This window comes from Ilumatobacteraceae bacterium, from assembly GCA_033344875.1.
In the GTDB taxonomy this organism is placed as follows: Bacteria; Actinomycetota; Acidimicrobiia; order Acidimicrobiales; family Ilumatobacteraceae; genus Ilumatobacter.
On record JAWPMO010000001.1, the window covers coordinates 227,830 to 285,500 of the forward strand.

Below are 57,671 nucleotides of genomic sequence, written 5' to 3' on the forward strand. Positions count from 1 at the left end.
GCACGACCTGAACGTCGATCCGCATCTGCCGTTCGACGACGCGTCGTTCGACGCCGTCACCTGTTGCGTGTCGATCGACTATCTGGTGAGACCCGTCGAGGTGTTCGATGAGGTGGCGCGGGTGCTGCGTCGCGGGGCGCCCTTCGTGGTGACGTTCTCGAACCGCTGCTTCCCGAACAAGGCGATTCGGGCATGGCTCGCCGCCGACGATCGGCAACGGTGTTCGATCGTCGCGGCCTACTTCGGTGCGGTCGGATGGTTCGCCCCGGCCACCGTGCAGCTCCGCAACCCGTCGCGATCGGGCGATCCGCTGTACGCGGTGTGGGCCTCGACCTACGGATCCGGCGTCGAGGTGCGTCCGGCGACGGCCGGCGACCAGGCCTTCGTCACCGAGATGCTCTACGAGGCGCTCTTCGTCCCGCCGGGCGCCACGCCGCTCGACCGATCGATCGTCGACGAGGTGGAGGACCTCGCTCGATATCACCGTGGGTTCGGCGCCGAGCCCGGCGACGTCGGACGCGTCGCTCACGACCGAGATGGCGAGCCGGTGGGTGCAGCCTGGGTTCGTCAGCTGCGCGGTTACGGGTTCGTCGACGAGCGCACGCCCGAGCTGTCGATCGCGGTCGTCGGGTCGCGACGCGGCAGCGGGGTGGGGGCGGCGCTCCTTGCGTCGTTGCTCGACGCCGTACCGCGCGCCAGCCTGAGCGTCGACCGGCGCAACCCGGCGGTGCGTCTCTACGAGCGGCTGGGCTTCGAGGTCGTCGACGACGACGGCGAGCACACACTCGTGATGCTCCGCTCGGGGGACGCCACATGAGCGCCGTGCCGGCGACCGAGCTGCTGCCCCTCACCGAGCAGGGGCGTCGCTTCTCGACGTCGCGGACGGTGCGGCTCGGCGACGTCGACACCCGTGGACAGGTTCGCTTCGACGCGATCGCCCGCTACCTGCAAGACGTCGCCAGCGACGATGCGTTGACCGCGCGCCTGCCGAATGCGATGGGGTGGGTGGTGCGCCGCACGATGATCCGGGTCGACGAGCCGTGTCGCCTCAACGAGAACATTGAGCTCACCACGTACTGCACGGGATTCGGCAGGTCGTGGGCGGAACGGCGGACCTCGATCGGTGGCGATGCCGGGGGAGCGATCGAAGCGGTCAGCCTCTGGGTCCAGATCGACACCGAGACCGGTCGACCGGCCCGACTGGGCGACGAGTTCGTCGCCCGCTACGGCGAGGCAGCGGCCGGTCGCACGGTGTCGTCGAAGCTTTCGCTCCCGCCACCGCCGTCCGATGCCCGACGCGGCAACTGGAGCTTCCGTGCCACCGACCTCGACCCGTTCGAACACGTCAACAACGCCGCACAATGGTCGCTGCTCGAGTCGCTCGACGCGTTCGAGGATCGTCGCGGCGTCGCCGAACTCGAGTATCTCGCCCCGGTCGGGCTCGGCGCGATGGAGCTGCTCGTCGCCGGCACCTCGGCGTGGCTGCTCGTCGGCGACCGTACGGCGAGTGCGTACCGGTGGACGCCGGCGGCCGCTGCGCACGACGGCGCGCCGGCGGTCTGACCGAGCGGTCCCCGAGCCGCCGGTCCCGCCGTCGGCCGTGATCAGGTCGGTTCGGTGACGCGGGTTCTCGCGTAGTCGCCGTGCAGCCAGTGCCATGCGGACTGTGCTGCGACGAACCGTTTCAAGCGCAGCGGGGTTCGCCGCAGGTCGTCGGCGGGAAGGCGGCTGAGCGCTCGGTCGTACCACTTGACCGCTTCGACTTTGGCGCCCGAGCGGTCGCTCTCTTCGCCGGCTTCGGTGAACGCTTCGACGGCATCGTCGAGGTCGGCCGCATCGGCCGCCGCGAAGTAGTGGGACGCCACCGCTGCCGACACGCCCTCCGACCGCGGCTGCGATGCCCACGCTCTCGCCGCCGCCACGTGCAGATCTTCGAGATGGAGCACCGACATCGACGCCGTTGCCGCCTTGCGGAGGATCGCATGGGTGAACCGGTATTGCCGCTCGCCGTGGTCGACCTCGTCGAGAATGCCGGCCTGTGTCGCCTCGGCCAGTGCGGCCGGCACGTCGGACACCACTCCTGCGAACCGGCGGAGCAGCCCGACCGGAGCCGCCTCACCGAGGACCGCTGCGTACTCGAGCAACCGTCGTGTCTCGGGTGACAGGCGACGGAGTCGGCGCTCGACCACCTCGGTCACCCCGACCGGAACACCGTCACGCGACCCGGTCTCGGCGATGTGGCCGATGATCTCGATCGCCAGGAACGGGTTGCCGTCCGTCTCTCGATACACCCAGCCCGCTGTATCGTCGTCGCTGCTCAGCGGCCCGGACGGCATCAGGAGCATCAGGTCGGTCGCCGGAAGCCCGGCCAGCAGCATGCGCTCGACCTGGGGCTCGGTGCGCAGGTCGGCGAGGATGTCGTCGAACAACTCAGCAGCTTCCGTCGTGCGATGCGTGCCGATGGTCATCGACCCCGGCAACCGGTGCCCGGCCGCCAGATAGTGGAGCAGTCGCAGCGTCGCCGAGTCGGCCCACTGCAGATCTTCGAGGATCAGGATCAGATTTCGGCTGCCCTGGATCTGCTGCAGGATCCAGCAGAACGTGTCGAAGCGTTCGAGCAACGTGATCGCCGCGGCGGACGACGTGTGTTCGTCCGACGGTCGGCCGGCCCGCTCGTTCCTCAGCGACGGAATGACTTCGGCCACCACGTCCCGGCGGCGCCCGAGCAGTGCTTCCGCGACGTCGTCGCCGATCGACCGGACATGGTCGGTCAGCGCCTCGACGAACGGTCGATAGGGCGCCGCGACGTGCTCGTCGCATCGGCCGACCAGCACCACCGTGTCGTCGTCGGCCGCGATCCGTGCGACCTCGGCGGCCAACGTGGTCTTGCCGATGCCCGGCTCCCCGCCGACGAAGATCGTGTGTTGGGCGCCGTGCTTCGTCTGGGCCAGACGGTTCCGGATTCGTGCGACTTCCGCAGTCCGTCCGACCATCGCCCCTGACAAGGGCGACGCTCCCTGCGCAATCGGTGGTGCGTCGAGTGCCGGATCGTGGTCGAGGATCTGCTGTTCGACCTCGACCAGACGCCGGCCCGGCGACACCCCGAGTTCGTCGGCCAACACTCGGCGCGACTCGGCCAGGCTACGCAGGGCGTCGACCTGCCGCTCGCTGCGGTACAGGGCGATCGCCAGCGTCGCCCGCAGCCCCTCGCGGTACGGGTACTGCTCGATCAGTTCGTCGAGTGCGGCGATCGCCTCGTGGTGAGCGCCGAGGCGGACGAGCGTGTCGGCGTGCAGTTCGGCCGCGTCGACCCACTGCTCCGTCAACCTCACCGACACTGCCGCGAGCGGCCCGTCCGGTGCCGCCTCGCCGAACGGCCGGTCGGCACCGAGTGCGAGCGCTTCGGCCAGCAGCGTCAGCGCGAGCCGAGGCTCGGCCGCTTCAGCTGCGGCGCGGGCGCGTCGAACGAGTTCCCGGAACCGGACCGCGTCGACGGCGCTGCCGTCGAGGGCGAGTGCGTACCCGTGCTCGGTGGTCGTGATGCGCGAGTGCCCGACGATCTTGCGCAGGTCCGAGATGTATCCCTGGACCAGGTTCGGAGCCGACGGAGGCGGGTGCTCGCCCCACAGCGCGTCGATGATCGAGTCGACCGACCGGCTGCTGCCGACGTGCAACGCGAGGAACGCGAGCAGCCAACGCGCCTTGGCGGCACCGATGCGAATGCCGGCCTCGTCGTCGAGGTCGACCTCGATACCGCCGAGCAGTCGAACCTCCATCGCTCCAGTCTGGCTCCAGCGGCACTCCAGGCCGCGCACGCATGCTGAACCTCGTCACGAAACACCGACCAGAAGGAGCAGAATCTCATGCAGAGCTACTTGATCGAACGCCACTTCGGCCACATCACACCGGAACAGCTCGCCGCCGGCGGGTCGAAGTCCAAGCGGTGCGCCGCGGAGGACTTCGCCGACACCATCGTCTGGAAGCAGTCGCATGCGCTCGAGACCACCGACGGTCTGGTGACCTATTGCCTGTACGAGGCCGCCGGTGAAGACGCCATCCGCGCGCACGCATCGGCCGCCGGATTGCCGTGTGACAAGATCAGCGCCGTACAGGTCGTCGGGCCCGACGACTTCGAGTGAGAGAAGGGTTCGGGATCGTGCCGAAATTCCTGGTCGAACGTGTGTGGGATCCGATGGACGAAGCCGAACTCGCCAAGATGGCCGTGCTGTCGCAACGGATCATCGACGAGACCTTCTCCGACATCACGTGGGAACGGTCCCAGGTCGCGGTCGACGACGACGGCGTGATTCGAACCTTCTGCGTCTACGGTGCGCCTGGCAAGGATCGGGTGCGTGAGCACTCGGCCGTATTGGGATGCCATCGAATCGACAACATCTACGAGATCGCCGGCGACATCGACCCCGCCGACCTCCCCTCGTAGCCGACGGTTCGAGTATCCGACACGTGCGTCGGACGCCGGGCGCGGATCAGGCGGGGTGCGGTTGATCAGGCCCAGCCGTCGTCGTCGACGGCCGGAAGGTGGAACGAGGCGAGCCCCGTCTCGATGCGATCGACGATCGTCTCGATGATCTCGACCCGGGCCCATCGCTTCTGTTCGCCGGAGACGAGATGCCATGGCGCCAGGTCGTGATCGGTCTGTTCGAACATGTCCTCGACCGCGGCGTGGTAGTCGCCGATCTTGTCGCGGTTGCGCCAGTCCTCGTCGGTCAATTTCCAGCGCCGGAGCGGGTCGCGTTGACGCTTCTCGAATCGGCGCAGCTGTTCCTCCGGGCTGATCTGCACCCAGAACTTGATGACGATCAAGCCCTCCAGCACGAGGTTGCGCTCGAACTGCACGATCTCGTCGTAGGCGCGCTGCCACTGGTCGACGGTCGCATAGCCCTCGACGCGCTCGACCAACACGCGGCCGTACCAGCTCCGGTCGAACAGGGCGAAGCCGCCGAGCCCCGGGACGTCGGACCAGAAGCGCCAGAGGAAGTGTTTGCGCTTCTCGTCGAAGGTCGGCTTGGCGAACGCCGACACCCGGTAGTGCCGTGGATCGAGCGGTTCGACGACCCGCTTGATCGCACCACCCTTGCCCGCCGCGTCCGACCCTTCGAACACGACGAGCACGCCGGGGCCGATCGCCGGGTTCTCGAGGTGGCCGCCGAGATCGAGCCGGAGCGCGAGCAGCCGACGCTGCGCGGCGGCGAGTCGAGCCTCGTAGTCGTCCTTGCGCAGCGTGGCCGACAGGTCGAGATCGTCGAGTCTCCCCATGGGGCGACCGTAGCCCCTGGTCGCTGTCCCTCGCTCCCGCGTGTGGCGATCGGCCCGCGCCGTGCCAGGCTGGTGGGGTGAGCGTTCCCCTCATCGTCCTCACCGGTGCCGAACACGACGAGCACGAGACGCCCGGGTGGCACCCGGAGCATCGCGGTCGTCTCGACGCGGCGCTGGCGGGTATCCACGAAGGTGGGCTCGACGATGCCACCGAATGGCGGTTGCCCGAGCTGGCTGCGGTCGCCGATCTGGTGACCGTGCACGCGCCGTCGTACGTGTCGGCGATCGAGGAGTTCTGTGCCGCCGGTGGTGGCAACCTCGACCCCGACACCGTCGCGACCTCGGGTTCGTGGAACACGGCGAGGCGTACCGCTGGTGCCGTGCTCGGCGGCATCGACGCGTTGCGAGCGGGGGAGTGCGACGTCGCGTTCGCCGCCGGCCGCCCGCCGGGGCACCATGCGGTCAAGGACCGGGCGATGGGGTTCTGCCTGTTCAACCACGCCGCGGTCGGCGCCGCCCGTCTCGCGGCCCAGGGCGAGAAGGTTGCGATCGTCGACTGGGACGTTCACCACGGCAACGGCACGCAGGACATCTTCTATGACGACCCGAACGTGCTGTACGTCTCGACGCACGAGTCCCCGCTGTACCCCGGTACCGGCATGCTGCGGGAGACGGGCGACGGCGCCGGCCTCGGCGCGAACCTGAATCTGCCGTTCCCGGCGGGCACGGCCGGCGACACGTACCGGGCCGCGTTCGACGACGTGATCGTGCCCCGTATCGAACAGTTCGCCCCCGACTGGTTGATCATCTCGGCCGGCTACGACGGCCACCGGGCCGACCCGCTCGCCGGGATCGGGCTGACCTCCGCCGACTACGCCGATTTCGCCCGTCGGCTCCAGCCGCTGGTCGCCGCCCGCCGGGTGCTCGTCGTGCTGGAGGGTGGGTACGACCTGTCGGCGTTGACGTACAGCGTGGGTGCGACGTTGAGTGCGCTCGTCGGCGGCGCGTACCGACCCGAGCCGGCGTCGACGGGCGAGATCGGCATGCCCACGATCGTGGCGGCCCGACAGCTGTGGGAGTTCTGACGTGCGACGAACCGGTGACGGATTCATGCAGTGCTCCGACGGCCACGTCCGGTGGGGCGTCTTCGGTGCCGCCGGCGTGGTGTTCGTGGTGCGGTTCCCCGACGGCCCCAGGGTGATGCTCCAGAAGCGGTCGGCGTTCGCGCACGAGGGCGGTACCTGGTCGTGCGCCGGGGGAGCGCTCGACGAGGGCGAGACGCCGCTCGAAGGCGCGCTCCGGGAGGCCTCCGAGGAGGTCGGCGAGATCCCGGCCGACTACTCGGTCGTCGGGAGCACGGTCTTCGCACCGGCGACCGACTGGTCGTACACGACGTTCGTGGTCGAGGTGCCGGGCGAGTTCGGTGCGTCGATCAACTTCGAGACCGATGCGGTCGCGTGGGACACGCCCGACGAGGTCGAGCGGCGGCCGATGCACGCCGGATTCGCAGCGGCGTGGCCGGAGCTCCGGGCGATCATCGAGACGATGTGACCGAACAGTTCTTCCCGTACGACCTCGATCGTCGGTGGGCTCCGATGTTCGCGGTGCTCGGGCTCGGCGACGACGACGGTGTGTACGTCGGCGACGACGGATCGTTCCGGGCGACGTTCGGACGGGTGGGGATCACGACCACACTCGACAACGTGCATCACACCGACGTGACCGGTCCGCACCGCTGGTACACGGCGGTCGGTCTCCGGCTCAGCTTCGCCGACGACGGCATCACGTTCGGCACCAATCATCGCCGCGGGCTCTGCATCGAGTTCGTCGACCCGGTCCCCAAGGTCATCGGGTTCAAGCGGCACTCTGCGCTGTGGGTGAGCGTCGCCGACCCCGAGGGTCTGGCTGCCGCGATCGGCTGAGTCGATCCCAGCCGTCGACGGTACGGTGGCCGCCATGCGCAAGCCTGACGTGACCGTGCCCGACACCGCGCCCCCGAGCGAACTCGTGATCACCGACGATGTCGTCGGCGAGGGCGACGAAGCCGCAGCCGGCCAAGACGTGACCGTCCACTACGTCGGTGTGTCGTGGTCGACCGGCCAACAGTTCGACGCCTCGTGGGACCGCATGGAACCGTTCCGGTTCGGGCTCGGTGCCGGTCAGGTGATCAAGGGATGGGACCAGGGCGTCGCCGGCATGAAGGTCGGCGGGCGCCGTACGCTGCACATCCCGCCGGACCTCGGCTATGGCGCACAGGGAGCCGGGGGCGTCATCGCTCCCAACGAGACGCTGATCTTCGTCGTCGACCTGCTCGGCGTCCACTGATCTCGGTCCGGCCCGGTGGATCCGGGTCGGTCGAGTTGTGCTCAGTCGGAGAACTCCGGGATTGCGTGCTCTCGGATCACGTCGCGGTACCAGTAGGCGCTGTCGCGCGGGGTGCGCTCGAGCGTGTCGAAGTCGACGTGCACGATGCCGAACCGCTTGTCGTAACCCAGTGCCCATTCGAAGTTGTCGAGGAGCGACCACTGGTAGTACCCGCGGATGTCGACGCCGGCCTCGATGGCGTCGAGTATCGACCTCAAGTGCAGGTCGAGGTAGTCGATCCGTCGGACGTCGTGGCACCGGCCGTCGACCAACGGATCGTCGTATGCGGCCCCGTTCTCGGTGATGTACAGCGGTGGCAGGTTCGGATACTCGCGATCGAGCCGCACGAGGAGTTCGGTGAACCCGTCCGGGGTGATCGGCCATCCCATGTCGGTGTGAATCGCTCGGGTCGGTGACTCCTTCGTGCCGGTGACCGTGGGGTACTGCGCCCACTCGGTCGTCCGGTCGTCGGCCTGTTGCACGAGGATGTCGAAGTAGTAGTTGATGCCCATCCAGTCGAGTGGCTGGGCGATCATCGCCTCGTCGCCCGGTTGGATCGCAGCAGCGAGCGGGCCGTAGCGGTCGATCACGTCTGCCGGGTACGCGCCGGTCAGTGTCGCGTCGAACCACCAGCGGTTGTGGATCCCGTCGATCATCCGCATCTCGTCCTCGTTCGCGACCGGCGACCCCTCCGCGACGATGTTCGACGGGTTGATCACGATGCCGAGGGCGAGCCCGTTGCGTTCGGCCCGCATCGCCTGGACGGCGAGGCCGTGGGCGAGGAGCTGGTGGTGGGCCACCGTGACCGCGGCCCGTGGATCGTGGAGTCCCGGTGCGTGGACGCCGGCGGCGTGCCCGAGGTAGGCGTAACACCACGGTTCGTTGAACGTCGACCACATCGTCACCCGATCGCCGAACTCCTGGACCATCAGGGCCGCGTAGTCGGCGAACCAGCTCACCGTGTCACGACTGCGGAACCCGCCGATCTCTTCGAGACCGCTCGGCAGATCCCAGTGGAACAGCGTCGGGCACGGCGTGATGCCGTGTTCGAGCAGCAGGTCGACCAGACGGTGGTACCAGTCGAGGCCGGCACGGTTCGGCGTGGTTCGACCGTCGGGGATCACGCGCGGCCATGCGATCGAGAACCGGTAGGTCTGCAGCCCCAGCTCGGACATCAGCTTCACGTCGGATTCGACCCGGTGGTAGTGGTCGCAGGCGATGTCGCCGGTGTGGCCGTTGGCGACCTTGCCCTCGGTGTGCGAGAACTCGTCCCACACCGAGCGACCTCGGCCGTCGTCGTGGACGGCCCCTTCGATCTGGTACGCCGCGGTGGCGGCTCCCCAGACGAAATCGGCGGGGACGGCGCGGGCTGGTCGTTCGCTCATGAAGCGGACGACTGTACCGGTCGTTCGGCCGGCAGACAGACCGGCCCGATCTGACCTCGACGACACCGAATTTCACGTAGCGTGGAGATTGACCCGCCCCGCGTGGCATTTCGGGGTGCCCCTTGCCACGTTCCGTGCGAATTGTGTGTTTCTTGTGGCGCCGACGAGCGGGGATCTGTTAGCACAGGCGAGGGATCACGGGCCGCGGCCCGCGTTTCCAGGCGAAACTCGAAGGCACGTGCTCGCCCGGCGGAATGGCGACCACGTGCGCGTGCCTTCACACCACGGCGGAGGCGAGAGGTACACAACATGGGCGACACTGCGGGCGCAGCGATCGGATCGACGACCGGCCGAGAGCTGATCACACGGCGACGGAGCCCCGACCTCCGCGGACCCCTGATCTCACTGGTGGTCGCGGCACTCGTCACGTCGGTGTCGACCGTCGTGCCCGCACTGCTGCCGAACGATCCGAGCAGCCCCGCCGCCGAACCGGCTGCGACCGCTGCGGCGACTGCGCAGGTGCTCCCGCCAGGGACGGTTCCCGAGGGCCTCACGCTCGACGAGTGGACCACGATCCGGCGCGAGGTCGCCGCCGCCGAGGCCGTACGTGTCGAACCGGCGCCGGTCGTTCGGTCGGCGGCGCCCGTTCCCGAGTTGTCGTCCGGGTCGGCGCGAGCCGAGTTCGTCGCCGGCGCAGCCGTGGTCACCGTCGGCTCCGGGCCGGAGGTGTCGTTCACGACGAGCCGGATCGGAGACGTCGTGCCGGTGGCGACCGCACCGTCGGTCGCCGGCGACCGGGTCGAGTTCGTCCATCGGGCCACGGTGACCGAGTGGTTCCGCGAAACCACGGCAGGTCTGCAGCAGGGCTTCACCATCGGCGCGCCCACGTCGGCGGACCCGCGAGTCGAGATCGAGGTCGCCGTCGACGGTGGCACGCCACGGCTGGTCGACGAGCAATCGGTGACGATCGACCGGGTCGGCGCAGCGCCGCTGGCGTATCGCGAGTTGATGGCGTGGGACGCCACGGGAACGCCACTGCCGGCCGCGATGTCGGTCGTCGGCGACGTGATCGTGTTGACGGTCGACACGACCGGGGCCACGTATCCCGTCACCGTCGACCCGATCATCTCCGAGGACACCAAGTTGCTGCCGGCGGCCGACGCCGCCGGCGACCTGATGGGCGAGGTCGTCGCGATCGACACCGACGCGCCCGGTGGTGCGATCGCTGTCGTCAGCGCCACCGGCGACGACGACCTCGGGCCGCAGACCGGCGCGGTGTACGTGTTCCGCGAGGCCGGTGGCACCTGGGACCGCGAAGCGACCCTGTTCAGCCCGGTTCCGGCCGCCGAGCAGTTCGGTGGGGCGCTCGCGGTGAGCGGCGATGCGATCGCCGTCGGGGCCCCGGGGGCCGACGGCGAGGCCCAGGACAGCGGTGCCGTCTACGTCTACGAGCACCTCGGCGGTGGCAACTGGGCCGTCGACGAAGTCCTCTACGAGTGCGACCTCGGCTTCGAGACGTCGTGCACCAACACCGGACCGTTCCCGGCCGCGGGTGAGACCATCGACAGCTACGCCGGTCGCGCGTTCGGTCGAGCCCTCGCATTCGACGGCAGCGGAACGCTGCTCCTCGTCGGCGTGCCGGGTGGCGGTCTCGCGCCGGCCGACAACGGCACCGCATATCTGTACGAGCTCTCCGGTGGCGACTGGTCGACCGACACCCAGATCATCTCGCCGGTCGACACCGGCGCCGATGCGTTCGGCTGGGCGGTCGACATCGACGCCGACGGTCTCAACATCGTCATCGGCGCTCCCGACCACGACAATGCCGGCGTTGAGGACTCGGGTTCGGCGTGGTGGTACCAGTGGAACGGCGCGATCGTGAGCGCGACACCGGACGAGCTCGCCGATGTGTTCGATCCGCTGGCGCCGGCTCGCGGCGACTTCGAGGATGACTTCGGTGCCGACGTGTCGGTCGCCCAGGATGCGGACGGCGACATGATCGCGTTGATCTCGCGACAGACGATGAAGACCGAGTTCGACTTCGGTTCGCCGGGGTCAGGCACGTCGACATTCCGTGTGGGCAGTGGCATTTCGCCGAGTGGAACGAGCCGGGGATGGTTCACGTCGAGCTTCAGTCCTGACGGGGCCTCTCGGCGGGACTCGGTCGACACCGACGGCGTGGCACTCGTCGACGGCTTCCCCACCTATCTGAGCGGCGCCAACAACGGGTTCGTCGGGGTGCAGACCTGGGACGCTGCCACCAACACGATCGCGACCTCCGATGCGATCCCGCAGGGCGTCGGCGATCGACGCGGGTTCGACGTGGCGGTCGACGCCGGCACCCTGGTCACGGGTGCTCCGTGGGCGTCGGCTGACGGAGTTCGGTCCGGTGAGGCGACTGTCTGGGGCGTCGATACGCCCGACACGCTCGTCGCGACCTTGTCGGGCGAGACCGACGCGCAGGACGATCGGTATGGCTGGGCCGTCGACGTCGACGGTGACCTGATGGCCGTATCGGCGATCAACGACGACCTGTTCGCCCCCGACGGCGGCACCGTCTACCTGTACGTGCGCGACGGCACATCGTCCGCCTGGGAACTCGACGCGACGTTGTCGTTGGTCGAGGTGGTGCCCGGCGACCGCGCCGGCGAGGCCGTGGCGGTGTACGGCGATCGGGTCGCGATCGGTTCGTCGAATCGACTGAGCGGATCGACCAAGCCCGGTGTGGTCGACGTGTTCCGGCGGGTCGGCCCGGGCTCCTGGGTCCCGGTCGGCGCGACGATCAGCGGCGGCTTCGTGCCCGACGCGTTCGGTGCCTCGGTGGCCTTCCAGGACGAGAACACGCTCGTCGTCGGCGCCCCGCAGAGTGGTGGCACGGGTGCCGTCTTCCAGGTCACCTGGGACGGGGCGGCGTGGAATCCTCCCGTCGAGCTGTCCACGACCAACCCGCCGGCGGCGGGTGATCAGATGGGCTACTCGGTCGCCGTCAGCCAGGAGGAGTCCGGTGATCACGTCATCGTCGCCGGAGCGCCCGGGTACGACCGCACCTCACCGGATGCGGCCGTCGACAGCGGAGCGCTCCAGATCTTCCGGGACGAGGGCCTCGGCGCACAGCCGCTCCAGCTCGTCGAGACCGGTGCGCAGTGGGGGACGGGCGATCGTGTCGGTTCCGCTGTCGCCAGCGATCGGGGCTTGCTCGCGGTCGCCGGTGTTGCGAACGAGCAGTCGGGAGCGAACCTGCAGGCGTACCTGCTCGAGCCGATCGGTTCGAACTTCCTGATCGCCGGTTCGTTCGTCGCCGAGCTCGGCACCGACATCGATGCCAACCCGAATTCGTACGTCGACCTCGTCGGCCGCAACCTGTTCCTCGGTCGCCCGGGCGGCGGTGGTCAGGTCGGCATCTTCCGTGACGTCGACGGACTCGGTTTCCCCACCGCCCCGGTCGATCAGTTCATCCCGGCCGGTCGTCAGCTCGGCGACGCGATCGGCTTCGCGCTCGCCGCCGACGGACGCACGCTCGTCGCCGGCGGCTACGGCGACGACGATCTCGCCGCCGCGACGGTCGTCGACGGCGACTCCGGAGCGGCCTACTCGCAGCGTTTCCTGGCACTGTCGCACACGTTCGTGGGGCCGGGGATCGGCTTCGGCACCGCGGACAACTGGGACACGGGCCTGGTGCCCGGACCGAACGACGTCGCCATCATTCCGCCAGGAGGCGTCGAGGTCGGCGTGTCCGGAGCGCAGTCCGTCGGATCGCTCATCGTCGGCGCCGGCTCGACGGTCACGGTCGAAGAGGGCATCGGCAACTCGCTCACGCTGACGGGCGGCATCGACGGGCTCACGTCGGTGAACGAGGGCACGATCGAGTTCCAGGCCGCCGCCACGATCGACGGCCAGCTCATCAACCGCGGCTCGATCGTGTTCGGCGGCACGGCGTCGTACCTCGTCGGCGGCGACGGCGCGATCGACAACGAGGCGTCGATCGACGTGATCCACAACGGTCCCGGCGTCACGACGAGTGCCGGGTTGACGATCGGGACCTACTCCTCGTCGAACCTGTTCGTCACCGTCGGTCGGCTCACGATCCAGTCCGACTTCATCAACGACGCCCAGATCGCGGTCGCTACCGGGGCCACGCTGAGCACGACGGGAGCGGTCACGTTCACGTCGAACAGCTCGATCGAGTTCGAGATCGGCGGCCCCGGCGCCGGCGGGAGCGCCAATCACGGTCAGCTGACCGCCACGAGCGGCATCGACATCGCCGGCACGTTGTCGACCTCGTACAACGGCTACGTGCCGATCGACGGCGACGAGTACGCCGTCATCATCGGATGTGATTGCCCGGGCGACACGTTCGACGTGTTCGACATCGACCCGTTGACCGCCGACATCGGCTTGAACAACATCCTGCTGTCGGCGTCCGCGCCGCCGGCGGGCCCGCTGACGGTCGATACGGTGGACGACACGATCGCCGCCGACGGGTCCTGCTCGCTGCGCGAGGCGATCACGGCCGCCAACGCCGACTCGGTCGGCGGTGACTGCGGTACGGCTTCAGGCGCCGACTACATCGACTTCGCCGTGAGCGGCAACATCGAACTGGGCACCCGATTGCCGACCATCACCGATGAGGTGTTCATCGACGGTTCCGGCCAGACGGTCGTCATCGACGGGCTGGCGAGCACCGACGGTGACGGCACCGCGATCCTCCTCGTCGATCCGGCGGGGACGGTCACGCTGTCGAACCTGACGGTGACCCGCGGCGGGCCCGCTACCTGCGCGGTCGGAACGGACACCTGCGGAGCCGTCCAGAACTACGGCAGTCTCACGATCGAGGACTCGACGTTCTCCGATCACCTGGGTGGCGGGCTCACCAACGGCATCGCGGTCACGAACCGCGGCGGTGGCGATCTGACGATCAACCGGAGCACCTTCGTCGGCAACGCAGGCGGTTCCTCCGGTGCGATCTTCAATGCCGATGCCGGGACGACGCTCACGATCGACAACTCGACGTTCTCGGACAACACTGCCGGTGGGGCCGGAGCGATCTACAACGCGTTCGGCGCGACGACGACGATCACCAACAGCACGTTCGTCGGCAACGGTGGCGACGCCACGATCAGGAACGCCGGCGGCTCGCCGGCGATCGTCCTCCGGAACACGATCGTGACCGCCGCTGCCGGCGGACCCGCCTGTTCGGCGGTCGACCCGATCTCGGCGGACCCGTTCAACTTCGACACCGACGGCTCGTGCGGCGGTGCCTCCACCGCGTCGATCGGCGAACTCGGCCTCGGATCGCTCGCCGACAACGGTGGTCCGACCGAGACGATCGCGCTGCAGCCGGGGAGCGTCGCGATCGATGCGGCGTTCTACCCGTACTGCTCCGAGGGCGAGATCGCGAATCAGGATCAGCGTGGCGAGTTCCGCCCGCAAGGCCTCGGATGTGACATCGGAGCGTTCGAGGCGCCCGGAACCCCACCGGCCAACAAGGTGACGTCCGGCAATGCGGGACGCGACCGGTTCGGTATCGACGTCGACGTCGACGGCGACACGGCCGTCGTCGCGGAGGTCGACCAACCCGGCGAGGCGAGTTCGGTCTGGGTGCTGACCCGCGACGGCGGCACTGGCAGCTGGTCGATCACACAGCGGCTGTCGCCCGGGTCGATCAGTTCCGGCGTCGTCGACGTCGCCATCGCCGACGGTGTGATCGCCGCGGTGGCGGAGAACGGTGCGGTGCAGATCTGGGAAGACTCCGGCACACTCCTCGATCCGTTCGTGACGGCGCCGTTCACTGCCGGTCTCGGCCAGATGCGCTCGGTCGACACCGACGGAACCGGAGTCTTCGCGGCGGGGCCGCTCGGCGGCACCCTCTGGACCCCGGACATCAACGGAACATGGCAACCGGTCAGTTCCTCGGCCATCGTGACGACCGATTACGGCAGCGCCGTGTCGATCGACGGCGGCACCATCGTCGTGGCGGAGAACGACGCCGTCGCCGTGACCGACGGGCGGGTCTTCGTCTACTCCCGCTCCGGATCATCGTGGAGCGGCGCCGCCGGGCTCGGTGGCTCGACCGACGTCCTGACCGCACCGCTCGCGGCGGCGACTGACGGCTACTTCGGGTCGTCGGTCGCGGTCCAGGGATCCACCCTGGTGGTCGGTCAGGATCTCGAGGACAACGACCCCAGCGACCCGCGGGGTGCGCAAGCCGACGCCGGTGCGGCGTGGGTCTACAGCGGGGAGCCCGGCGCATGGAGCGCTCCGGCGAAGCTGGTTCCGGCAGACAACGACACCGCCAACCGGTTCGGCTGGTCGGTCGCGATCGACGGGGCGAGCATCGTGGTGGGTGCGTCGGGCGCCGAGGAGCTCGGTGTCCCAACGCGCAACGGGGCCGCCTACCTGTATCGCCGGACGCCGGGCGGACTCTGGATCGAGGCCGACACGCTGCGTGCCGCCGACGGCCAGGGCGCGTCCAGCTTCGGCACCGGTGTCGCGGTGTCCGGGAACAGCGTGATCGTGGGCGCTCCGCTCGACGACAACGACAACGGCGTCGACGCCGGCGCGGCGTACCTCTTCGACGTCGTGCTCCCGGACGATCCCGAGCTGGACTTCGACCTGTCGCTCGATTCATCACCGATCGTCAACGTCGCCCCCGCCGGCCTCGCCGTGGCGGAGTTCAGCGGCGCCGCGCTCGAACGCAACGCTGCGTCGAGCGCGACCGTCGCGGCGTCGCCGCTGTCGGCGATCGACGTGCAGGACGCACCGTTGTCCGCCATCGAGATCGGTTCCACCCCGCTGTCGGCGATCGTGCTCGAGTCGACGCCGCTGTCGGCGATCCCGCTGTCGGCGATCGACATCGACGGAGGCTGGGACGACCTGATCGCCGGGACGACGCTGGCCGACGTGCCGTTCTCCACGCTGACCTTCGACGATGCCCTGCTCGACCCGGCAGTGAACGCCGCGATCCAGGCCGCGCCGCTCTCCGCGATCGATGTGAACGGCACGCCCCTGTCGGCGATCCCGTTGAGCGCGATCGCCCTCGGCTCGACGCCCTTGAGCGCGATTCCGCTGAGCGCGATCGGTTCGTCGTGGTGCGACATCGTGACGGCACACGTCCAGGACGTGAGCTGTACCGCGGGGTCCGACGACGTCGGGATCAGCCTGCTCGAGGCCACCTTGCGTGGCGTCCCGCTGTCGGCGATCCCGCTGTCGGCGATCCCGCTCAGCGCGATCGACTTCTCCGACCCGACCGTCGCGGCGTCGCCGCTGAGCGCGATCCCGCTGAGCGCGATCAACCTGAACGCCTCGCCGTTGTCGGCGATCCCGCTGTCGGCGATCCCGCTGAGCGCGATCGGCCCGACGAGCACGCCGCTGTCGGCGATCCCCTTGAGCGCGATCGGCCCGGCCAGCACGCCGCTGTCGGCGATCCCGTTGAGTGCGATCCAGGTGGGGACCACGCCGTTGTCGGCGATCCCGCTGTCGGCGATCGGCACCGACGAAGCGACGCTGGCCGACATCCCGGTCGCGATCCCGCTGTCGGCGATCCCGCTCAGCGCCATCGACGTGCAGGGTGCGCCGCTGTCGGCGATCCAGGTCCAGGGTGCGCCGCTGTCGGCGATCCCGTTGTCGGCGATCGCTCTGGCCGACACGCCGCTGTCGGACATCGAGTTGAGTGCGATCGGGGCGACCGACTGGTGCGCCGTGCTCGCCGACATCGACGCCGGCTTCGACTGCACCACCGGTGCCGACGTCGACACCACGACTCTGCGCGAGCTGTCGGTCCGGGGCGTGCCGTTGTCGGCGATCCCGTTGAGTGCGATCCCGCTGTCGGCGATCCCGTTGAGTGCGATCCCGCTGTCGGCGATCCCGTTGAGTGCGATCCCGCTGTCCGCCATCCCGCTGTCGGCGATCCCGTTGAGCGCCATCGATCTGCAGGACACCCCGTTGTCGGCGATCGACCCGGGTGCATCTCCGCTGTCGGCGATCCCGCTGAGCGCGATTCCGCTGAGTGCGATCGACGTGCAGCGGTCGCCGCTGAGCGCGATCCCGCTCAGCGCCATTCCGTTGAGCGCGATTCCGCTGAGTGCCATCCCGCTGAGTGCCATCCCGCTGAGTGCGATCCCGCTGTCGGCGATCCCGCTGAGCGCCATCCAGGTGAACGGCACGCCGCTGTCCGCGATCCCGTTGAGCGCGATCGACGTGCAGGGTTCACCGCTGAGTGCGATTCCACTGTCGGCGATTCCGCTCAGCGCCGTCGACTGTGGCGTCGCCAACTGCGCGACGCAGACGCTCGGCGAGGCGGCCGCCGCCGGAGCGATCGTGCCGTCGACCGATCTCGGCGACGTCCAGTCGGGTTCGTCGGGTGTGCGGCTCGGTGAACTGATCCCGTTCCTCCCTGACGTCGTCGCCGCTGACGTCGTCGCCGCCCTCGAGGCCCTCGGGCTCACGATGGACGACCTGACGACGCTCGACGACCTGCAGCTCGGCGACATCGCCGGCCTATCGCAGCTCGACGACATCACGCTGGCCGACATCGAGGTCGCGCTGTACCACGTGCGCATCGCCGACCTGATCGGCGCGCTGGTCGATCCGACCTCGGGGCGCACCTTCAGCGCATCCGAGACGGAGGCGGCGCTGCGCGAGTCGGTCGACGATGTCGGGCTCACGTTCGGTGAGCTGCTGTCGTTGGGCGACGTGACCGTCGGCGAGCTCGTCGACGGTGGTCTCACGATCACCCTCGACGACATCGAGCCGATCCTCGGATTCATCACGATCCAGGCCCTGGTCGACTACCTCGGCGCCACCGGTGGCGCCACCACGCTGACGCTCGGCGACCTCACGGCCGAGCAGCTCGGTCGACTCACCCTCGCCGACCTCTTCGGCCGCGGCATCGACGAGTTCGACTCCCTCGATCTGGGCGATCTCCTCTCGCAGATCCAGGACGAACTCGAGGCGTTCAGCCTCGGTGACCTGCTGCTGCTGCTCCTCGACGCCAGCTCGCTCAACTTCGGCGGTGCCGACTTCGAACACATCGACATCGCCGAGCTCCCGGCGTCGACGATCCCGGCGGTGTCGTTCTCGGCGTCGTTCACGTCGTCGTCGCCGGCCGGCAGGGCGTACCCGGTCGAGCTCGAACTGTCGATCCCGAGCTCCGCGAGCTACGTGCCCGGCTCGGCGGTGCTGACCACGACCGACGGAGGCCTGCCACCCGTCGTGGCACCGCTCGAACCGGCCGTGGTCGACAACGAGCTGCGATGGTCGTTCACGGCGGTCGGTTCCGACGTCGACTACGAGATCGCCTTCGAGGTCAAACCGCAGGTGACCCTCGGCTCGACGGTGCTGCAGGGGGCCGCTCGGCTCGTCGGCACGGACATCGTGGTCGGTGCGACGTCGGCGGTGTCGGTGGCCGAGGGGCTCGAACCGAACGACTTCCCGCCACCCGAGGTGACGCCCCTCGTCGCGGACACCATCTATCTGACCTACATCCCCGACTCGACCGACATCGACGTGTTCGAGATCACGCTGGCCGACCGAGACGTCCTCTCGCTCGAGCTGTCCAACCTGAGCGCCGACTTCGACCTCGCCGTCTATGTCGACGGGTCGACCACGGGCGCCGTCGGCACGCCGCTCGCGGTGCCGGGTCCCGAGGATCCGATCGTGCCGTTGACCGATCCCGACCAGACCGGCGCCGACGCCGAGGTGCTCGACGACTTCGTGCGGCTCGACCACATCGACCCCGATCTGGAACTGATCGAGGTGTCCAACGCTCGCGGGGTGGAGAACGAGCTGATCGTCACCGAGCAGCTCCCGGCCGGCACGTACTACGTGCAGGTGTACGGCGCGAACGGCGCCACGTCGCCGCAGCCCGCCGCGCTGCAGGCCAGGGTCGACTCGGCGGAGACCCGACCGGTCTGCCAGGCGGTCGGCCAGCTGCCCACCGCCCCGTTCGGAACCACGAACGGCATCGGGGTCACGACGAACACCCTGTTCCTCGTCAACGAGATGCGTCTCGAGCAACTCCACAGCAGCGCCGAGCGAGCGGCCGTCATGGCCGAACTCGACGCCCTCGTCGCCTACCTGGAAGCCAACCCGGCGCTCGGGATCGACCCGGCGGTCGTCGCCGTCGACGGGTTCGCCGACATCCGAGCTGCCTACGACGCCTGGGACGACCCGACGAACCTCGACGACGCCTGCGATCCCGAGGTCGCCAACGCGATCGTCAGCGAGATCAACACCGAGGTGATCGATCCGATCCGCGATCAGATCGAGTACATCGTGATGATCGGGGGCGACGACCAGATCCCGATGGCTCGCCTCGCCGACGGCACGGCGATCGCAAACGAGTACGACTATCGCCACGAGTTCGACGGCGACCTCACCGGGGCCGACCCCGATGCCGCCAACTCGTTCACCTCGGCGTTCTGGGAGAGCCGCTTCCTGTCCGACGAACCGTACGGTGAGTCGTCGGCCCAGAGCCTCGGCAACCGCTATCTGTACGTGTCCGACGCGGCGCTCGGACGTCTCGTGGAGACGCCCGATCAGATCGTTCGGTCGCTCGCCGACTTCCGGATCCACCAGGGCACGCTCGACATCTCGACCGGTGCCGTCCTCGGCTACGACTTCTTGTCCGACGGTTCGGCGGCGGTGGCCGACGAACTCGAGTCGATCAGCACCACCATCTCGACCGACCTGGCCGACGGGATCGACAGCACCGACGGACTGCCGTGGGATCGTGTCGACGCGCAGGACGAGCTCGTCGCTGCCGGTCAGAACGCACTGATCTCCCTGAACGCCCACTTCGACCACTATCGGGCGCTGCCGGCGAACGGCGACCAGAAGCAGAACTTCACCGACAACCTGATCGCCTCGACGGTCCCCGGACTGCTGGGGCCCGACGGGCTCGCTCAGTCGCTGATCTTCTCGATGGGCTGCCACAGCGGCCTGGCCGTGCCCGACGGCCTGATCGGGGAGGACAACACCGACTGGGCACAGCAGATCAGCGGGGTCGGGGGCATCTACATCGCCAACACCGGCTTCGGCTACGGCGACACCGAAACGGTCGCCTACACCGAGCAGTTGATGGCGCTGTTCGCCCGGTACGTGACCTCACCGGTGCTGGTCGACGGCGCGTCGACGACGGTGGGTGAGGCCTTCAAGGTCGCCAAGAACCGGTTCATCGCCGATCTGGCCGTGCTGTCGGTCTACGACGAGAAGGCGATGATGGAATCGACCTTCTACGGCCTGCCGTTCTACCGCACGGCCCTGCCGGCTGCCGCGGCACCGCCCGTGCCGGTCAACCAGCCGGTGATCAACGCCTCGGGCGACCCGGTCGTGTCGTACACGATCACGGCGCCCAACGACCGCAACCAGACCGATCGCGGGGTGTACTACTCCAACCCGACCCCCGACGGCGGCGAGTCGATCATCGTGGCCCCCGGCCGGCCGATCCAACCGTCGTCAGCGGTCGACGTCTCGGTCGTCGACCCGGCCAACCCCGACGACCTCGCCCAGGTCGCCCACGGCGCACTCATCGTCGACATGGTCTCGAACTACGCGCTCGAACCCGACCCGGTGATCGCCACACCGATCTTCGACGAAGCCGATCAGGGCCCGGAGCCGGGGATCGGCGAGCAGACGTTCCCGGCCGTACCGGTGAAGCTGAGTACGTACGAGTCGATCGTCGGCACGCGCCAGCAGTTGGTCGTGGCGACGGGCCGGTACCGCTCCGACGCCCAGTCGCAGCGGCTCGACAGCGACATCGACGTGCTGGTCAACTACGCGCCGGTCGGCGAGACCGATTTCGAGGAGCCGACGATCTCGAACGTGACCTCGACCGTGGCCGACGGTTTGCTGTCCGTGTCCTTGACGGCGACCGATGCCTCCGCCGTCGATCGCGTCCACGTGCTGGTCGGCGAGAACCCCGGCTCGGCCACCGTCGACTGGCGCGGATTCGACCTGTCGCCGGCCGGTGCGTCGCGCTGGACGGGGTCGATCGCGCTGGCGGCGTCGACGACCGACGTCGAGTTCCTCGTCCAGGCCCAGGACACGGTCGGCAACGTCGGCTACGCGACGAACAAGGCGACCAACTTCAGTCAGAGCGCCACGCCGCCGACCCCGCCGCCGCCCACCCCGGGCCTCGTCGTGACCGTCGACGACTCGAATCTCGACGTGGCGTCCGGTTGGTACACCGGTGCGGTCGAGGTCGCGGTCGAGGTCGCTTCGGGATCGGCGACCGCCCAGTACTCGGTCGACGGGGGCCCGTTGCAGCCCGTGAGCGGGTCGTTCGAGATCACCGGCGACGGGATCCACTCCTGGACCGTTGTGACCAGCGGCAACCAGACCACCAACGGCGTCGTGCGCATCGACTCGACGGGGAGTCCGGCCATCGTGGCGGGTACCCCGGTGTTCAACGGGTCGTACCTCACGGGCACGGCAGCGATCGATCTGGTGTGCACCGACCCGAGCCTGGTGTCGTGCGACCTCGAGATCAACGGGGTCCCCGTGGACATCGGTGACCCGCTTCCCGCCGCGAGTGGGACGTACGTCCTGGTGGCGGTGGCCACCGACGCCTTCGGCAACACGACGACGACCACACTGCCGTTCGAGATCACCTCGCCGGTGTCGAACGTGCCGGTCGTCGTGTCGATCGATGCGCCCGGCACGCCACAGCTCATCACCGACGGCGTGCTGATCGACGTCGAGTTCGAAGATGGCGACGGGGCCGTCGACGACTACGTGGTGACCATCGACTGGGGCGATCTGGTCGACGAGGTGCCCGGCACGTCGACGGTGTGCACCGCGACGAGCGCCACCCCGCAGAACGGCAATCCGAACTGCGAGATCATCGCCGAGCCCGGCGCCGACGCCGGCTTGGCCGTGGCGTTCTTCGAGTACGCCCAGCCCGGCGTGTACCCGGTCACGGTGACGGTCACCGACTCCGTCGGCAACTCCGACACGTCGTCGTACGAGTTCGTCGTCGTGTACGACCCGGAGGCGGGTCGGGTCGACGGCTCCGGCTGGTACTGGTCGGGGAACGAGGCATATGACGACGGTGACCGATGGGGCAACTGGGCCTTCTTCGGATACAGCGCCCGCTACAAGAAGAACGCAACGGTCCCGTCGGGCACCACCAAGCTGCGACTGCTCGGCGAGTTCTACTTCAAGTCGACCGGCTACGACTATCTCCTCATCAACGACACGGTCGCCGTCGCCGAGGGAGTCGGCAAGCTCGACGGCCGGTCCGGCTACCGGTTCCGGGTGCAGGGTGTCGACAACGGTTGGATCGACTTCTTCCAGATCACGATCTGGGACGAGGACACGGGCGAGGTCGTCTACGACAACGGTGTCCTCTACGACAGCGGTGACGTCGTGCTGCTCGGAGGCATCCGGATCCGATCATGATGTGGCGAGCGGCAGCCGGGGTTGTCGTCGTCCTCGCACTGTCGGGCTGCGACGGTGATGACGGCGCGGCCGGCGTGCCCCCGAGCGCGCCGTCGTCCTCGGTCGACGAGCGGTCGGGCGGCACCGAGACCGGAGCTCCTCCGACACCGGCACCCGCCGACGTGGCGCCGACGTCGTCGAGCACGGTCGCCGCTCCGACGACGGTGGTCCCCGCCCCGATCCCGACGAGCGAGGTGGCGGTGCCGGCCGACGGCGCCGGTGGCGAGTCGCTGGGTCCGCTGGGGTCCACCGACGTCGAACTGACCTCGGAGGACGGTTCGGTGCAGATCGGTTCGGCCGACCTCCCGGGTCTCGCCGACGGATTCCCGCTCCCGGAAGGCACCGAGCTCGAACTCGCCAGTGAGACCACGACCGATGCGGGCTTCTCGGGTGTCGCCCCCGGCACCGTGCTCGACCAGGCCGACTTCTACCGTGAAGCCCTGCCGGCGGCGGGCTTCACGATCCTCGACGAGCAGCGTCCGACCGGTGCCGACGACCCCGATCCGGCGGTCGTGCTGTTCACCTTCGAGTCCGACGAGCGCGAGGGCGAGCTGGCGATCACCTCGGCACCCGGCGGGGACGGCGCTTCGATCATCGTCACGATCACGCGCCGCTGACCGACGTCGGTGCCGGTCAGCGTCGCGTCGGGACGGGCGGCGGCTCGACCACATCGAGCCGGGCGAACACCGACGCCGCCCGTTCAGCATGCTGCACGGCGTCGGGGTGGTCGGGCAGCGCCAGCGCGAGAGCGTGATGCGAGAGTGCTCCCTCGTAGGTGTCGTCGCCGCCGAGCTCGATCGACCTCGTGAGTGAGGCGATCGCTGCGGCGGTGTCGCCGTCGATCGCCTGTGCCAGGCCGAGGGTGCGGAGCACCCGAGGTGCGAGCCCGTGCGATGCGCCGAACTCGTCGAGGAGTTCGGCCGCCGGCGCGGCAGCGGGTTGTCCGGCCAGGAGCTGCCACTCGATCTCGCGTGCCCGAACGTCGTCGACGAGTTCGGCCAGGCCGATGCCCTCGAGCGACACCCGAGCGTTCTTCAGCGAGAGCTGCGCCTGATCGAGGAGCCCGCTGCGCATCTGTGCGACGGCCAGGAACGAGGTGGCCGCGCCGACCCCGGCGGGGTAGCCGACCGCTTCCCAATTGCGACGGGCGTCTTCGAACAGCTCGATCGCCCGCTCCCAATGCCCCTGGTCGGACAGGATCTCGGCGCTGTTGATCGCCGCGGTCTCGGCGAGCACGACACTGCTGGCGAGTCGACCGGTCTCGGTGGCTTCGAGGTAGCGCTCGCTGGCCTCGGTCCACCGGCCGGCGAAGTAGGCCCCGATGCCCAGGTTGATCAGCGTGCGGATGATGCCGCTGTTGTCGTCGAGGTCGCGGTAGATCCCGAGGGCGCGCTCGCCGACATCGGTCGCCTCGGGGTCGCGGAGGTAGGTGAGCGCGAGGTGCATTCGCTCGTACGCGAGCGCTTCGGTACCGCGATCGGCAGCCTGCTGCGCCTCCCCGAGCGCCTCGTCGGCCAGGCGTTTGCAGCCGTGCTGATCCCCCTTCCGGTGGAGGAGCCCCGCCTCGGCGAGCTTGGCCTGCGCCGACTCGGAGAGGATCTCGGGGGTCGACTCGACGCCGACGTCGAGCCGGTCGGCCTTGCGGTACCACCGCATCGCCTTGGTGGCGTCGCCCTCGCGCTCGCTGACCGAGCCCAGCTTGCGCGTGAGCCGGGTCTGGTCGGCGATGCCCGAAGCGAGCTTGCGCCCCGCCTCGTACGCGGATCGGGCGTCGGCGAAGCGTGCGAGCACGAACAGCGCATCGCCGAGCGATTCGGCGACGTGCATCCGCTCGTCGGTGGTGATGCCTGCATAGCGGGCCGACAGGAGGGCTCGTTCGAACGCCGCAGCGGCTTCGACGTTCGCGTGCTGTGCGGCGGCCTGGCGGGCGGCGATGATCGAGTACCGCCATGCCTTGTCGTGCACGCGGGCGATGCTGTAGTGCACGGAGAGCAGGGAGGCGACGCTGTCGGGATCGGCGGCGTTGGCCTCGATGCTCGCGCCGACGACACGGTGGAGCCGGAGGCGGTGACGGAAGGGAAGGCCCTCGTACGCCGCGTCGCGATAGAGCGCCGAGCTGAACGCCCACCGGCCGCCATCGGCCGGATGCAGGATGCCGTCGAGCTCGGCATCGGCGAGCCGCAGCTCGGGCTCCTCGACGTCGAGCACGTGCTGGAGATCGGTCTCCGACATGGAGGTGCCGACGACGGAGGCGACCCGCAGCAGACGCCGTGCGGCCGGCGGGAGTGCGTCGATGCGGCTCGACAGCACCTGTTCGATGCTGTTCGGGAGGTCGGACGAGTCGGAGATGCTCAGCGACAGCGCGAGTTCGCGGGCGAAGAGGGCGTTGCCGTCCGCTCGCTCGATGATCGCGTCGAGGTCGGCATCGGCGAGCGGTCGCACGCTGGCGGCGATCGCCAACCGTCGCAGCGACGCATCGTCGAGCGGTTCGAGTTCGAGCGAGACGACGTTGCCGCCGGTGAGGTCGACGGCCGACTCGCCGGTGCGCCGGGTGAACAGCCCTGACCACGCATGATCGACGCTGGTGCGGATCAGCTCGTTGGCCAGCTCGGCGGACGCCTCGTCGATCCAGTGGACGTCCTCGATGACCAGCAGGATCTTGCCGCGGATCGTCGCTTCGAAGAACTGGATGATCGCGTCGTGGACCCGAGGGCGCCAGAACTCGCGGTCGATGGCGTCGGTCTCCGGTGTCGGGCCGACCGTCGCCCCGAACGGCACCGCCAGGAGCGGCAGCAGCGGCAGCAGCTGGGGAGCGATGGCCGACACCAGGGTCTTGAGTCGTCGACCCGCGCTCTCGGCGGATGTGTTGATCTCGATACCGGAGCCGGTCCGCAGGAGTGCGCGAAACACGCTGTACGGCGACGTCGACCCGTACTGCGAGCACGAGGCCCGGAAGACGTGATGGTCGTCGAGGTCGTCGATCAGCGCCTGTGCCAACCGTGACTTGCCGACGCCGGCGGCGCCGTGCACGTCGATCAGCACGCCGCCGCGATCAACGGCATCGCGCATGCGGGCGAGCTCGGCTTCGCGGCCGACGACCCGGTCGTCCCGGTCCCGCTCGCGCACTTCGTCGGTGGCCCCGTTGACGAGCGCCGCGTGCAGCGGCTCCGACTTGCCCTTGACCGTGAACGGCTCGAGTTCGTCGGCATGGAAGACCGTCTGTGTCGATTGCAGCAGTTCGGTGGTCGCGACCACTCGGCCGGGGTCGACTTGCCCGAGCAGGCGGGCCGCGGTGTTCACCGGATCGCCCATGACGGTGTAGGCCTGCCGATACGGCGCCCCGAGGAATCCGGCGAACACCCGCCCCCGTTGGGCACCGATCCGGATCTTCAGCGGTGTCTCGAACGCGGCGATCGCCAGCGCGGCGTGCAGCATGGCGTCTTCGTCGTGGCCCGAGGTGAGCGGTACGCCGGCGGCGAGGATCAGCTTCATGCCCGACGCCGCGATGTCGGAGTGCAGGAACGTGACCTGGAACTGGAGGCAGGCGTCGCGGACAGCGTTGACGAGTCGCGCCAGTTCGTCGCGCACCGCCTCGCCGCCGATCTCCTCGAGCAACTCGTCGACCCCGGTCACCATCACGAAGCCGATGGTCGCGAGCCGGTGTTCGCCGCCGAGGTCGCTGAACGCCTCGAGTTGTTCGAGCAGCGAACCGGGCACGTACGGCGTGAGATCGACGTCGCCGTAGCCGTCACCGGCCGCTGGTGCCTGGGCCGCCCGCAGCATGAACCCGCCGCCGTCGGCCTGGGAAAGTCGTTCGGTGGTCTGCGCAGCGATCCGCTGACTGATCAGCGTGCCGCCCTTCGCCGCGGCACCTTCGAGGTGGATCACCTCGCTCGCGTTGCGCCCGCAGACCAGCATTTCCCGTCGCGGTTCTCCGACGAGGAACACGTCGAACGGGCCGGCGGCGACCCCCACCGTCATCGTGAGATTGGCCTGGCGGGCCGAACTCAGGTTCGCGAGCGCGAGCTGCATCGTCAGTGCGGCGCCGGCGCCCCGCACCTCGTGGTCGTCGCCACGGAACAGCACCAGGATTGCATCACCACCGAACTTGAGCACCTCACCGCCGTAGGCGCTGGCAGCGTTGATCAGCCCGGAGAAGCATCCGTTGATCAGCTCCGTGATCTGCTCGGCCCCGGCCTTGCCCTTGGCAGCGAGACGCTCGGACAGCGCCGTGAACCCCGAAATGTCGGCCGACAGCATCGACCCATCGACCCGCTCCCAGCGCGAGCCGGCCGTGCGGCCGAGCTCGACGGCGATCGGCGGGACGAACGGTGTCAGGTCACGCATGCGGCCGCCGTTCGTTGCTGGAGTTCGCTGTGGGCGTGTTCATGTCGAAGGTCGGCGTCCGCCGGTGCGACGCCCTCACATTCTCGCAGGTGGCGGCAGCCTCGGCCTCGTGCAATCGTGTCCGGCCGACCGAACGGGCAACGCGGCCGGGCCGGATCAGAGCAGCAGCTTGACGGCGCCGAGTGCCGACAACGCGAGGACGACGATCGCGAACAACCGTTGCGGGATGCGGTGGAACAACGACCGTCCGCTGAACGCGCCGATGAACACGGCGGGGATCACCGCCACGTCGTAGAGCAGCGCCTCGCCGGTGAAAAACGCTCCGCCGCCCGCCCAGGCCCCGAGTGCGAGGTAGAGCGGAATCTTCGAGAGGTTGACGATGAAGTACAGCCACGCGGACGTGCCGACCATCTCGTGCTTGGGGAGGCCGAGCCGGATCAGGTACGTGTTGATCACGGGACCGGCGGCGTTGGCGACGAAGGTGGTGAATCCGCCGATGGTTCCGTGGGTCGCGGCCAGGGTGGGTGTCGCCCCGGTCGGCGGGTTGCCGCGCCACATCCGGAAGATCTGCAGCGCGACGATGGCGAGCACGATCCCCCCGATCGTGACCTCGATCGCGCCGGTGGCCGACCCGACGGCGACGAAGAACGTGACGCCGAACACGTAGCCGACCGCGATCCAGACGGCGAGCGGCCGGAGGACGTCCCAGCGGGCGTGCCGGCGGTACCACCCGACCGCGAACAGGTCGGCGACGAGCAGGATCGGGAGCGTGCCACCGGCGATCATGCGGCCCTCGAACACGGTCGCGAGCAGCGGCGTGGCGATCAGCGCGCCGCCGGGCAGCCCGGTCTTCGACAGCCCGACCACGAACGCCGCGAGTGCGCCGACCAGGAGCGCCTCGACGGTGAACACCCGGGCGACCTTAGGGGGAGGGAAGCGTCGCGACGGTTACCGTGACCGGATGGCTGCGGACATCGACCTGTGCGTGCTCGGTGACTTCGCCTGGGACGTGCTGATCCGGACCAACACCGAGTTGCTCACCGGTGGGGACACCTTCGGTGAGGTGGTGTTGCTGCCCGGTGGCAGCGCCGCCAACGTCGCCGTTTGGGCATCGCGCTGTGGCATCACGACCCATTTCATCGGCAAGATCGGCCGCGACCGCATGGGCGAGTTGGCGGCGGAGAACCTCACCGCGGAGTCGGTGCGTCATCACCTGATCGAGTCCGACTCCAACGTCACCGGTTCGGTGGCGGTATTCGTCGACCACACGGGGGAGCGGTCGATGGTGTCGGGGCACGGCGCCGACTTCGACCTTCTCCCGAGCGAGGTGCCTCGCGACATCATCGCGGCCGCCGGGCACCTCCACCTGACGGCCTGGTCGTTCTTCACCGACCCGCCGCGCAGCGCGGCCCGGTCGGCTGCTCATCTGGCGCAGGCGTCGGGCGCCACCCTCTCGTTCGACCCGGGTTCGTTCCAGATGATCGAGGAGGTCGGGGTCGACCAGTTCCTGTCGGTCACACACGATCTCGGGATCGACGTGTTCCTCCCGAACAAGGAGGAGGGCACCGTCCTCACCGGGATGACCGAACCGAACGACATCGCTCGGGAGCTCGACGCGCTGTACCCGAGCGCACTGATCGTGCTCAAGCTCGACGCCGACGGTGCCCTCGTGTTCCGTGACGGTGAATCGGTCCATGTCCCGCCGGCGCCCACGAACCGTCTGGTCGACGCGACCGGCGCCGGCGACTCGTTCGCCGGAGCCTTCCTCGCCCGGTATCTCCGCGGCAACGATCCGGTCGCCGCCGCCACGTTCGCGAACCGGGTCTCGGCCTGGGTGATCGAGCACCCCGGCGCCCGCCCGCTGACCGACGGTCGCCTGGCGGCGCTGCTCGCCTCGACCTGAACGGCGCGGTTTCAGCGCGCGGACCCACGGGTACGTTGGGATCGCGGGCCGCCGAGCGGAGGGGAATACTCGTATGGGAACAGGTGTTCCCCAATCCATGCATCCAGCGACGATCCGAGACGCGTTCCGCACCACGCGAGCGCTGACCGAGGAGATCGCGGCGCCGCTGTCGCCCGAAGACCAGACGGTGCAGTCGATGCCCGACGTGAGCCCGACCAAGTGGCACCGGGCTCACACCACGTGGTTCTTCGAGACGTTCGTCCTCGGTCGCTTCGACGACGACCACTCGCCGGTCGAACCGCTGTACCGCGAGCTGTTCAACAGCTACTACGTCGGCGTCGGCCCGCAATTCACCCGCGCCGACCGGGGGTTGCTGAGCCGACCCAGCTGCGACGAGGTGGCCGAGTACCGCTCGGTCGTCGATGCCGCCGTGCTCCGGCTGTTCGCGACCCACGGGGGCGAGGCGCCGGCGCTGTCCCGGACGATCGAACTCGGCGTCCACCACGAGCAGCAGCACCAGGAGCTGGCGCTGATGGACATCAAACACGTCCTGTCGATCAACCCGCTCCGACCGGCGTACCGTCCCGCCGACGAGGTCGCCGCGAGCCCCGCCCCGCCGCTCGGCTGGGTCGAGTTCGACGCCGGCATGGTCGACATCGGCGCCGCCGACGGTGGCTTCTGCTTCGACAACGAACTGCCGCGTCACGCCGCGCACACGTATCCCTTCTCGCTGGCCGACCGTCTGGTGACCGCCGGCGAGTGGGCCGAGTTCGTCGCCGACGGCGGCTACGAGCGGCCCGACCTCTGGTTGTCCGACGGGTGGAACACCGTGCAGCGCGACGGGTGGTCGGCGCCGCTGTACTGGCTGCGCGACGACGGCGGTTGGCACGTCCACACACTCGCCGGTACCCGCCCGATCATCGACGCCGAACCGGTGCCCACGTCGGTTTCTACGAGGCCGACGCCTACGCCCGCTGGGCCGGCAAACGGCTCCCGACCGAGTTCGAGTGGGAGCACGCTGCGGTCACCGGCGAGTCGGCCGAGCCTCGGCCGTACTCGCTCGACCAGCTGCATCCTCGCCCGGCCGGGGCAGCCGGCGGCGGCCTCGAGCAGATGTTCGGCGAGTGTTGGCAGTGGACGGCGTCGTCGTACCTGCCGTACCCCGGTTTCGTCCCGGCGCCCGGTGCCGTCGGTGAGTACAACGGCAAGTTCATGTCCGGTCAGATGGTCCTGCGGGGCAGCAGCGCGTTCACGCCGCCCGGCCATGCCCGTCCGACCTACCGAAACTTCTTCCCGCCACACACCCGATGGATGCTCTCCGGTGTGCGACTCGCCGATGGAGGCACCCCATGAGCCCGGACACGATGACCGAGGCGACGTTCGATCGCCACCTCAGCGACGACTGGCGCGAGCAGGCGTTGCTCGCCGACGTCACCGCCGGGCTCGCTGCTGCGCCTCGGCGGCTGACGCCACGTTGGCTGTACGACGACCGGGGGAGCGAGCTGTACAGCGAGATCACACGGCTGCCCGAGTACTACCTGACCGAGGCCGAGCGCGGTGTGCTGCACCGTGCCGCCGGCGAGATCGTCGAGCTCAGCGGTGCCGACACGCTGATCGAACTCGGCTCGGGCACGTCCGACAAGACCACGACGCTGCTCGACGCCTTCGCGGCCGCCGGTCGCCTCGAACGCTTCGTGCCGCTCGACGTCAGCGAGCAGACGCTGCGTGACGCCGCTGCCGTGTTGGCCGAGCGGTACCCGGGCATGCACGTCCACGGTGTGATCGGCGACTTCGTCGAGCACCTGTCGGTCGTTCCGCACGAGGGCGTCCCTCTGCTGGCATTCCTCGGCTCGACGATCGGCAACTTCTATCCCGACGAGCGGGCGGCGTTCTTCCGGGCCGTCGCCGACTGGCTGCCCGGTGACGGGCACCTGTTGCTCGGGGTCGACCTCGTCAAGCCGATCGACCGGATCATGGCCGCGTACAACGACGCCGCCGGGGTGACCGCCGAGTTCACGCTCAACGTGCTCGCCGTGCTCAATCGTGAGCTCGACGCCGACTTCGACCTGGCCGGTTTCGAACACGTCGGGATGTGGGACCCGAACCACACCCGTGTCGATCTGCGACTCCGGTCGCTCGGCGACCAGCACGTGACGATCGCTCGGGCGGGCATGGAACTCGACATCGCCGCCGACGAAGAGATCCGTGCCGAGATCTCGTCGAAGTTCACGTTCGAGCAGCTCGACGGCGAGTTCGCGGCCGCCGGCCTCGAAGCGGCGCGTTCCTGGACCAGCGACGGCGGCGACGTGGCCCTGGTCATGGTTCGCCGCGCCTGAGGCGCCGCACGGTCACCGGTCGGCGTCGTCGACCGAACCACGGAGCAATGCGACGACGCCGACCCCCGCCGCCACCAGCGCGAGCAGCGTGAGGTGAGGGTTCGCCGGGGCGTCACGGCGTTGAAGCACCAGCGCGAGCGCCCAGACCGCTGCCGTCGCCAGCGCGACGGCGCCGGCGCGCTGGGCCCAGCGGCGCACCACGGCGGCGTCGACGGTGGCGCTGTGCGGCGTGACCGCCATCAGCGCGAGCAGGCTGTGGAAGACCAGGAGGCACACGGCGGCCACGAGTGACCTCGGCGTCGTGACGTCGTCGGTGGCCGACATCCACTGGACGACGACGAGGGCGACGACCACCACGGCCGTGTGCGAGCCCGCCTGGATCGCGGCCGTGGCGGCGAGTGCCACCGTGAGCCCTGCGAACCATCCAACTCCGTCGTCGGTGCCGATCAGGGTGACGAGCAGCGCGCCGACGGCCGCCACGACGGCCGAGATGCCGAACGCCCAGCGCTGCGGTGATGTGGTGGTGGCGGCGTCGATCCAACGCTGGAGTCGGGCGGTCATCAGCCGACACGCATCCTCGGTGCGGACGCCCGTCGGGCGACGTCGCGCAGGAACTCGTCGAGGCTGCCGGGGCCCAGCCAACGGACCACGGGGACGCCCGCCTGCTGCACCCGCCGGATCTCGCGCCGGCGTTCGAGCAGGCGGATCCGCCAGGCGAGCGCGGCGATCGGGTCGTCGTCGGTGGCCACGGAATCGGGGAGCGTGTCGATCACGACGACCGGGAGACCGTGGCGTCCGAGCGAGACGGCGCGGTCGAGTGCCTCGCGCGAGATCAGCGGCGACAGGACGACGGTGAGTTCGGCGCCGGTCGCCGGCCACGGCGGCAGGTTGCCGCGGGCGGCGCCGACCGAGCCGCGTCCCGGCTGGATGCGACTGAGGGTGTCGAGGACGCGTCGGAGCTGCATCGGGCCGGCCGCCGTCGGAACGACGTGTGATCCGAGCGTGCCGAACACGCGGAGCGAGATGCGGTCGCCGCGACGGCCGGAGTGCTCGGCGATGGCGCCGGCCGCCCTGACGGCGGTGTCGAGGCTCGATGCGGCGCCGTCGATGCCCTCGCTGGTGCCGTAGTCGGCGCCGGCGTCGATCACGAGCGCGACGTGGGTGTCCTGATCGGCCCACGTGGCGTTGACCTGCAACCGCTCGGAGCGCAACGACCTGGACCAGTTGATGCGGCGGATCCGGTCGCCGGTGCCGAAGGCACGCACGCCGGCGAACTCGCTGCCCTCCCCGCGTCGGGACGAGCGTTCGAGCCCGACCAGGCCGTCGGTCGGTCGCCGCGGTGCAGCGGAGTCGAACACGGACGGGAGTGGCAGCGTCGTGAGCGAGCTGTGGGTGGTCTGCATCTTCGACTGGAACGCACCCCACGAACTCGATGCGACCAGCCGCACCGGCTCGACGAGCCGTCGTCCCCAGCGGGTCGAACGGACCACGACACCGAGTTCGGTGCTGCCGTCGACGATCGGCACGGCGACGGCTCCGTGGTCGATGCGGTGGTCGACCCAGGTGGCGGGTTCCATGCGCGCGCTCACCAGGTCGGTGCCGTCGGCGCCGTCGACCCGGGCCCGCCACATCGTGGCGTCGCCCTCGCGCAGCGTCGGGTGGCCGAGCCGGTCGACGAGTGACGGTGAGACCCGCGGTCTGGTCACGGTCGACCAGGCGGTGACGAGGGCGAATGGGGTTCCCAGCACGAGCAGGTCGGGCCGACGGCTGAGCATGGCGACCGTGACGAGCGTGATCGCGAGCAGCGACGACCGGACGAACGCGACGGTGGGGCGCCACGGGCCGGTGGTCCCCGGGCGGCTGTCGCTCATCGGGTGCTCACCGCTGGGCGCTCGCTTCACGGGCCGAGGGCGTCGGGACGCTGCCGAGGACGTCGTCGACCACGGTGGTGCCGGTGACCGAACTCATCCACATCTCGGGTTTCACGGTGATCCGGTGCGCCAGCACCGGGACCGCGACCGACTTCACGTCCTCGGGCGTCACGTAGTCGCGGCCGGCGATCACGGCGACCGAACGGGCGACGAGCAGGAGACCGAGGGCGCCGCGCGGCGAGGCACCCATCAGCGTGTGCGGGTGGGTTCTGGTGGCGGTGGTGAGCGCGACGCAGTACCGGCCGACGCTCTCGTCGACGGTCACGCGCTCGACCGCCGCCTGCATCGCGAGCAGCGTCTCCGGGTCGGTGACCTGCCGCAGCGTCTGATCTTCCTGCCGGCGATCCATGCGCCGTTGCAGCACGTCCCATTCCTCGTCGGCGGTCGGGTACCCGAAGCTGGTGCGGAGCATGAAGCGGTCGAGCTGGGCCTCGGGCAGGGGATAGGTGCCCTCGTACTCGACCGGGTTCGCCGTGGCGAGCACGTGGAACGGCTGGTCGAGCACGAACGTCTCACCCTCGACGGTGATTTGGTGCTCTTGCATCGCCTCGAGCAACGCGGCCTGGGTTCGCGGCGGGGTGCGGTTGATCTCGTCGGCGAGCAGCAGGCCGGTGAACAGCGGACCCTTGCGAAATGCGAACTCACCGACACGCTGGTCGTACACGAACGACCCGGTCAGGTCGGCCGGCAGCAGGTCGGGCGTGAACTGGGCGCGGGCGAACTGCAGGCCGAGGGTCTGGGCGAACGACCGTGCGGCGAGCGTCTTGCCGAGCCCCGGGAAGTCCTCGAGCAGAACGTGGCCGCCGGCCAGGATCGCGGCGAGCACGATCGTCAGCGCGTCGCGCTTGCCGACCACGGCCACCTCGACCTCGTCGAGGACCTCGGATGCGAGCCGCGAGACGTCGGTCAGTTCGAGTTGTTGCATGGGACCTCCAGGTCAGAGTCGTTCGATCAGTGTGACGATGTGGGTGGCGCCGCGTTGGCTGATGTGCGCGGTGGTGTCGTCGTCGTCGGCGAAGCGCCAGAGCTTGTCGCCGAGCACCGTGCGGGCGGCATCGGGATCGTCGTGGCGGTCGATGCCGTGCACGGTGAGCAGTTCGTCGTCGATGATGGCGACGAGTTGATCTCGCAGCCGCTGGGCGTGGCGGACATCGCTGTTGCCGACCGCCAACGCCTGCCGCAGCGACGTCGTGCGCAGATCGGGGTACGACGTCGAACTCGCAGGTGCCCGCGGGGCGGGGTCGGGACGAGCGACGAACCGGTCGATCGTCGACATGAACGAGACGGCGGCGCCGGCGAGGCAGACCAGCGCGGCGACGAGCCAGATGTTCGGGCCGGTGTCGGTGAGGAGCAGCACCGACTCGACGACGACCACCGCACCGCCGATCAAGGCGATGGCACGCTTGTTCACGTCGTGCCGACCATTCGGGTCGAGCGGAGGCCGTCGTGGATGGTGTCGAGCGAGCTGATCGCCGCGCGACGGTGCGCCTCGTCCATCGGATGGGTCGAGAAGCGGGCCTCGCGGTACAGCGAGGCGAGTCGGGACGTCGCGTCGGGGTCGACGTCGAATCGATTCAGTACTCGGGACGTGAACTCGGCCGCGGTGAGGGCCGGGTCGTGGGCGACACCGGCTGCTTCGACGATCGACTCGAGCCGCAGCCAGCACTCGACGATCGCATTGCGGGGGGCACCGGTGCGCAGTGCCGTCTGCTGGGCTTCGGCATCGGCGACCACGGCGTCGGCGACATCGTCGAGGATCTCGAAGTCGGCGGTGGCGACGCGACGGCGCCAGTGCAGCCGCGGGCGGTTCTGCCAGGCACGGCGGAGTACATGGACGAGGCCGAGCGCCAGCACGGCGAGCACGGCGATCTGGAGCATCGTCGTGAACACGTCCCAGCTCTGGGACGGTTCGGTATCGGTCGGCTCCGGCCGGGTGCCCTCGATCGGCGGAACGGTCGGGACGCTCATCTCGAGTTCGAGCTCGGGGAGCTCCCAGGGGATCGACGGTTGGCGTTCGGCGATCCGCGCCGGCTCGGACGTGGCGACCGTGACGAACAGGAGTGCCAGGACCGCGCCCACGACCAGGGCGACGAGACGGCTCCGATCCACGCCCGGAGGCTAGTTCGCGGGCGCTCGCTCGGCGCCTCTGACGCCGTCGAGCAGGAGGTCGTCGATGGGACCGTCGCCGTGGAGCACGGTGACATCGCCCGTCGATTCGAGGACGACCGCACGCACCTGGTCGAGACGGATCGCGTTGGCTTCGCGAAGTTTGGCAGCCACGTCGGAGCGGGTGACGCGGGTGTGTCGGAGCGCCTCGTCGATGAACTCGCCGTCGCGCATGAGGAGCATCGGTGTGTTGTCGACGGCCTTGCCGACCGACGTGTGCTGACGGACGAGAGCGATCGCGGTCTGGGTCGCGAGGAGCACGCCGACAGCGATCATGCCGTTGAGCAGTGAGGTCGACGACGCTGCGACGCCGCCGAGCACGGAACCGAGCGCGATCGTGACGGCGAAGTCGAAGCTGGACATCTTGCTGAGGGCCCGCAGACCGACGACGCGGATGACCGCGACGAGCGTGAGCACGATCGCCACCGCCGACACCGTCACCAGCCAGACCTCGGTCCACGACGTCGACAACCAGTTCTCGATCATGGGCCGTGCATGCCCGATGCACCGCCCGCTGAAACGCCGCCCGGTCCACGATCCAGGGGCGAGCCGAGAAGACGATCCAAGAATCGGCCAGGAAGCGGATGAATTTCGTCACCTGATCGTCATATTCGGCGAATCGGTGCCACACTGCACGCGTGATCGAAACCCTCCTCTCCTGGCTCATCGGGCCGGCGCTGACCGGCCCCTTCGTCCTGGTCGTGATCGCCGTCGCCGCGGTGACCGCCACCCGCGTCTCGCGGGTCGTCGTGCGCCGGATCATCCGGCACGTGGCGAAGCGCAGCCTGCGTTTCGCGAAGCTGCCCGGTCAGCCGGTCGGCCTCTGGCGCACCCGTGCCGCTCGTGTCGGCGACGTGCCCGGCGAAGCGGTCGAGCAGCGCCGTCGGCAGCGGATCGACGCCGCCGCTCGGATGGTCAACCACCTGGTCGGCGTGCTCATCTGGATCGTCGCGTCGATCGTGGCGTTCCACCTGCTCGACGTCGATCCGGCCTTCTTCCTGTCGAGCGCCGGGTTCATGGGGGCCGCGCTCGCGATCGGGGGCCAGCACAAGGTCAACGACTACCTGACCGGTCTCAGCGTGCACTTCGAGGATCGCTACGGCGTCGGCGACGAGGTCGTCGTCGAGTCGACCGGTCTGCACGATCCGGTTCGTGGCGTCGTCGACCACATCGGGCTGTTCAGCACTCGCATCCGCGACACGACGAGCACGCTCCACTTCCCCAACAGCGCGCTGGCCACGGTCCGCAACCTGTCACAGGAGGCCGCGGCCTCCACGCTGCGCCTCAACGTGCCACGACAGAGCGACGCCGCCGTGGCGTCCGATCTGTTGCGTGGCCTCGCCGGGACCGACGGTCTCACCGATCTGGTCTTCGTCGGCGACCTGGCGGCCCGCGAGGTGGCGACCGGCGAGATCGAGGTCGACGTGCAGACCAGTCGCGCCCTCGACGGTCAGCTGCGTGAGCGACTGGTCCATCGGGCCGAGCGCGCGTTCGACGACCGCCACCCCTGACGCCTCCGGCTCGTCGCCCGACCGGTCGCGAGTTGTCGCCGTGCGTCGGTGGTGAGTAGAACCGGTCTCGTCAGCGACCCGGGAGAACGTCACCATGAGCACCTTCAACGCACTCGTCGTCCGTGAAGCCGAGGAGGGCAACCCGAAGTCGGCGGCGGCGTCGATCGAACAGCTGACCGACGCGGACCTGCCCACCTACGAAGGGGATGACGCGGTTGTCGTCGACGTCGACTACTCGTCGCTGAACTACAAGGACGGCATGGCGCTGACCGGCAAGGGCCGGATCATCCGCTCGTTCCCGATGGTCCCCGGCGTCGACCTGGCCGGCACCGTCGTGTCGTCGGAGTCGCCGAGGTTCGCGCCGGGCGACGGCGTGATCCTCACCGGTTGGGCGGTGGGCGAGCGGTACTGGGGTGGCTACACGCAACGCCAACGGGTCAAGGCCGACTGGCTGGTCGCCCGGCCCGAGGGGCTGACCAGCAAGCAGGCGATGGGGATCGGGACCGCGGGCCTGACGTCGATGCTGTGCGTGCTCGGCCTGGAGGCCGGCGGGGTTCGCCCCGAGAGCGGCCCGGTCGTGGTGACGGGAGCCGCGGGCGGGGTCGGGAGCGTTGCGATCGCCCTGCTCGCCAACCTCGGGTTCGAGGTGACCGCCGTGACGGGGCGCCCGGAGGAGCACGACTATCTCCGGTCGCTGGGAGCGTCCGCGTTCCTGACCCGCGCCGAGATGTCCGAGGCGCCCAAGCCGCTCGAGAGCGAGACGTGGGCCGGTGCGGTCGACGCCGTCGGCTCGACGATGCTCGCCAAGATCCTCGCCCAGACCAAGTACCAGGGCACCGTCACCGCGTGCGGTCTCGCCGGCGGTGTCGACCTGCCGACGTCGGTGATGCCGTTCATCCTGCGTGGCGTGCGCCTGCAGGGCATCGACTCGGTGATGGCCCCGATCGAGACGCGCGAGGCAGCATGGGCCCGCCTGGCCACGGATCTCCCCGCCGGCGTGCTGGAGACCGTGACCGAGGTCGTTCCGATGAGTTCGCTGCCCGAGCAGGGCCGGTCGATCATGGCCGGCACCACACGCGGCCGGCTCGTCGTCGACCCGGCGCAGTAGCCGGTCCCGCGCGCCCGCCCGGGCGCGGCCGCCATCAGTTCGAGTGTCCCGCCGTGGTCGTCGCGCGCCCGTTGCCAAGTCGTTGCCAAGCGGCCACCTGCAGCCTGGGCGATGACAACAGCGGTCGGCCCAGCCGGCCAGGCACGAAAGACCAGACAGATGTTCATCGCTGAAGACGCGTCGACCACCACCGCCACCGGCCACGACGGCCGCCGGCCGGATGTTCGGCCCGACTCGATCATCCGGTGGGAGCCCGAACGGGGCTCGGTCCGGCGCGCCCTGTGGCTGGCCGCCACCGGTGTGCTGATCGCGGGGTGCATGGCGATCGCCATCGCTGCCGCCGCACCGCCGCTCTGATCGAGACCCGATCGGCGCACACCGTGCGTCGGCCGTCGAGCATCCGGTCGCGAGCCGGTCACCCCAACCCACATCGCTCCCAGAGAGCACACAGAAAGCAGTCATCAACCATGAAGAGCCCATTCATCACCGCGGTCGTCGGTCTGCTCGTCGTTGCCGGCGCATGTGCCGACTCGACGTCGGCCGATGCCCCTGCCACGACCGCACCGACCGAGACGGCCGAACCGACGCCCGACACCGAAGCACCGCCCGAGACGATCGCGCCCACGCCCACGGCGACACATCCGACGGCACCACCGACCACACCGCCGACGAAACCCACGGTGCCGGCACCGACGCCGACCACCCCGCCGGAGACGACCCCGTCGCCGGCGCCGTCGAACGGCGCACGCTGCCTCATCGGGAGCTGGGTCATCTCCGACGCCGAGCTCGACGCCTACTTCGACGTCGTGGCGGTCAACGCGGCGTTCGAGTCGATCGACAACGACGGGGTGATCCGGCTCACCTTCACGGAGACGGGATTCGAGTGGACGAACCAGTACTCGCTGGCGATGCGGGTCGACGGCACGGGGTACGAGTCGACGTCCTCGGGTTCGTTCGCGGGCTCGTACACCGAAGCCGGTGGTGTCATCGCCGGATCGGTCGAGCGCGACGACCGGGGCGGCAGCCTCACCCATGACGGCCAACCCGTCGGCGACGTCGGCGATCTCTTCGTCGGGATCAACCTGGCCCGACCGATGGATTCGCTGGCGTTTTCCTGCGACGGCCCCGTCCTCGTGTTGGACGCCGGGCCGTCGGCGGGCGCCCGACACACGGTGCGCCTGACCCCGGCCTGACCGGGGATCGTACGGCTGACCCGGTGAGACCGGGTCAGCCGATGTCGCGGCGGCGGAGGCCGTCGAGCCCGACCGCCACGAGCGCCGCCGTGACGCCCAACAGCACGGCGAGCGGGGTGGCGCTCACCGACTCGGCGGGGGAGAGCGGCACGTGTTCGTACGGTGAGAGGTCGATCGCCCAACCGGGCAGCTGCAGCACGGTGCCGAACATCGCGATCACGAACCCGAACGCCACGATCGCCCACGCGGCGGTGGCGAACCTCGGGAGGCGTCCGACGAACGCGAGGGTGAGTCCGACGGTGAGCCACATCGCCGGCACGTGGACGAGAGCTGCGACGCCGACTCGCCAGAGCAGCGCCGGGTCGCGCGTGGCGATGGACGCCGCGCCTCCGAGGCCGACGGCGGCCGACGCCATCGCTGCCACCGAGCCGACGAGCGCGACGATCAGGTGGGACCGCGTCCATTCGACACGTGACACGGCGGTGGCGAGCACGGGTTCGGCTCGCATCGACGTCTCCTCGGTGCGGAGGCGCAGCGTCCACTGCACCGCTGCGGCGGTGCCGATCAGGGCCGTGAAGTGCATCGAGGTCGCCAGGTACGAGTCGGCGAGGGATGCCCCGCCCGACGCGGTGAGGAAATCGGCCATCGTCGGGTTGTCGTTCACGAAGTCTTCGATCGCGTCGATGATCGAGCCGTAGACGGCCCCGAGTCCGGCGAGCCCGGCGCACCACCCGATCACGCTGCCACGCTGGAGGCGGGTCGCGAGCGCGAGCGCGCTGCGGAGCCGGCTTCCGGCGGTCGCCGGACCGGGTTGTGGTGCGAGCAGCCCGGCACCCAGATCGCGTCGACCCTGCAGCGTGACCGCGAGGGCGATCAGGCAGATGAGCAACCCCAGGCTGAGCAGGAGTGGCCACCAGCGCTCGTCGCCGAACGACCGTGTCTGCTGAGCCCACCCGATCGGCGAGAGCCAGGAGAGCCAGACGTCGCCCATGTCGCCGATCGCCCGCGCGACGAACGCCACGGCGAGCGTGACGCCGGCCAGCCCGCCGGCCAGTCGTGCGTTCTCTGTGATCTGCGCGGTCACGAGCGAGACACCGACGAACACGGCGGCCATCGACGCGAGCTGCGAGCCGTAGAGGACGGAGCCCGAGGCAGCCTGGCCGGTGGCGATCAGCGCCAACGCACCGGCACCACCGACGACGACGCTCATGCCCAGTCCGATCGCCCCGGCGGCCACGATCGGCGCCTGGCGTCCGACGGGGAGCGCTCGCACGAGTTCGAGACGCCCGGGTTCCTCTTCGCCGCGGGTCAGCCGGATGACGGTGAGCAGCGTCATCAGACCCACGATCACCAGACCGGGTGCGCCGATCTGGAAGACGATCTGCCCGCCGACGGTGTCGAGTGCGATGTCGGGTCCGTTGAAGGCCATGATCGCGGGGTTCGACGAGGCGGCAGCGGCCTGATCGAGGTCGGCCTGGGTGGGGAACAGGCTCTTGACGCTCTCCGCGGACGTGGCGACCATCGCGATGATCGCCGCCATCCAGACGCCGATCCGGACCCGGTCGCGCCGGAGCGCTGCCCTGATCAGCCCGCCGGTTCCGGCGAGCGCCTCGCTGTTCACGTGGCGATGCCGGCTGCCGCGTCGCCGCTCGTCTCGTAGTGCCGGAGGAACAGTGCTTCGAGGGTGGGTGGCGAGCACGTGAGGCTCACGATGGTGCCGGCGCCGAGGGCGCCGATGGCTTGGTCGAGGTGGGCGTTGTCGACTTCGAACGTCACGTGATCGCCGTCGTGGACGAGGTCGGTGACGCCGTCGACGTCGGTGAGATCCACGGGCCGCCGAGTGTGGGCGGTCACGGCGGTTCTCGTGACGTGCCGCAGTTCGGTCAGCGTGCCGCTCTCGACGGTGCGGCCCGACCGGATGATCGTGATGCGGTCGCACAGCGCCTCGACCTCGGCGAGGATGTGGCTCGACAGGAGGACGGTGCGGCCCTCGCGCTTGACCTCGCGGATGCAGTCCTCGAACACCTCCTCCATCAGCGGGTCGAGACCCGACGTCGGCTCGTCGAGGATCAGGAGCTCGGCGTCGGACGCGAGTGCTGCGATCAAGCCGACCTTCTGGCGGTTGCCCTTCGAGTAGGTGCGGGCCTTCTTGGTGGGGTCGAGTTCGAACCGGTCGATCAGGTCGTCGCGCTTGCGTTCGTTCGTGGTGCCGCGCAGGCGGGCGAACAGGTCGATGATCTCGCCACCGGAGAGCTTGGGCCAGAGGGTGACGTCGCCCGGCACGTAGGCGAGCCGCCGGTGGAGCTCGACCGCATCGGCCCACGGGTCACCGCCCAGCAGCGTGGCGGTGCCACCGTCCGGACGGATGAGGCCGAGCAGCACACGGATCGTGGTCGACTTGCCGGACCCGTTCGGTCCGAGGAACCCGTGCACCTCGCCCGTCGTGACCGTCAGGTCGAGTTCGTCGAGCGCCCGCGTGTGACCGAACGTCTTGACCAGCCCCGTTGCGACGATCGATTTCGTGCTCATGCGGCGTTCTCCCTTCGTGCGGACCGGGTCGGCGCGTCCGCCGTGTGGCGGCCACGTCACCACCCGTTCTCCCGCTGGTGACCGTACCGCGAGCCGCCTGGTCGGGCCCGGTCCGGCGCGGCCGCCACGATCCGGGGGACGGAGCCTCGGCCGGGGTGACCTACGCTGCCGACCGGAAGGGCGTGCTGATGATCCTGGGGTTCGAGACCTGTGAGCTGGACACGGCGCGGGTGATACTGCGGCGCGACGGCGCCGAGGTGCCCATTGAGCCCCAGGTGTTCGATCTCCTGTGCTGCCTGATCGAGCGCCGCGGCCAGGTGGTTCGCAAGGAGGAGTTGCTCGACCTGGTGTGGGGTGACCGGTTCGTGAGCGAATCGGCGCTGACGACCCGGATCAAGTCGGCACGCCGTGCGGTCGGCGACGACGGGTCCCGCCAGGGTCTGATCCGGACCGTGCACGGCAAGGGCTACGAGTTCGTCGCCGACGTCTGCGTCATCGACGGTCAGCCGGAACCCGCCGTCGTGCCCCTCGTCGAGCGGCCGATGCCCGTCACCTCGGTCCCGACGGCGCTGCAGACGCTGATCGGGCGGCGTGAGTTGCTCGACCGGCTCGTCGACGACCAGGCGGCTCATCGCCTCGTCACGATCGTCGGTACGGCCGGTGTCGGCAAGACATCGGTCGGCTACGAGTTGGCGCGACTGGTCGCCGACCGATACGCCGATGGTGTCTTCGTCGTGGAGTTGGTGACGATCGTCGATGGCGATGCCGTGCAGGGAGCGTTCGCGACGGCCCTCGACGTCAACACCCGCCAGCAGATCTCGATCGAGGACGCGATCGTCGACATGCTGCGGGCCCGACGGGCACTGATCGTGCTCGACAACTGCGAACACGTCGTCGACGCGGTGGCGTCGCTGGTCGAGCGGATCCTCCGATCGGCACCGAACGTGTGGGTCGTGGCGACCAGTCGGGAACCGTTGGCCGTGACCGGTGAACTCCTCCGGACGGTCGAGCCGCTCGCCGTCACGACCTCGGGCGACGTCCCGCTCGACGAGTTGGTCGCGGTGCCGGCGGTCGAACTGTTCCTCGAGCGCGCCCGTGCGGCCGACCCCCGGTTCGAGATCGACGCGACGACCGCTCCCGCCATCGCTGAGATCTGCCGTCGTCTCGACGGGATCCCGCTCGCGATCGAACTCGCCGCCTCGCTCGCGAGCGCGATCGACGTGACCGAGATCGCACGCCGGCTCGACGAGCGGTTCCGTCTGCTCAAGGGGGTGCGGCGTGGGGCCGATCCTCGACACCGCACGCTGCACGACGCGATCAGTTGGTCGTACGAACTCCTGGACGGCGACGAGCAGCACCTGTTCGCCTCGTTGGCGGTGTTCGCCGGACAGTTCGACCTCGGCGCCGCCGAATCGGTCTGCCGGGGCGACGACGTGCTCGATCTCCTGACCCGGTTGGCGCAGCGGTCGATGCTGGCGGTCCGACGACCGCCGACGGGAGGCACCCGCTACGAGATGCTGGAGACGATGCGGGAGTTCGGGCGCGGTCGTCTCGACGACCGACAGAGCGTCGAGTTGTTCGCTGCGCACGCGGGCCAGTTCGCCACCTTGGCGCGCTCGGTCGAGCTCGATCTGCAGACCGCCCAGGAGCACGACGCGGTCGTCCGGGCCGACGGTTCGTTCGCCGACCTCCGCGCGGCACAGCGGTTCGCGCTCGAGATCGACGACGTCGACACGGCGTATCGCTTGATCGGCTCGATCCGCGAGTACGCGATGCGGACGCTCCGGTACGAGGTGTTCAGCTGGGCGGACATGTCGCTGCGCCTGCCGGGCGGCGGTGATCATCCACTGCGTTCGACGATCGTCGGCATGAGCGCGTACGGGGCATGGGTGCGCGGTGAGTTCGACACCGCGATGTCCCTCGCCGCTTCGGCGAAGGCCGCCGAAGCGACGCTGCCCGGTACGCCGTCCGGGCTCGCCGAGCGGGTGCTCGCCAACGTGCAGTATGCGATCGGCGACATCGAGGACGGCTTGGTCGAAGGCGCCCGTCTGATCGAGTTGGCCGAGGCGTCGGGCAGCGACTCTCGACTCGCTCACGCCTACTACATGGCGTCGGTCGCGTCGAGTTCGCTCGGCCGCTACGACGAGGCGGAGCTGTTGATCGAACGGGCCCGCGTCGCCGGACGTCGATCGGGGAGCCCGACCGACCTGGCGTCGTCGTCGGTCGCCGAGGGGTTCGCCGCCCGCGACGACGATGTCGCCCTCGATGCGTTCGCGGCGGCAGATCGGCTGGGACGGTCGGCCGGCAACCGGTGGATCAGCGCCTTCGCCAGGACGGAGGCGAGCGGTCTGCTCGTGCACCAGGGGCGGCTGAGCGAGGGGTGTGAGGGCCTCGCCGAGATGGTCGACGTCTGGTATCGCGCGGGGGAGTGGGCGCAGCAGTGGCACACGATGTCGCGGTGCGTGATCGCGCTCGAGAGCATCGAGCAGTACGAGCTCGCCGCCACCGTGCTGGGTGCCATCGAGGCGCACACGACGATGGGCGGTCCGCCGGTGATGACCAGCCTGCGCGATCGTGCGTTCGAGACTCGTGCTGCGGTCAGCGCCCGACTGGGCGAAGCGCACGCACAGCAGTTGGGGGTCGACGGTGCGGCGCTCCCCGTCGCCACGATCGTCGACCGCACCCGCACTGCGCTCCTCGGCCGGCCCGCCGAGCCGTAGCCGCCGCCCGCCTCACGACGCGATGCGGTGGTCGAGGTGGGCGTGCAGGTGGCTCGCCAACTCGGCCGCGTCGGGGCCGACGCCGTCGATGAAGCTCGACTTGCGGCGCCGGAGGAACGGCAGGCCCAGCAGGTACAGGCCGGGGACCGCGCATACGCCGCCGTCGTGGACGAGCCGGTCGCGCCGATCGAACGCGACCCGGTCGAGCCAGGTGTAGCTCGGCCGGTAGCCCGTCGCCCACACGACCGTCCCGAACCGGCCGAGTTCGAGCTCGGTCGGCGGCGGGTCGAACTGCGTCGGCGGTGGCAGCGTGGAGTCGTCCAGTTCCGCGTCGAGACAGTGCTCGGTGGCGAACTCGTCGATCCGTGCGAGCAGGCGGTTCTGCTTGAGGTCGGCGTTGGCGGCGAGACTCCGGAGGGCGCCCGAGAACTGGGCCTTCCGTCCGGTGACCGCCATCAACTTGCCGACGACTCCGACCCCGGCGTCGCGCAACGAGTTGAGATCGAGCGTCCGTCGTTCGGGACTGCCGACGAGTTGGAGCGACGGCAGGCGGCGGGCGCGGGTGATGTCGTCGACCTCGTCGTACCGCTCGTCGAGCTGGCCGATCACGTCCATCCACCAGTGGATGTCGCGGCCTCGGTGCAGCCGGGGGAGGCGGACGTGTTCGCCGACGGCCACCGTGACCTGCCGGCCGGCCCGTTGGAGTTCGTCGGCGATCTGCGCGCCCGACGCCGATGCGCCGACGACGAGCACTTCGCCGTTCCCGATCTGGGTCGGGTTGCGGTACTGCAGCGCCGTGAGCTGTTCGATCCGGTTCGGTAGGTCGGCGGCGACGGCGGGGATCCGGGGTTCGCTCGATGCGCCCGTCGCGGCGACGACGGCGTCGCAGGTCCAGATGCCCTGGTCGGTCACGACCTCGAAGCCCGGGTTCCCGACCCGAACCCGCTCGACGGTGACGTGGGTGTGCACGGGCGCCCCGATGTGCGCCCGGTACGTGCCGAGGAAGGCGACGGTCTCGTCCTTGGTCATGAACCCGTCGGGGTCCCCGCCCTGATAGCGGTAGCCCGGCAGGCGGGTCATCCAGTTGGGGGTCAGCAACCGGAGGGAGTCCCAGCGTTCGGTGCGCCACGACTGGGCCACCTCCCCCCGGTCGAGGACGACGTGGTCGATGCCCCGACCGGTGAGGTGGTGGCTCATCGCCAGTCCGGCTTGGCCGGCCCCGATCACCACGACTGGCGTTCGCATCGGTCGTCTCAGATGACGGTGACGTCGATGGTCGTCGGGTTGGCGACGATGTCGAAGACGGCCGAGCGCTTCTGCGACTGCGCCACGATGGCCTCGATGTCGGCGTTCGAGGCGTCGGCGTCGATCGCATAGGTGACCTTGATGCCGTCGTAGCCGTTGCGGACGTCGCTGTCGATCCCCAGGATGCCCTGGAGGTCCATGTTGCCCTCGATGGTCGCCGTGACCGAGCGGAGCTGCACACCCCGGTGCGACGCCACGGTGGCGACGCCGGCGGTCAGGCACGAGGCCAGCGCCGCGAGCACCATCTCAGGCGGGGTGACGCCGTTGTCCTCCGACGCGAAGACCTCGGGGTGGTCGGCGTCGAGGGTGTACGGCTGACGATGGGCGTGGTCCTGGCCGAGCCCGGAGAACCCGGTCACGGTCGAGCGGCTGTGCGTGCCGCTCACCCATTCACAGGTGGCTCGCCAGGCGAACTGGGCCAGCTCCGGAGCGTCGGTGAGGTGCTGACGTGCGCCTCGCAACGCTTCGATGTTGACGCCGTTGTCGACGGGGGTTGCGGTGGTTGTCATGTGATGTTCCTTCGTGTTGTCGGAGCGCCGTGCCGGCGTCTGTTCGGTGAAGCAGGCGGTTGCGTCTGCCTCCATCACTCTCCGGGAATCGGCTCGATCAGTCTTGGAGGCGGCCTGACGAGTGGCTGAAGCCCGAAGTCAGCCGGTCTTCAGACGATGTTCATGACTCGCTCGAGCCCGGCCCGCACGATGGAGCGATGAGTATCGAGACGCCCACCGAGACCGCCGGCGACGCACCGGACGCGGCGAACCGGGTGCACGACTGGCAGGAGGCGGGGGAGGCGTGGGGCCACTCGGCCGTCGACTGGGCGTACCTGTACGAGCACTACGCGCTCGACGCCATGTTTGCCATTTTCCAGCGGATCGGGGTCGCCGAGGGCGTCCGGGTGCTCGATCTGGCGTGCGGTTCGGGGCGAGCGATCCGCCATGCACGGGCGATGGGTGCCTCGGTGGCCGGTATCGACGCGGCGGCGACGCTCGTGGAGATCGCCCGTGACCGCAACCCCGACTCGGACGTCCGGCTCGGTTCGATGTTCGAGCTGCCGTGGGACGACGGGAGCTTCGATGCCGTCATGTCGATCAACGGCGTGTGGGGTGGCTGTGAGCCGGCGCTGGTCGAGGCGAACCGAGTGCTGCGCCCCGGCGGGATGATCGGCATCAGTTTCTGGGGGACGGGGGCGCCCAACGACCTGCGTGGTTGCTTCAAGGCGTTCGCCCGTCACGCACCGCAGGAGCACTTCGGGAGCATGAAGAAGCTGAACAACATCGCCGCCCCCGGGGTCGCCGAGCAGATGCTGGCCGACGCAGGCTTCGAGGTGGTCGAGCGCGGTGCCCGGGTCTCGGTCGTCGAATGGCCGGACGCCGAGCTCGCCTGGCGGGCCCTGTCGTCGGTCGGTCCGGCGGTTCCGGCCCTGCGACACAGCGACCCCGAGGTCGTGAAGGTCGCGGTGCTGGAGGCGATCGACCACTGTCGGGACGCCCACGGCGCCTACCGCTTCGAGAACGACCACCACTTCGTGATCGCCCGCACGGTCGAACCAGCGGGCTGATCGGCTCGCGCAGCGGGGCGGGCGGCGGCGTGGGTCAACGGCCCATCGGTTCGCCGAAGGCCGGGCAGTCGGGGTTCTCGCACATCGACGGCTCACCGGGCGCCTCGGGCGGCAGCGCGCTGACCCCGCACGCCGGACAGATCGGCGACACATCATGATCGTCGGTCTCGTCCCACAGGTCGCTCATGCCACCAGTGTCGCCGCCGCCGAGGGGTTTCGTTCACGGCCTCCGATGCAGCGCGGCGATCGTCAGGTGTCGGCGAGGACCGACGCGGCGACCGCGTCGGCACCCCGCTCCGAAAGGAGGAGGGTGTAGTGGTTGACATCGGGGACCATGCGATCGACGAGCTGGGGGAGCTGGGCCCGAGTCGCCTCGACGATGTCGTCGGGGAAGAGCGGGTTCGGTTGGTCGAGCAGGTTGCGCGGCGCCCGGATCAGCGACGCCGGGCAGCCGATCTGATCGAACCGATGCAGGTCGTCGTTGGACAGCTGGTCGCGCCCGTCGGCCATCACCGCTGCTTCCGACACTCTCGACCGTGTACCAGTTCGCGACACGAATGCCCATGGCACCGATGGCCGCCAGCGCGAGCCAGTGGTCGATGGGGTCGAACACCCCGAGCCGACCAGCGCCCGGGCCATCTCCGAACAGTCCTGACGGCCGGGACGTCAGCTGATCTGTGTGCAAGCCACGATGTGTGAGATCCCGTCGATCGGGCACCTTCGACACCATGGTGACACTGCTGATCATTCTCGTCGTCCTCGCGGCGCTCGGCATCCTCGGCGCCGTGGTCGAGGGGCTGCTGTGGCTCACACTCATTGCGGCCGTGCTGCTCGTGGTGGGCCTGGTCTACGGATGGTCCAAGTTGAAGGCGTCGAGTTGACCGAGTCCACCACGCGCTGAGCGCGCGACCGAGCGTGGTGTCACGAGGTTCGGTGTCGTCGGCCAGTCACGGATCTGCGTCACGCCGACGAGGTGCCGTGGTGGCCGGGAACGAGCAGTTCCGCCGCCATCCGATCCCGACAGGAGCCGCAGATCCCGTGCGCGAGCGGCGGTAGCGACGACCCTTCCAACGAGCGCGTGACCTGAACGAACTCTTCGATGGCGAGCCAACGAGAGCCCTCCTCGACTCGCCCGCACCAACTGCACAGCGCGACAGGCTGGAGATCGACGTCTCGTTCCGATGTGCCGTCGAGGAGCGACACCGGTGGCCGGGCTTCTTCGAAGACCAGCGCGCAGCGGAACTGCACCCGGCCATCGGGCTCCGGTGCGATCGACATTCTCAGCCACCGCCGGGCGTGAGGCGCATCGCATCGAAGCGGAACCTCGGTCTGCTGCTGTGAGGCTCGGACGCGCGCGACCAGGAGCCGCCACAACTCCCTGACTTCGTCGTTCTCGATGTACGACCACAGGGTGCGGTTCGACGGTGGTGCGGCGAGTTCGGGGGCGTCGTTGTCGCGGGCGAAGTCGGCCCAGTTCCGACCAACTGCGATGACGATGTCGTCGGCGTCGATCGAGTACTCGACGACCGTGCTCGTACGAACGTCGAGCGACCCGGATTCGCCCTGCGACGGTGCCGGCCTCGAGGTGATCGCCGCCTCGATTCCGGCCCAGACGTCCTCCGGTGGGTCGACGAGTTCGAAGTCGGCTTCCTCGAGCTCGGACAGCACCGACGAGATCCGGTCGCCCGCGGAGGCCCCACCGGTTGCATCGTGAGTGTCGCCCGCCATGGTCCCAGCCTATGCGCCGACGTCGCATCGGCGGGTCGTTCGCCGGTCGCCGGGCGGTCGCTCAAGCTCGGCGGTGGGTCATCCACACGTAGTCGACCGGTTGGCCTCTGTTCCACTCGGCCTCCTCCGCAGCGCTGACCCGCTCGAAACCGGCGGCGCGATAGCACCGAATCGCGATGTCGTTGAGGGAGTGGACGCGCAGAGCGACCAGTGGATAGTGGCGCCGTGCCTGCTCGACGAGGCAGACGACCAGCTGCGTACCGAGACCCGATCCGCGCTGTGACGGGTCGACGATCAGATGCGCGAGTTCGACCTCTTGCTTGTCGGTGTCGACCCAGACCTCGCCGTAGGCGACGACCTGTTCGGCCTCCCGGAGCACGAACGCCTCCGCCGATGGTGAGTCGGCCCACGCCTCCACGGTCTCGCTCGTCACCGACGGCAACGAGCACCACAGCATCGTGGCTTCGGTGTCGCCCGCCCACCCGGCGACCGTGTCTGCCCAGCGACTGTCGAACAGTGCGATCTCGGCCATACCCGCATCATCTCAGAGATCGAGATCGCCCGATACCGGTCGGGCGCGATGCGATCGTGGCCCAGCAGCGCCGTAGCCAGCAATGATGAAGGCATGTACGAACCGGATGTCATGGAGCAGTGGGCTGCCCAACGATTCGAGAGGGTGCCCGGGTACCTCAACACGGCCACGCTCGGGCTGCCGACCACAGCGTCGCTCGAGGTGTTGCAGCGGCGCATCGCCGAATGGCAGTCCGGCACGTTGCACGCGCCGTCGTTCGATGCCGACGTCGATCGGTGCCGCACTGCGTACGCCGGTCTGGCCAATACCGATCCGTCCCGTGTGGCGATCGCCAGCCAGGCCTCGGTGGTGGCCGGCCTCGTTGCAGGTTCGACTTCGGCCGGCGGCACGGTGTTGTGTGCGGAGGGTGACTTCACATCGGTCTTGTTCCCGTTCCTCGCCGACCCCGACATCACGGTCCGCCTCGTACCGCTCGCCTCGCTGATCGACTCGATCGGCGATGACGTCGATCTGGTCGCCGTGAGCGCCGCACAATCGAGCGACGGGACGCTGCTCGACCTCGGCGCGCTCGCCGACGCGGCCGACCGTGCGGGCGCCCGCACGTTCCTCGATACGACGCAGGCCACAGGATGGGCCGAGTTCGATGCCGACCGGTTCGACGTCACCGTCTGCCACGGGTACAAGTGGTTGTGCTCACCGCGTGGCGCCGCGTTCATAACCGTCGGTGCGTCGGCCGACGAGTGGCTGCATCCGCTCAATGCCGGTTGGTACGCGGGCGACGACCCGTGGGCGTCGATCTACGGTTCGCCGCTGCGACTCGCACCGGACGCTCGCCGGTTCGACGTCTCCCCGCCGTGGTTCTCGTTCGCCGCTGCCGCTCCGACGTTGGAGATGTTCGCTGATCTCGGTGTCGCCACGATCGGCCGCCACAGCGTGGGTCTCGCCAACGAGTTCCGTGAGCGGGTCGGCCTCGAGCCGTCGAACTCGGCGATCGTCAGCGTGCCGAGCGATGCCACCGACGCCCTCCGGGTCGCCGGTATCGCCCACGCCCCGCGCGACGGCCGACTTCGCTTCTCGTTCTACGTCTACAACACGCTCGCCGACGTCGAAGCCGCGGCAACCATCGTCAACGCGGAGCGGTGATCGGGTCGCTGCGGGCTCCGACGGCACAGGCATCTCGCCGGTGCCCGCCGAACAGGTTGCGTCACCGGTGGTGATGCGACGGGCGTGTACCGCGCCGGGGCTACGGTCTGCGCATGGGACTGTTCGGCAGAAAGCAGCGGAAGCAAGCTCGCCCTGAGAGCGCGGTCGCTGCCGAGCCGAGCCCGGCGCCACCCAGCCCCCTCGACCAGCCCCCTCCCGCTCCCGATCCGGTGAAGGAGTTGGCGCGATTGGAAAGCATGCGAGATCGAGGCGAGCTGACCCGGGACGAGTTCGACATCGAGAAACGCAAGGTCCAGGCCTCCCAGAGCTTCCGCCGAATCTGAAGCTTCGGTCCGGCCGATCCCGGATACAGGTCGAGCACAGCGGCAGCGGGCGATCAGTCCTCTGCTGCCTCGAGAACGGCTTCCGCTTGCGCGATCCACGAGCGGACCTCTGCATCCGAAGGCGTGCGCGTCACTCCCGACGCCAGACCCACTGAATCCAGCTTGCGCCTCAGAGCAACCGCATCACACCCGGCAAGTGCCTCTACGGAGGGAACCCCGCAGAGGTAGAGGAGGTTCGCGTAGCGCTCACCGATACCCGCCATCGCGTCGAGCGCCGCAAGGTCCCGCCACGCTGCGAGCAGTTCGTTGGGCGCCTCAGTCCACTCGATGATCTCGGCGTCGGTTCGTCGGCTCAGCGCGGCGAGTGTCGTGACATCGTGAGCCGCGAGTCGGTCTGAATAGTGCTTTCCGATGACCGTGACCCGTGCCAGGCTCCCCAGATTCGTGGGAGTCTTCGGAGGGTCCACCAGCCTCACGAACTCCGGATTCGACTTGAGAGCGGCGAAGAACGGATCGTTCTTGGCATAGGCCGCGAACGTCGGGTGGGCCACTGCGACGCGGAGCAGCTTCAGCGCCTCGGCAGCGTCGGTGGTTCGGCGGGTCCGAACGAGCGGCGTGGCCAGATATGACGCCGCGTTGTACGAACCGCGAATCGACTTGCTCGACTCCAGGATCCACTCCTGCTCGGTCGTCGGATCCCACGCTGCGGCGAATGGACCCATCGAGTCGAGCGAGACCTGCATCTGGCTATGGCTCGATTCATTCAACGCAGGCTTCCTCTTGGACTCGTCTGCTGCCAGGCGGCTGCGGAGCAGGGCTACATCAGCGCGAATTGCGACGAGGAGCGCGTCGTCCTCGTCGCGATTTCGACCGTCTGACTTCGCTCGAGATGCGCAAAGGTTGAGCGTCGCGACAACCTTCGCGTGCAGCGAGAGGATCCCGGCCGAATCGTCAGCAACTTCCGTGGCCAACTGGTGTGCAGTTTCGATCAGGTGCTCGGATGCCCTCTCGAACTCGTCGCTCGTGGCTGTGCGTGCGGAGAGCATCATGAATCCGAGACGTGCTGCTCGGTTGCCTGGGTCAGCGTGCCAAGCACGTGCGTAGCATTCCAGTGCCCCGGCAGTCTCTCCGCCGTTCAGGTGGTCAATCGCCGCTGCTTGGTACGCGAGCGTTCGCCAGTTGGTCGCACCGCCAAGACCTTCGACCTGTTGGAGCTCATCACCCTCGAACTCTCGCAGCAGCTCGAGCAAGACCCACGTTGCCGCCGGGCGTGCGAGATCTGTGTGAGACGTCGTCGATTTCTCGGATTCCTTGTCGGACTTGACCGATTCTTGGTCGCCAGCGAGGCTTCGACCCAACTCTCTTGAATAGATCGCGGCGGCAGAGACGAGGGTTCGACCGTGCCTGAGCTGGATCGAGATGCCTTCACCGCGACGGCCGGCAGCGATCAGTTGACCCGATATCTGTAGGTCCGAGCCCGTCTGCAACAGCGCTTGGAACAACTTGACTGCGGCCGCGACCACCTTGTCTTCCGGACCGCTGAGCGCACTGATGGAGTCGCTGTCCAGTTGCGCGTGTGCAAACGGATCGACGACCTCGATGCTCCCCCCCTTGTCCTCGACGAGGCGTGCCAGCTCGGTCGCTATCAGCTGCCCTATGGGCGAGCCAGGATCGACCGCACCATCGGCGCTCGAGAAGCGATCGAATCGGACGCGCTGACGCTGGGCCAGGACCCACCCGAGCGCGACGAAGATCATGGTGGGCACAGCCACGGTGAGATACGGATCCGCAAAAGTCCAGTCGCTCTGTGAATAGATGAGGCTGGCGACGATCGCAGCTAGCGCCGCACCTACCGCCAGTTCCCAAGCGAACTCCTCGCTGGGCAGCAGTGCGAAACCCACGAGGAGGACCGCAATCGCCGGCGGGATGATGTCGATCCAGAGAGGGATTGATGTGTCCGAAAGACGGATGACGAGACCCGCTGCCAATAACACGCCAATTGCCGCACGCGAGCCCTGCTGCCGGCGCAGAGATCGACGGATCCACGGCGCGCCTCGACGTCCGATCGCGGTACCTACTGCGTTCAGCAGTGGCAGGGCCAGGGCGACGAGCAGCAGCGCCTGGCCGATTCGAGTCGCGGTGTCCTGGGAATTGGACCAAACACCAGACCACCATCCTTCGGCTGTCGTCCGTCCCGTCTCGGAGGTGGGTTCGTCCGGGATCTCGGCAAGTGCCTCGTTGACGTCGTCGCTGAGGCTGCGGTCCAGACGAACGGCATCGGCGCAAGTGGCGAGAGCTTCCTGCTGAGCTTCCGACCACTTCGTGGCATCAGCTTGCGCCGCTGTGTCGGCCGCCGCTTGGCACGCTTGTTTCTGGTCGTCCGCTTCCTCTCGTTGGCGATCGGTCAGCAGGAGTCCCCGCGCGCACTCTGGATGGTCCTTGTCGGTGTTGAACGCGTCGCTCGCTGCGTCGAGTTGGCCAGCGGAAAGCAAGGCGTAGCCCGTTGTGCACGACTCGGGCACCTCGCTCGTTGCAGAGACTGCACGAGGAGGCACGACGAGTGCACCGACAAGGAGGACGAACAGCGCCCCAGCCACCAATCGACCAATCGACCAACGCCAGCCCATCCGCGAAACGTACTGCACGTGACGGGCCCAGAATCACGGTATTGCATCGTTGAGGGCTCGAGCCACGACTGTCGAGGTCCGCCTGCTTCCTCGAGTACACGCAGCCCGATCGCTCGTGAAGGCAGACATCCTCCGTAGTGGTCGGCAAAGCATCATTCAGCGCCGAGTGACGGTCGCCGTGGCAGGATCTCTGGTCGGCAAATCTGACCAGTGGGTTCGCGCGGAGCGAACGACGGGAATCGAACCCGCATCATCAGCTTGGAAGGCTGGGCGGCGGAGGCGCATCACCCCTGGTAGATGGCCATCCGGCCAGCTAGACCGGCAAATCGCGGGAGCCAGGAGTTGCCGTCGGATGACATCACTGGACACAGTTCTAGGCATTTTCTAGGCACAGTGACGCTGCGCTGAGACGCGGCGCTGTTGGCGACCATCTCGGGCGTGGTGGTTGCGGCGGAGTGAGTGGCATGCGTGCCTCGGGACCGGCACATCGGGGGCACACCGTGGCCAGTTGGCCCGATTCGAGGAATAGAACCCTGCCGCATGGTGGGTGGAGAGCCCGCTCGACGTGGACGACACCCTGGCCCGCTGGGAGGCCCTGACGTGAACGAGATGCGCCGGGTGGTGGCTCACTACGTGGAGAAAGTGACCGTGCTCCCGGCCATGACCGAAGACCCCCGCACGGGCAAGCCGCGGAAGGCCACGGACCGGGAGCGCATCGCCCTCACCCTTCGAGTGGAGCGCGACCTCGTACCCGTCGTGTTGCGCTAACTCGACGCAAGGTGCTCCCTGCCGAGTTCCGGCTCGCTACCACTGCGGCTCGCCAACCGGAGCGATGGTCTCCAGGAACTTGGGGAGATCCTCGATCTGCTTCAAGAGTTGTCCCGACAGGTACCGAACCCATCGGTATCCGGCAGCATCACGGAACGCGATGCCTCTTGCGTGGCTTGGCGTCGCGAACGCAGCCTCGATTGTGAGTCCGACAAACACCATCGTGGACTGGTCTTCGGTGAGCACCGTCGTGCTCTCATCCTGCGGCGTCACGTGGGCGACACCCTGAAACACGACGAACGCTCTAACGTCGTAGACCGGAAGCTGGCTTGAGTTCCGTGCGACGACTATCAGTGCGTCAGGCTGGGACTTCCGGGCTGTACGCCCTCCCGCTGAGCATGTCACCATCCTGGCTTGCCAAGCGAGTCGCTCGGCTGCGTCGATGCCGAATCGTCGCCGCTCGATCTCGATCGCCTCCCTGGTCAGATCGCGTTCAGCCTCGATGTTCTCCTGCGACCGCTTGCGCTCGCTCCTCGTTGCCACGACTGCGTAGGCAACTGCCGCTCCGGCCATTGCGCCGCCGAACCACTCGCCGACGGTGCCCCACTGGATGTCGTCCCACCACGCCATCTCACGATGGTAGAGGGGGCTCTACTCGTCGGAGTCGTCATTGCTGCCAAGGTGCTCCCACAGCCACGCGCCGAACATGGCGACGAACAGATCCCACGACTTCTCGTGGAGGAGTTCGATCACCATGTTGACTCCGGCTCCGTCGCCGCCCTGGCTGAAAACGGAGGACTCGACTTGCCAGGAGATCGCCTGTGGGGCTTCGTAGATGCTGAGCCCGAGCCCATGTTCGTCTCTGAGGAACACCTCCGAGACGAAGTCGTTGACCGAGTCGTTGAGCGCATCGAGCGAGACCTCAGTCCCGAGTTCCTCCGGAGCCTGTACGCGATGTTCCTTGAGGATCTCTCCGGTGCCGACGAAGGTGCCGTCCCGAAGTCGGATGTCCAGCACCAGCGAGTCGAAATACGCCACGGGTGCGACCCCTACGCCCGCTCGATCCAGGCGACCGTGTTGGCGGGCACCCGCAGAACCTGCCGCGTGCGACCGGCTGTGCCTTGGTTCACGTAGAAGTCGATCCAGTGCGAGTCGGCCGAGTCCGACCATCCGTCGGCCTCAATCTCCTCGGAGTTCCGGCTTCCTCGGTTGTAGCTGATCTTCATAGTTGCCATGGCGACCACGCTACGCGTGGGGTGTCACGTAGTTTCTTTGGCTCTCCTGCGTCTTGTGCCCGGACCTGGGTTATGCGGCGGTGAGTTCGACCTGGTAGCCGAGTCGTTCGAGCTGCTTCACGAGTTGTTTGCGGCGATGCTCGGGTTGGTCGCGTCCGGCGAGATAGTCGGTGCCGAGTTCGGTGTAGATGGTTTCCTCCGCGAGGAGGTGCCAGCAGATCACCAGGATCGTGTGGGCGATCGCGATCAACGCTCGCTGCTCGCCACGTCGTTTCGCGATCCGCCAGTAGCGGACCTTGAGATAGCAGTCCTTGGTCCGCACTGCTGACCACGCGGCCTCGACGAGCGCTGACGTGAGCCACGGGCTGCCATGTCGGGTCTTGGTCGAGCGGTGCTTGCCGGCCGATTCGTTGTTGCCCGGGCACAGTCCCGCCCACGACGCCAGATGACCCGGTGTCGGGAAGCGAGACATGTCGACACCGATCTCGGCAACGATGATCTCGGCGTTCCGACGAGCAATCCCCGGGATCGTGTCGATCCGGTCCCGGGCCTCAGCGAAAGGGCTCATCAGCTGATCGACGTTGTCGTCGAGATCGGTCACGGCCCGGTCCAGGTAGTCGATGTGGTTCAGGATCTGACGGCACATGACGGCATGGAAGTCACCGAATCGTCCCGGCACCGCCCGAGCGAGCAGATCCTTCTTCGCCTTCAGTTTGCGTTGAGCCATCCCGGCCAACACCTCCGGGTCGCGTTCACCGTCACAGAGCGCTTCGAGGATCATTCGAGCAGTCACCCCGGTCGTGTCCGACACCACCGCAGAGAGCTTCACGTTGGCGTCTTCCAACAGCTTCTGGAGCCGCTGCACCTCACGGCCGCGTTCCTCGGTGAGCTGACGCCGATAACGGGTGATCTCACGCAACTGCCGGAACTCGACCGGAGGAACGAACGAACCCCGCAACAGGCCACACTCCAGCAGCTGCGCAATCCAGGTCGCGTCGTTCACATCGGTCTTGCGGCCCGGCACGTTCTTCACGTGTTGCGGGTTCACCAACAACATCTCCTCGAACGCACCCTCGTCGAGGACCTGCCACACCGGCTTCCAGAACACACCGGTTGCCTCCATCGCCACCTGCGTCACACCGAGCTCGGTGAGCCACACCCGCAACTCGACCAGATCAGCATCGAACGTCGAGAACGTCCGCACCACGGTATCTCGTTTCCGGCGGCCTGTTCCTGGCGACCGCACCGCCGCCACGACCGTCTTCTTGTGCACGTCGAGACCGGCGCACCGGTCAACGATCACCTCCATGTTGGCCTCCCTTCGGGTTGTTCCGGTGGGCCCGGTCGGGATCAAAGTTTCAAAGACGGTGTCACACGTGCTCGCAGCACAATCGCAGGCCACCTGCGGGATCCCGCCGTCATGGTGTGACGCGGGTCAGCACAGCTGACACCACTCCCCTTTACGACGTCTCCCGGACCCACCCCAAACTTCATCCCCGCAGCCAGCGGGCGTCAAGCCCGCCATCACTGGTGTGACAGGGTTCGCGGAGTCGTGGCGGCGCGGCCCTACTCGGCGCCGATGACCACTCCCAGCACGATGAGCGACCAGTGGTGGGCAGCCTCACCGCAGTCCACGCAGCGATGCTCCGAGGCCGGGCCGTAGAACTTCCGCAACGCCCAGTGCATGGACGTGTACTTCATCGGGGTGGCACCCCACGCTGGCATGACCGGGAGATCCTCCCAGTCGCCGATCTCGGTCAACTCTGCGAGGTACTCGGGTTCGATGCGCTCGTTCACTTCTCCACCCCCAGACGCTCGGCCAGGGCATCCAACTCGGACTCGAACGTGGCCTCGGCGATCGCCTCCACAGCGTCCTCGTCGGCACGAGCCTCGCGGTAGCGCGGCCCGCAGTACACCTGGACGGTCTCTCCGGCCGCCTGGTCGAAGTAGCGGTAGCGATCGACCCTGATCCCTATCATCCTGGCTGGGTCTTACGAGGGGACGACCGGTCGCCGCGTTCCTGAACCCGTTGGCGTGCGACCCATCGCAGCACATCGGCGACGACCTGGGCGTCGTGCCGGCCGAGCGCGCCGTCCATCGACAGGGAACGGGCAAGCTGTTCGAGTTCGTGGGGCGGCGGGAGTTCGTCGTCGGTCATGCGCCGATCATGACGAGAGGGTGTCGCAGTCCCGTTCAGTAACTGCCGAAATGCGCTTGGCAGTAC

The 57,671-nt window shown here is 68.8% G+C and carries 49 protein-coding genes and 1 tRNA gene (1 of these 50 running past the window's edge); 22 read left to right on the plus strand and 28 right to left on the minus strand.

Features of this window, described 5'->3' with window-relative positions; all coding sequences use genetic code 11:
- On the plus strand, positions 1–817 hold the 3' portion of the coding sequence (locus tag R8G01_01090; protein ID MDW3212564.1) for a GNAT family N-acetyltransferase. It extends 269 nt beyond the left edge of the window; 817 of the gene's 1,086 nt are visible here — the last part of the coding sequence; its start codon lies beyond the left edge, outside the window; it ends in the stop codon at positions 815–817.
- On the plus strand, positions 814–1,563 hold the full coding sequence (locus R8G01_01095; GenBank protein MDW3212565.1) for a thioesterase: 750 nt from the start codon (positions 814–816) through the stop codon (positions 1,561–1,563). Before R8G01_01090 ends, R8G01_01095 begins: the two co-directional genes overlap by 4 nt.
- 41 nt (positions 1,564–1,604) lie before the next feature.
- Here the strand turns inward: R8G01_01095 and R8G01_01100 are convergent, their stop codons facing one another.
- On the minus strand, positions 1,605–3,776 hold the full coding sequence (locus tag R8G01_01100; GenBank protein ID MDW3212566.1) for a BTAD domain-containing putative transcriptional regulator: 2,172 nt from the start codon (positions 3,774–3,776) through the stop codon (positions 1,605–1,607).
- 87 nt (positions 3,777–3,863) lie between these two features.
- Between R8G01_01100 and R8G01_01105 the strand changes: the two genes are divergently transcribed.
- Both R8G01_01105 and R8G01_01110 read left to right on the plus strand, forming a co-directional pair.
- Positions 3,864–4,139 carry a DUF4242 domain-containing protein gene (locus tag R8G01_01105; GenBank protein MDW3212567.1) on the plus strand — a complete coding sequence of 92 codons (276 nt, stop codon included), beginning with the start codon at positions 3,864–3,866 and terminating at the stop codon, positions 4,137–4,139.
- A 17-nt stretch (positions 4,140–4,156) separates the two neighbouring features.
- Positions 4,157–4,441, plus strand: coding sequence for a DUF4242 domain-containing protein (locus R8G01_01110; GenBank protein ID MDW3212568.1), 285 nt, complete (start codon positions 4,157–4,159; stop codon positions 4,439–4,441).
- Positions 4,442–4,506: 65 nt separating this feature from the next.
- Here the strand turns inward: R8G01_01110 and R8G01_01115 are convergent, their stop codons facing one another.
- Positions 4,507–5,277, minus strand: a complete 771-nt coding sequence (locus R8G01_01115; GenBank protein MDW3212569.1) for a UDP-galactose-lipid carrier transferase — start codon at positions 5,275–5,277, stop codon at positions 4,507–4,509.
- 77 nt (positions 5,278–5,354) lie between these two features.
- Between R8G01_01115 and R8G01_01120 the strand changes: the two genes are divergently transcribed.
- The 4 genes from R8G01_01120 to R8G01_01135 are packed head-to-tail and all read left to right on the plus strand — an operon-like array spanning position 5,355 to position 7,602.
- Positions 5,355–6,362, plus strand: coding sequence for a histone deacetylase (locus R8G01_01120; protein ID MDW3212570.1), 1,008 nt, complete (start codon positions 5,355–5,357; stop codon positions 6,360–6,362).
- 1 nt (position 6,363) lies between these two features.
- Positions 6,364–6,828 carry an NUDIX hydrolase gene (locus tag R8G01_01125; GenBank protein ID MDW3212571.1) on the plus strand — a complete coding sequence of 155 codons (465 nt, stop codon included), beginning with the start codon at positions 6,364–6,366 and terminating at the stop codon, positions 6,826–6,828.
- Positions 6,825–7,199, plus strand: a complete 375-nt coding sequence (locus tag R8G01_01130) for a hypothetical protein (protein MDW3212572.1) — start codon at positions 6,825–6,827, stop codon at positions 7,197–7,199. The genes R8G01_01125 and R8G01_01130 overlap by 4 nt, the downstream gene beginning before the upstream one ends.
- Positions 7,200–7,233: 34 nt before the next feature.
- Complete coding sequence (locus tag R8G01_01135) at positions 7,234–7,602, plus strand: FKBP-type peptidyl-prolyl cis-trans isomerase (protein ID MDW3212573.1); 369 nt, start codon at positions 7,234–7,236, stop codon at positions 7,600–7,602.
- Positions 7,603–7,643: 41 nt separating this feature from the next.
- Here the strand turns inward: R8G01_01135 and R8G01_01140 are convergent, their stop codons facing one another.
- Entirely contained in the window at positions 7,644–9,026 is a 1,383-nt protein-coding gene (locus R8G01_01140; protein MDW3212574.1) for a GH1 family beta-glucosidase, read from the minus strand.
- Positions 9,027–9,335: 309 nt separating this feature from the next.
- Here R8G01_01140 and R8G01_01145 point away from each other — a divergent pair, with 309 nt between their 5' ends.
- Both R8G01_01145 and R8G01_01150 read left to right on the plus strand, forming a co-directional pair.
- The gene (locus R8G01_01145; GenBank protein ID MDW3212575.1) at positions 9,336–22,424 is read left to right on the plus strand and encodes a choice-of-anchor Q domain-containing protein; all 13,089 of its coding nucleotides are present in this window, start codon (positions 9,336–9,338) and stop codon (positions 22,422–22,424) included.
- Positions 22,421–23,080 (plus strand): hypothetical protein, encoded by a 660-nt coding sequence (locus R8G01_01150; GenBank protein MDW3212576.1) that lies wholly within the window; start codon positions 22,421–22,423, stop codon positions 23,078–23,080. Before R8G01_01145 ends, R8G01_01150 begins: the two co-directional genes overlap by 4 nt.
- A gap of 16 nt (positions 23,081–23,096) precedes the next feature.
- Here the strand turns inward: R8G01_01150 and R8G01_01155 are convergent, their stop codons facing one another.
- Positions 23,097–26,810: an adenylate/guanylate cyclase domain-containing protein gene (locus R8G01_01155; GenBank protein ID MDW3212577.1), complete on the minus strand. Its 3,714-nt coding sequence runs from the start codon at positions 26,808–26,810 to the stop codon at positions 23,097–23,099.
- Positions 26,811–26,966: 156 nt separating this feature from the next.
- Complete coding sequence (locus R8G01_01160) at positions 26,967–27,722, minus strand: sulfite exporter TauE/SafE family protein (protein ID MDW3212578.1); 756 nt, start codon at positions 27,720–27,722, stop codon at positions 26,967–26,969.
- A 49-nt stretch (positions 27,723–27,771) separates the two neighbouring features.
- Between R8G01_01160 and R8G01_01165 the strand changes: the two genes are divergently transcribed.
- The 3 genes from R8G01_01165 (at position 27,772) to egtD (ending at position 31,049) form a co-directional block, all read left to right on the plus strand.
- Entirely contained in the window at positions 27,772–28,713 is a 942-nt protein-coding gene (locus R8G01_01165) for a sugar kinase (GenBank protein MDW3212579.1), read from the plus strand.
- 882 nt (positions 28,714–29,595) lie between these two features.
- Positions 29,596–30,066 (plus strand): SUMF1/EgtB/PvdO family nonheme iron enzyme, encoded by a 471-nt coding sequence (locus tag R8G01_01170; protein ID MDW3212580.1) that lies wholly within the window; start codon positions 29,596–29,598, stop codon positions 30,064–30,066.
- Complete coding sequence (gene egtD / locus R8G01_01175) at positions 30,063–31,049, plus strand: L-histidine N(alpha)-methyltransferase (protein MDW3212581.1); 987 nt, start codon at positions 30,063–30,065, stop codon at positions 31,047–31,049. Before R8G01_01170 ends, egtD begins: the two co-directional genes overlap by 4 nt.
- 12 nt (positions 31,050–31,061) lie before the next feature.
- Here egtD and R8G01_01180 read toward each other — a convergent pair whose 3' ends face one another.
- The 6 genes from R8G01_01180 to R8G01_01205 are packed head-to-tail and all read right to left on the minus strand — an operon-like array spanning position 31,062 to position 35,632.
- Positions 31,062–31,610, minus strand: coding sequence for a hypothetical protein (locus R8G01_01180; protein MDW3212582.1), 549 nt, complete (start codon positions 31,608–31,610; stop codon positions 31,062–31,064).
- Positions 31,610–32,920, minus strand: coding sequence for a DUF58 domain-containing protein (locus R8G01_01185; protein ID MDW3212583.1), 1,311 nt, complete (start codon positions 32,918–32,920; stop codon positions 31,610–31,612). Before R8G01_01185 ends, R8G01_01180 begins: the two co-directional genes overlap by 1 nt.
- Positions 32,921–32,927: 7 nt before the next feature.
- A complete protein-coding gene (locus R8G01_01190; GenBank protein MDW3212584.1) occupies positions 32,928–33,905 on the minus strand; it encodes a MoxR family ATPase in 978 nt (325 codons plus the stop codon).
- A gap of 12 nt (positions 33,906–33,917) precedes the next feature.
- Positions 33,918–34,391, minus strand: coding sequence for a hypothetical protein (locus tag R8G01_01195; GenBank protein MDW3212585.1), 474 nt, complete (start codon positions 34,389–34,391; stop codon positions 33,918–33,920).
- Positions 34,388–35,089 (minus strand): DUF4129 domain-containing protein, encoded by a 702-nt coding sequence (locus R8G01_01200; GenBank protein ID MDW3212586.1) that lies wholly within the window; start codon positions 35,087–35,089, stop codon positions 34,388–34,390. Before R8G01_01200 ends, R8G01_01195 begins: the two co-directional genes overlap by 4 nt.
- A gap of 9 nt (positions 35,090–35,098) precedes the next feature.
- The gene (locus R8G01_01205; protein MDW3212587.1) at positions 35,099–35,632 is read right to left on the minus strand and encodes a DUF421 domain-containing protein; all 534 of its coding nucleotides are present in this window, start codon (positions 35,630–35,632) and stop codon (positions 35,099–35,101) included.
- Positions 35,633–35,784: 152 nt separating this feature from the next.
- Between R8G01_01205 and R8G01_01210 the strand changes: the two genes are divergently transcribed.
- From R8G01_01210 to R8G01_01225, 4 genes are all read left to right on the plus strand, one after another.
- Positions 35,785–36,657 carry a mechanosensitive ion channel gene (locus tag R8G01_01210; protein ID MDW3212588.1) on the plus strand — a complete coding sequence of 291 codons (873 nt, stop codon included), beginning with the start codon at positions 35,785–35,787 and terminating at the stop codon, positions 36,655–36,657.
- A gap of 94 nt (positions 36,658–36,751) precedes the next feature.
- On the plus strand, positions 36,752–37,765 hold the full coding sequence (locus R8G01_01215) for an MDR family oxidoreductase (protein ID MDW3212589.1): 1,014 nt from the start codon (positions 36,752–36,754) through the stop codon (positions 37,763–37,765).
- Between the two features lie 159 nt (positions 37,766–37,924).
- Entirely contained in the window at positions 37,925–38,122 is a 198-nt protein-coding gene (locus R8G01_01220; protein ID MDW3212590.1) for a hypothetical protein, read from the plus strand.
- A 110-nt stretch (positions 38,123–38,232) separates the two neighbouring features.
- A complete protein-coding gene (locus R8G01_01225) occupies positions 38,233–38,958 on the plus strand; it encodes a hypothetical protein (protein ID MDW3212591.1) in 726 nt (241 codons plus the stop codon).
- A 34-nt stretch (positions 38,959–38,992) separates the two neighbouring features.
- Here the strand turns inward: R8G01_01225 and R8G01_01230 are convergent, their stop codons facing one another.
- Together R8G01_01230 and R8G01_01235 are read right to left on the minus strand one after the other, a co-directional pair.
- Positions 38,993–40,579 (minus strand): hypothetical protein, encoded by a 1,587-nt coding sequence (locus R8G01_01230; GenBank protein MDW3212592.1) that lies wholly within the window; start codon positions 40,577–40,579, stop codon positions 38,993–38,995.
- Entirely contained in the window at positions 40,576–41,487 is a 912-nt protein-coding gene (locus R8G01_01235) for an ABC transporter ATP-binding protein (GenBank protein ID MDW3212593.1), read from the minus strand. The genes R8G01_01230 and R8G01_01235 overlap by 4 nt, the downstream gene beginning before the upstream one ends.
- A gap of 155 nt (positions 41,488–41,642) precedes the next feature.
- Here R8G01_01235 and R8G01_01240 point away from each other — a divergent pair, with 155 nt between their 5' ends.
- Positions 41,643–44,207, plus strand: coding sequence for a winged helix-turn-helix domain-containing protein (locus R8G01_01240; protein MDW3212594.1), 2,565 nt, complete (start codon positions 41,643–41,645; stop codon positions 44,205–44,207).
- Between the two features lie 12 nt (positions 44,208–44,219).
- On the opposite strand, the gene R8G01_01245 is transcribed toward R8G01_01240, so the two are convergent.
- The gene (locus R8G01_01245; GenBank protein MDW3212595.1) at positions 44,220–45,452 is read right to left on the minus strand and encodes an NAD(P)-binding domain-containing protein; all 1,233 of its coding nucleotides are present in this window, start codon (positions 45,450–45,452) and stop codon (positions 44,220–44,222) included.
- An 8-nt stretch (positions 45,453–45,460) separates the two neighbouring features.
- Positions 45,461–46,021, minus strand: coding sequence for an OsmC family protein (locus R8G01_01250; protein MDW3212596.1), 561 nt, complete (start codon positions 46,019–46,021; stop codon positions 45,461–45,463).
- A gap of 197 nt (positions 46,022–46,218) precedes the next feature.
- On the opposite strand from R8G01_01250, the gene R8G01_01255 reads away from it, so the two are divergent.
- Entirely contained in the window at positions 46,219–47,070 is an 852-nt protein-coding gene (locus R8G01_01255; GenBank protein MDW3212597.1) for a class I SAM-dependent methyltransferase, read from the plus strand.
- Positions 47,071–47,104: 34 nt separating this feature from the next.
- Here the strand turns inward: R8G01_01255 and R8G01_01260 are convergent, their stop codons facing one another.
- Entirely contained in the window at positions 47,105–47,257 is a 153-nt protein-coding gene (locus tag R8G01_01260) for a hypothetical protein (GenBank protein MDW3212598.1), read from the minus strand.
- A gap of 62 nt (positions 47,258–47,319) precedes the next feature.
- Complete coding sequence (locus tag R8G01_01265) at positions 47,320–47,580, minus strand: hypothetical protein (protein ID MDW3212599.1); 261 nt, start codon at positions 47,578–47,580, stop codon at positions 47,320–47,322.
- Between the two features lie 218 nt (positions 47,581–47,798).
- Between R8G01_01265 and R8G01_01270 the strand changes: the two genes are divergently transcribed.
- Positions 47,799–47,951: a hypothetical protein gene (locus R8G01_01270; GenBank protein ID MDW3212600.1), complete on the plus strand. Its 153-nt coding sequence runs from the start codon at positions 47,799–47,801 to the stop codon at positions 47,949–47,951.
- A 79-nt stretch (positions 47,952–48,030) separates the two neighbouring features.
- On the opposite strand, the gene R8G01_01275 is transcribed toward R8G01_01270, so the two are convergent.
- Both R8G01_01275 and R8G01_01280 read right to left on the minus strand, forming a co-directional pair.
- On the minus strand, positions 48,031–48,798 hold the full coding sequence (locus tag R8G01_01275) for a hypothetical protein (protein MDW3212601.1): 768 nt from the start codon (positions 48,796–48,798) through the stop codon (positions 48,031–48,033).
- Between the two features lie 61 nt (positions 48,799–48,859).
- Entirely contained in the window at positions 48,860–49,330 is a 471-nt protein-coding gene (locus R8G01_01280) for a GNAT family N-acetyltransferase (GenBank protein ID MDW3212602.1), read from the minus strand.
- Positions 49,331–49,423: 93 nt separating this feature from the next.
- Between R8G01_01280 and R8G01_01285 the strand changes: the two genes are divergently transcribed.
- Together R8G01_01285 and R8G01_01290 are read left to right on the plus strand one after the other, a co-directional pair.
- On the plus strand, positions 49,424–50,473 hold the full coding sequence (locus tag R8G01_01285) for an aminotransferase class V-fold PLP-dependent enzyme (GenBank protein ID MDW3212603.1): 1,050 nt from the start codon (positions 49,424–49,426) through the stop codon (positions 50,471–50,473).
- A 113-nt stretch (positions 50,474–50,586) separates the two neighbouring features.
- Complete coding sequence (locus R8G01_01290; GenBank protein ID MDW3212604.1) at positions 50,587–50,817, plus strand: SHOCT domain-containing protein; 231 nt, start codon at positions 50,587–50,589, stop codon at positions 50,815–50,817.
- Between the two features lie 53 nt (positions 50,818–50,870).
- On the opposite strand, the gene R8G01_01295 is transcribed toward R8G01_01290, so the two are convergent.
- The 9 genes from R8G01_01295 to R8G01_01335 all read right to left on the minus strand — a co-directional run bounded on the left by R8G01_01295 (position 50,871) and on the right by R8G01_01335 (position 57,605).
- Complete coding sequence (locus tag R8G01_01295) at positions 50,871–53,444, minus strand: DUF4332 domain-containing protein (protein ID MDW3212605.1); 2,574 nt, start codon at positions 53,442–53,444, stop codon at positions 50,871–50,873.
- A gap of 221 nt (positions 53,445–53,665) precedes the next feature.
- Positions 53,666–53,735, minus strand: a tRNA-Gly gene (locus R8G01_01300).
- Positions 53,736–54,248: 513 nt separating this feature from the next.
- A complete protein-coding gene (locus R8G01_01305) occupies positions 54,249–54,842 on the minus strand; it encodes a hypothetical protein (GenBank protein MDW3212606.1) in 594 nt (197 codons plus the stop codon).
- Between the two features lie 21 nt (positions 54,843–54,863).
- A complete protein-coding gene (locus tag R8G01_01310) occupies positions 54,864–55,250 on the minus strand; it encodes a hypothetical protein (GenBank protein MDW3212607.1) in 387 nt (128 codons plus the stop codon).
- Positions 55,251–55,261: 11 nt separating this feature from the next.
- Positions 55,262–55,447, minus strand: coding sequence for a hypothetical protein (locus R8G01_01315; GenBank protein MDW3212608.1), 186 nt, complete (start codon positions 55,445–55,447; stop codon positions 55,262–55,264).
- Positions 55,448–55,517: 70 nt separating this feature from the next.
- Complete coding sequence (locus tag R8G01_01320; protein ID MDW3212609.1) at positions 55,518–56,756, minus strand: IS110 family transposase; 1,239 nt, start codon at positions 56,754–56,756, stop codon at positions 55,518–55,520.
- A gap of 257 nt (positions 56,757–57,013) precedes the next feature.
- A complete protein-coding gene (locus R8G01_01325; protein ID MDW3212610.1) occupies positions 57,014–57,244 on the minus strand; it encodes a hypothetical protein in 231 nt (76 codons plus the stop codon).
- Positions 57,241–57,426: a hypothetical protein gene (locus tag R8G01_01330; GenBank protein ID MDW3212611.1), complete on the minus strand. Its 186-nt coding sequence runs from the start codon at positions 57,424–57,426 to the stop codon at positions 57,241–57,243. Before R8G01_01330 ends, R8G01_01325 begins: the two co-directional genes overlap by 4 nt.
- Positions 57,423–57,605, minus strand: a complete 183-nt coding sequence (locus R8G01_01335; GenBank protein ID MDW3212612.1) for a hypothetical protein — start codon at positions 57,603–57,605, stop codon at positions 57,423–57,425. Before R8G01_01335 ends, R8G01_01330 begins: the two co-directional genes overlap by 4 nt.
- Between the last annotated feature and the right edge of the window lie 66 nt (positions 57,606–57,671).

Coding starts and splice junctions, on each gene's coding strand:
- R8G01_01095 (MDW3212565.1), top strand. CDS start 814: ATGAGCGCCGTGCCGGCGACCGAGCTGCTGCCCCTCACCGAGCAGGGG.
- R8G01_01100 (MDW3212566.1), bottom strand. CDS start 3,776: ATGGAGGTTCGACTGCTCGGCGGTATCGAGGTCGACCTCGACGACGAG.
- R8G01_01105 (MDW3212567.1), top strand. CDS start 3,864: ATGCAGAGCTACTTGATCGAACGCCACTTCGGCCACATCACACCGGAA.
- R8G01_01115 (MDW3212569.1), bottom strand. CDS start 5,277: ATGGGGAGACTCGACGATCTCGACCTGTCGGCCACGCTGCGCAAGGAC.
- R8G01_01135 (MDW3212573.1), top strand. CDS start 7,234: ATGCGCAAGCCTGACGTGACCGTGCCCGACACCGCGCCCCCGAGCGAA.
- R8G01_01140 (MDW3212574.1), bottom strand. CDS start 9,026: ATGAGCGAACGACCAGCCCGCGCCGTCCCCGCCGATTTCGTCTGGGGA.
- R8G01_01145 (MDW3212575.1), top strand. CDS start 9,336: ATGGGCGACACTGCGGGCGCAGCGATCGGATCGACGACCGGCCGAGAG.
- R8G01_01150 (MDW3212576.1), top strand. CDS start 22,421: ATGATGTGGCGAGCGGCAGCCGGGGTTGTCGTCGTCCTCGCACTGTCG.
- R8G01_01155 (MDW3212577.1), bottom strand. CDS start 26,810: ATGCGTGACCTGACACCGTTCGTCCCGCCGATCGCCGTCGAGCTCGGC.
- R8G01_01165 (MDW3212579.1), top strand. CDS start 27,772: ATGGCTGCGGACATCGACCTGTGCGTGCTCGGTGACTTCGCCTGGGAC.
- egtD (MDW3212581.1), top strand. CDS start 30,063: ATGAGCCCGGACACGATGACCGAGGCGACGTTCGATCGCCACCTCAGC.
- R8G01_01180 (MDW3212582.1), bottom strand. CDS start 31,610: ATGACCGCCCGACTCCAGCGTTGGATCGACGCCGCCACCACCACATCA.
- R8G01_01185 (MDW3212583.1), bottom strand. CDS start 32,920: ATGAGCGACAGCCGCCCGGGGACCACCGGCCCGTGGCGCCCCACCGTC.
- R8G01_01190 (MDW3212584.1), bottom strand. CDS start 33,905: ATGCAACAACTCGAACTGACCGACGTCTCGCGGCTCGCATCCGAGGTC.
- R8G01_01205 (MDW3212587.1), bottom strand. CDS start 35,632: ATGATCGAGAACTGGTTGTCGACGTCGTGGACCGAGGTCTGGCTGGTG.
- R8G01_01215 (MDW3212589.1), top strand. CDS start 36,752: ATGAGCACCTTCAACGCACTCGTCGTCCGTGAAGCCGAGGAGGGCAAC.
- R8G01_01220 (MDW3212590.1), top strand. CDS start 37,925: ATGTTCATCGCTGAAGACGCGTCGACCACCACCGCCACCGGCCACGAC.
- R8G01_01225 (MDW3212591.1), top strand. CDS start 38,233: ATGAAGAGCCCATTCATCACCGCGGTCGTCGGTCTGCTCGTCGTTGCC.
- R8G01_01235 (MDW3212593.1), bottom strand. CDS start 41,487: ATGAGCACGAAATCGATCGTCGCAACGGGGCTGGTCAAGACGTTCGGT.
- R8G01_01245 (MDW3212595.1), bottom strand. CDS start 45,452: ATGCGAACGCCAGTCGTGGTGATCGGGGCCGGCCAAGCCGGACTGGCG.
- R8G01_01250 (MDW3212596.1), bottom strand. CDS start 46,021: ATGACAACCACCGCAACCCCCGTCGACAACGGCGTCAACATCGAAGCG.
- R8G01_01255 (MDW3212597.1), top strand. CDS start 46,219: ATGAGTATCGAGACGCCCACCGAGACCGCCGGCGACGCACCGGACGCG.
- R8G01_01260 (MDW3212598.1), bottom strand. CDS start 47,257: ATGAGCGACCTGTGGGACGAGACCGACGATCATGATGTGTCGCCGATC.
- R8G01_01265 (MDW3212599.1), bottom strand. CDS start 47,580: ATGGCCGACGGGCGCGACCAGCTGTCCAACGACGACCTGCATCGGTTC.
- R8G01_01270 (MDW3212600.1), top strand. CDS start 47,799: ATGGTGACACTGCTGATCATTCTCGTCGTCCTCGCGGCGCTCGGCATC.
- R8G01_01275 (MDW3212601.1), bottom strand. CDS start 48,798: ATGGCGGGCGACACTCACGATGCAACCGGTGGGGCCTCCGCGGGCGAC.
- R8G01_01280 (MDW3212602.1), bottom strand. CDS start 49,330: ATGGCCGAGATCGCACTGTTCGACAGTCGCTGGGCAGACACGGTCGCC.
- R8G01_01285 (MDW3212603.1), top strand. CDS start 49,424: ATGTACGAACCGGATGTCATGGAGCAGTGGGCTGCCCAACGATTCGAG.
- R8G01_01290 (MDW3212604.1), top strand. CDS start 50,587: ATGGGACTGTTCGGCAGAAAGCAGCGGAAGCAAGCTCGCCCTGAGAGC.
- R8G01_01295 (MDW3212605.1), bottom strand. CDS start 53,444: ATGGGCTGGCGTTGGTCGATTGGTCGATTGGTGGCTGGGGCGCTGTTC.
- R8G01_01305 (MDW3212606.1), bottom strand. CDS start 54,842: ATGGCGTGGTGGGACGACATCCAGTGGGGCACCGTCGGCGAGTGGTTC.
- R8G01_01315 (MDW3212608.1), bottom strand. CDS start 55,447: ATGGCAACTATGAAGATCAGCTACAACCGAGGAAGCCGGAACTCCGAG.
- R8G01_01320 (MDW3212609.1), bottom strand. CDS start 56,756: ATGGAGGTGATCGTTGACCGGTGCGCCGGTCTCGACGTGCACAAGAAG.
- R8G01_01330 (MDW3212611.1), bottom strand. CDS start 57,426: ATGATAGGGATCAGGGTCGATCGCTACCGCTACTTCGACCAGGCGGCC.
- R8G01_01335 (MDW3212612.1), bottom strand. CDS start 57,605: ATGACCGACGACGAACTCCCGCCGCCCCACGAACTCGAACAGCTTGCC.